The organism is Streptomyces sp. NPDC005435 (genome assembly GCF_040703155.1).
In the GTDB taxonomy this organism is placed as follows: Bacteria; Actinomycetota; Actinomycetes; order Streptomycetales; family Streptomycetaceae; genus Streptomyces.
On the sequence record NZ_JBEXEQ010000008.1, the window covers coordinates 170716 to 228386 of the forward strand.

49 protein-coding genes and 1 pseudogene (1 of these 50 running past the window's edge) are annotated in these 57671 nt (G+C 73.3%); 28 read left to right on the top strand and 22 right to left on the bottom strand.

Annotated elements, in window-relative coordinates; translation table 11 throughout:
* Positions 1-18: 18 nt before the first annotated feature.
* From AB0898_RS12490 to AB0898_RS12505, 4 genes are all read left to right on the top strand, one after another.
* Positions 19-879 carry a helix-turn-helix transcriptional regulator gene (locus tag AB0898_RS12490; protein ID WP_366802854.1) on the top strand — a complete coding sequence of 287 codons (861 nt, stop codon included), beginning with the start codon at positions 19-21 and terminating at the stop codon, positions 877-879.
* Positions 880-1067: 188 nt separating this feature from the next.
* The gene (locus AB0898_RS12495; protein ID WP_366802855.1) at positions 1068-3899 is read left to right on the top strand and encodes an AAA family ATPase; all 2832 of its coding nucleotides are present in this window, start codon (positions 1068-1070) and stop codon (positions 3897-3899) included.
* Between the two features lie 236 nt (positions 3900-4135).
* Positions 4136-4927 (top strand): serine protease, encoded by a 792-nt coding sequence (locus AB0898_RS12500; protein WP_366802856.1) that lies wholly within the window; start codon positions 4136-4138, stop codon positions 4925-4927.
* A gap of 304 nt (positions 4928-5231) precedes the next feature.
* A complete protein-coding gene (locus AB0898_RS12505; protein WP_366802857.1) occupies positions 5232-5672 on the top strand; it encodes an SRPBCC family protein in 441 nt (146 codons plus the stop codon).
* Between the two features lie 44 nt (positions 5673-5716).
* On the opposite strand, the pseudogene AB0898_RS12510 reads toward AB0898_RS12505, so the two are convergent.
* The 5 genes and pseudogenes from AB0898_RS12510 to AB0898_RS12530 form a co-directional block, all read right to left on the bottom strand.
* Positions 5717-5841: pseudogene (locus AB0898_RS12510) on the bottom strand (LysE family translocator); the annotation flags it as partial.
* 197 nt (positions 5842-6038) lie between these two features.
* Entirely contained in the window at positions 6039-7190 is a 1152-nt protein-coding gene (locus AB0898_RS12515) for an XdhC/CoxI family protein (RefSeq protein ID WP_366802858.1), read from the bottom strand.
* Between the two features lie 28 nt (positions 7191-7218).
* On the bottom strand, positions 7219-9630 hold the full coding sequence (gene pucD, locus AB0898_RS12520) for a xanthine dehydrogenase subunit D (RefSeq protein WP_366802859.1): 2412 nt from the start codon (positions 9628-9630) through the stop codon (positions 7219-7221).
* A 1-nt stretch (position 9631) separates the two neighbouring features.
* The gene (locus AB0898_RS12525; protein ID WP_366802860.1) at positions 9632-10255 is read right to left on the bottom strand and encodes a (2Fe-2S)-binding protein; all 624 of its coding nucleotides are present in this window, start codon (positions 10253-10255) and stop codon (positions 9632-9634) included.
* Entirely contained in the window at positions 10255-11148 is an 894-nt protein-coding gene (locus AB0898_RS12530; RefSeq protein WP_366802861.1) for an FAD binding domain-containing protein, read from the bottom strand. The genes AB0898_RS12525 and AB0898_RS12530 overlap by 1 nt, the downstream gene beginning before the upstream one ends.
* 297 nt (positions 11149-11445) lie before the next feature.
* Between AB0898_RS12530 and AB0898_RS12535 the strand changes: the two genes are divergently transcribed.
* Both AB0898_RS12535 and AB0898_RS12540 read left to right on the top strand, forming a co-directional pair.
* Entirely contained in the window at positions 11446-13119 is a 1674-nt protein-coding gene (locus AB0898_RS12535; protein WP_366802957.1) for a PucR family transcriptional regulator ligand-binding domain-containing protein, read from the top strand.
* A gap of 246 nt (positions 13120-13365) precedes the next feature.
* Complete coding sequence (locus AB0898_RS12540; RefSeq protein ID WP_366802862.1) at positions 13366-14148, top strand: hypothetical protein; 783 nt, start codon at positions 13366-13368, stop codon at positions 14146-14148.
* A gap of 53 nt (positions 14149-14201) precedes the next feature.
* On the opposite strand, the gene AB0898_RS12545 is transcribed toward AB0898_RS12540, so the two are convergent.
* Positions 14202-15023 carry a GntR family transcriptional regulator gene (locus AB0898_RS12545; RefSeq protein ID WP_366802863.1) on the bottom strand — a complete coding sequence of 274 codons (822 nt, stop codon included), beginning with the start codon at positions 15021-15023 and terminating at the stop codon, positions 14202-14204.
* A gap of 201 nt (positions 15024-15224) precedes the next feature.
* Between AB0898_RS12545 and AB0898_RS12550 the strand changes: the two genes are divergently transcribed.
* Positions 15225-16070, top strand: coding sequence for a (2Fe-2S)-binding protein (locus tag AB0898_RS12550; RefSeq protein ID WP_366802864.1), 846 nt, complete (start codon positions 15225-15227; stop codon positions 16068-16070).
* Positions 16071-16292: 222 nt separating this feature from the next.
* Positions 16293-17333, top strand: coding sequence for a DUF2637 domain-containing protein (locus AB0898_RS12555; protein WP_366802865.1), 1041 nt, complete (start codon positions 16293-16295; stop codon positions 17331-17333).
* A 91-nt stretch (positions 17334-17424) separates the two neighbouring features.
* Here the strand turns inward: AB0898_RS12555 and AB0898_RS12560 are convergent, their stop codons facing one another.
* From AB0898_RS12560 to AB0898_RS12570, 3 genes are all read right to left on the bottom strand, one after another.
* Entirely contained in the window at positions 17425-17790 is a 366-nt protein-coding gene (locus AB0898_RS12560) for an ATP-binding protein (protein WP_366802958.1), read from the bottom strand.
* 417 nt (positions 17791-18207) lie between these two features.
* Positions 18208-19950 carry a pyruvate dehydrogenase gene (locus AB0898_RS12565; protein WP_366802866.1) on the bottom strand — a complete coding sequence of 581 codons (1743 nt, stop codon included), beginning with the start codon at positions 19948-19950 and terminating at the stop codon, positions 18208-18210.
* 71 nt (positions 19951-20021) lie between these two features.
* Complete coding sequence (locus tag AB0898_RS12570; protein ID WP_366802867.1) at positions 20022-20984, bottom strand: protein phosphatase 2C domain-containing protein; 963 nt, start codon at positions 20982-20984, stop codon at positions 20022-20024.
* A gap of 1316 nt (positions 20985-22300) precedes the next feature.
* On the opposite strand from AB0898_RS12570, the gene AB0898_RS12575 reads away from it, so the two are divergent.
* Entirely contained in the window at positions 22301-22783 is a 483-nt protein-coding gene (locus AB0898_RS12575) for a DUF456 domain-containing protein (RefSeq protein ID WP_366802868.1), read from the top strand.
* A gap of 72 nt (positions 22784-22855) precedes the next feature.
* On the opposite strand, the gene AB0898_RS12580 is transcribed toward AB0898_RS12575, so the two are convergent.
* From AB0898_RS12580 to rsgA, 3 genes are all read right to left on the bottom strand, one after another.
* Positions 22856-24046, bottom strand: a complete 1191-nt coding sequence (locus tag AB0898_RS12580) for a GDSL-type esterase/lipase family protein (protein WP_366802869.1) — start codon at positions 24044-24046, stop codon at positions 22856-22858.
* A gap of 184 nt (positions 24047-24230) precedes the next feature.
* Positions 24231-25658: an AlkA N-terminal domain-containing protein gene (locus AB0898_RS12585; protein WP_366802870.1), complete on the bottom strand. Its 1428-nt coding sequence runs from the start codon at positions 25656-25658 to the stop codon at positions 24231-24233.
* A gap of 126 nt (positions 25659-25784) precedes the next feature.
* Positions 25785-26888 (bottom strand): ribosome small subunit-dependent GTPase A, encoded by a 1104-nt coding sequence (rsgA, locus tag AB0898_RS12590; protein ID WP_366802871.1) that lies wholly within the window; start codon positions 26886-26888, stop codon positions 25785-25787.
* Between the two features lie 358 nt (positions 26889-27246).
* Here rsgA and AB0898_RS12595 point away from each other — a divergent pair, with 358 nt between their 5' ends.
* Positions 27247-29091: a hypothetical protein gene (locus AB0898_RS12595; RefSeq protein WP_366802872.1), complete on the top strand. Its 1845-nt coding sequence runs from the start codon at positions 27247-27249 to the stop codon at positions 29089-29091.
* Here AB0898_RS12595 and AB0898_RS12600 read toward each other — a convergent pair.
* Complete coding sequence (locus AB0898_RS12600) at positions 29054-30544, bottom strand: cellulose binding domain-containing protein (RefSeq protein ID WP_366802873.1); 1491 nt, start codon at positions 30542-30544, stop codon at positions 29054-29056. The two genes, AB0898_RS12595 and AB0898_RS12600, sit on opposite strands and share 38 nt — an antisense overlap.
* Positions 30545-30805: 261 nt before the next feature.
* A complete protein-coding gene (locus AB0898_RS12605) occupies positions 30806-32125 on the bottom strand; it encodes a radical SAM protein (protein ID WP_366802874.1) in 1320 nt (439 codons plus the stop codon).
* Between the two features lie 205 nt (positions 32126-32330).
* On the opposite strand from AB0898_RS12605, the gene AB0898_RS12610 reads away from it, so the two are divergent.
* The 3 genes from AB0898_RS12610 to mmuM all read left to right on the top strand — a co-directional run bounded on the left by AB0898_RS12610 (position 32331) and on the right by mmuM (position 35577).
* A complete protein-coding gene (locus AB0898_RS12610; RefSeq protein WP_366802875.1) occupies positions 32331-33602 on the top strand; it encodes an FAD-binding protein in 1272 nt (423 codons plus the stop codon).
* A 53-nt stretch (positions 33603-33655) separates the two neighbouring features.
* Positions 33656-34237, top strand: coding sequence for a WHG domain-containing protein (locus tag AB0898_RS12615; RefSeq protein WP_366802876.1), 582 nt, complete (start codon positions 33656-33658; stop codon positions 34235-34237).
* A 362-nt stretch (positions 34238-34599) separates the two neighbouring features.
* Positions 34600-35577, top strand: coding sequence for a homocysteine S-methyltransferase (gene mmuM / locus AB0898_RS12620; protein WP_366802877.1), 978 nt, complete (start codon positions 34600-34602; stop codon positions 35575-35577).
* A gap of 94 nt (positions 35578-35671) precedes the next feature.
* Here mmuM and AB0898_RS12625 read toward each other — a convergent pair whose 3' ends face one another.
* The 3 genes from AB0898_RS12625 to AB0898_RS12635 form a co-directional block, all read right to left on the bottom strand.
* Positions 35672-36331: an MSMEG_1061 family FMN-dependent PPOX-type flavoprotein gene (locus AB0898_RS12625; RefSeq protein WP_366802878.1), complete on the bottom strand. Its 660-nt coding sequence runs from the start codon at positions 36329-36331 to the stop codon at positions 35672-35674.
* Positions 36332-36429: 98 nt separating this feature from the next.
* Positions 36430-38019 (bottom strand): carboxylesterase family protein, encoded by a 1590-nt coding sequence (locus AB0898_RS12630; RefSeq protein ID WP_366802879.1) that lies wholly within the window; start codon positions 38017-38019, stop codon positions 36430-36432.
* A gap of 196 nt (positions 38020-38215) precedes the next feature.
* Entirely contained in the window at positions 38216-39370 is a 1155-nt protein-coding gene (locus AB0898_RS12635; RefSeq protein WP_366802880.1) for a YihY/virulence factor BrkB family protein, read from the bottom strand.
* A gap of 565 nt (positions 39371-39935) precedes the next feature.
* Between AB0898_RS12635 and AB0898_RS12640 the strand changes: the two genes are divergently transcribed.
* The 14 genes from AB0898_RS12640 (at position 39936) to AB0898_RS12705 (ending at position 52978) form a co-directional block, all read left to right on the top strand.
* Positions 39936-41252, top strand: a complete 1317-nt coding sequence (locus AB0898_RS12640) for a GAF domain-containing protein (RefSeq protein ID WP_366802959.1) — start codon at positions 39936-39938, stop codon at positions 41250-41252.
* Positions 41253-41409: 157 nt separating this feature from the next.
* Positions 41410-42744 carry a hypothetical protein gene (locus AB0898_RS12645; protein ID WP_366802881.1) on the top strand — a complete coding sequence of 445 codons (1335 nt, stop codon included), beginning with the start codon at positions 41410-41412 and terminating at the stop codon, positions 42742-42744.
* A gap of 91 nt (positions 42745-42835) precedes the next feature.
* Positions 42836-43411 carry a GNAT family N-acetyltransferase gene (locus tag AB0898_RS12650; RefSeq protein ID WP_366802882.1) on the top strand — a complete coding sequence of 192 codons (576 nt, stop codon included), beginning with the start codon at positions 42836-42838 and terminating at the stop codon, positions 43409-43411.
* Positions 43412-43529: 118 nt separating this feature from the next.
* Positions 43530-43613, top strand: coding sequence for a putative leader peptide (locus AB0898_RS12655; RefSeq protein WP_309486338.1), 84 nt, complete (start codon positions 43530-43532; stop codon positions 43611-43613).
* A 122-nt stretch (positions 43614-43735) separates the two neighbouring features.
* Entirely contained in the window at positions 43736-45433 is a 1698-nt protein-coding gene (locus AB0898_RS12660; protein ID WP_366802883.1) for a nitrite/sulfite reductase, read from the top strand.
* Positions 45430-45612 carry a hypothetical protein gene (locus AB0898_RS12665; RefSeq protein WP_018547130.1) on the top strand — a complete coding sequence of 61 codons (183 nt, stop codon included), beginning with the start codon at positions 45430-45432 and terminating at the stop codon, positions 45610-45612. Before AB0898_RS12660 ends, AB0898_RS12665 begins: the two co-directional genes overlap by 4 nt.
* Positions 45609-46319, top strand: a complete 711-nt coding sequence (locus AB0898_RS12670; protein ID WP_366802884.1) for a phosphoadenylyl-sulfate reductase — start codon at positions 45609-45611, stop codon at positions 46317-46319. The genes AB0898_RS12665 and AB0898_RS12670 overlap by 4 nt, the downstream gene beginning before the upstream one ends.
* A gap of 41 nt (positions 46320-46360) precedes the next feature.
* A complete protein-coding gene (gene cysC / locus AB0898_RS12675) occupies positions 46361-46897 on the top strand; it encodes an adenylyl-sulfate kinase (RefSeq protein ID WP_366802885.1) in 537 nt (178 codons plus the stop codon).
* Positions 46894-47838: a sulfate adenylyltransferase subunit CysD gene (gene cysD, locus AB0898_RS12680; protein WP_366802886.1), complete on the top strand. Its 945-nt coding sequence runs from the start codon at positions 46894-46896 to the stop codon at positions 47836-47838. The genes cysC and cysD overlap by 4 nt, the downstream gene beginning before the upstream one ends.
* A gap of 2 nt (positions 47839-47840) precedes the next feature.
* The gene (locus AB0898_RS12685; protein ID WP_366802887.1) at positions 47841-49175 is read left to right on the top strand and encodes a GTP-binding protein; all 1335 of its coding nucleotides are present in this window, start codon (positions 47841-47843) and stop codon (positions 49173-49175) included.
* A gap of 240 nt (positions 49176-49415) precedes the next feature.
* Positions 49416-50528 (top strand): aliphatic sulfonate ABC transporter substrate-binding protein, encoded by a 1113-nt coding sequence (locus AB0898_RS12690; RefSeq protein ID WP_366802888.1) that lies wholly within the window; start codon positions 49416-49418, stop codon positions 50526-50528.
* A 34-nt stretch (positions 50529-50562) separates the two neighbouring features.
* Positions 50563-51342 (top strand): ABC transporter ATP-binding protein, encoded by a 780-nt coding sequence (locus AB0898_RS12695; RefSeq protein WP_366802889.1) that lies wholly within the window; start codon positions 50563-50565, stop codon positions 51340-51342.
* Positions 51329-52231, top strand: a complete 903-nt coding sequence (locus AB0898_RS12700) for an ABC transporter permease (protein ID WP_366802890.1) — start codon at positions 51329-51331, stop codon at positions 52229-52231. Before AB0898_RS12695 ends, AB0898_RS12700 begins: the two co-directional genes overlap by 14 nt.
* Before the next feature lie 6 nt (positions 52232-52237).
* Positions 52238-52978 (top strand): sirohydrochlorin chelatase, encoded by a 741-nt coding sequence (locus tag AB0898_RS12705; protein ID WP_366802891.1) that lies wholly within the window; start codon positions 52238-52240, stop codon positions 52976-52978.
* A gap of 16 nt (positions 52979-52994) precedes the next feature.
* Here AB0898_RS12705 and AB0898_RS12710 read toward each other — a convergent pair whose 3' ends face one another.
* The 5 genes from AB0898_RS12710 to AB0898_RS12730 form a co-directional block, all read right to left on the bottom strand.
* Positions 52995-53306, bottom strand: a complete 312-nt coding sequence (locus AB0898_RS12710) for a hypothetical protein (protein ID WP_366802892.1) — start codon at positions 53304-53306, stop codon at positions 52995-52997.
* A 316-nt stretch (positions 53307-53622) separates the two neighbouring features.
* Positions 53623-54171, bottom strand: a complete 549-nt coding sequence (locus tag AB0898_RS12715; protein ID WP_366802893.1) for a DUF1697 domain-containing protein — start codon at positions 54169-54171, stop codon at positions 53623-53625.
* 186 nt (positions 54172-54357) lie between these two features.
* A complete protein-coding gene (locus AB0898_RS12720) occupies positions 54358-55647 on the bottom strand; it encodes an extracellular solute-binding protein (RefSeq protein ID WP_366802894.1) in 1290 nt (429 codons plus the stop codon).
* Entirely contained in the window at positions 55647-56480 is an 834-nt protein-coding gene (locus AB0898_RS12725; RefSeq protein ID WP_366802895.1) for a carbohydrate ABC transporter permease, read from the bottom strand. Before AB0898_RS12725 ends, AB0898_RS12720 begins: the two co-directional genes overlap by 1 nt.
* On the bottom strand, positions 56477-57397 hold the full coding sequence (locus tag AB0898_RS12730) for a sugar ABC transporter permease (protein WP_366802896.1): 921 nt from the start codon (positions 57395-57397) through the stop codon (positions 56477-56479). Before AB0898_RS12730 ends, AB0898_RS12725 begins: the two co-directional genes overlap by 4 nt.
* 178 nt (positions 57398-57575) lie before the next feature.
* Between AB0898_RS12730 and AB0898_RS12735 the strand changes: the two genes are divergently transcribed.
* Positions 57576-57671: the beginning of an aminoglycoside phosphotransferase family protein gene (locus tag AB0898_RS12735; protein WP_366802897.1), read on the top strand. The gene runs 768 nt beyond the window's last position; the window shows 96 of its 864 coding nt (coding positions 1-96); the start codon lies at positions 57576-57578; its stop codon lies beyond the right edge, outside the window.

Here is a 57671-nt window from a genome sequence, read left to right on the forward strand (position 1 = left end):
GGCCGGAAGGGCGGAGAAGTGGCGGCAGAGGCGGTGGCGACGGCGGAGATCAGGGCTGCGCTGAACCGGCTGCGGCACACCACGGGGCTGCCCGTCGCGTTCGGCGGGCTGGTGGAGCCGGGCGGCTCGCGCATCCGGATCAGCGAGCTGAGCGGGACGGAGACCGCCGCGCTGCGCTCGCTGGCGGTGACCTCCGGGACCGGGCTCGGCGGCAAGGCGGTCGCGCTCGGCCGGGTGTGCGCCGTGACCGACTATTCCGTCTCGCGCCGTATCAGCCACGAGTACGACGCGCCGGTGGCCGCCGAGGGCCTGCGCTCGGTGCTCGCGGTGCCGGTGGTGGTGCGGCGCCGGGTGCGCGGGGTGCTCTACGGCGCGCTGCGCACCGCCCAGCCGCTGGGCGACCGGGTGCTCGGCGGGGCGGTGGCGGCGGCGCGGGAGGTCGAGCGGGCGCTGGCGGTACGGGAGGCGACGGCCGCGCCGAGCCGGGAGGCGCGGGGGCTGCCGGGTGCCGTGCGGCCGGAGGCGGGGCCGGGGTGGGAGCAGGTCCGCGAGGCGCACGCGGCCCTGCGCGCGCTGGCGCCGCGCATGGCCGATCCGGACCTGCGCGCGGAGCTCCTCGCGGCCTGTGACCTGCTGTCCGCTCCCGGTTCCGGGCCCGGTTCCGGCCCTGGTCCGGCGGCCGGTCCGCTCCTCGCGCCCCGCGAACTGGATGTGCTGGCCTGGGTCGCCACGGGTGCGACGAACGCGGCCGTGGCGGAGCGGCTGGGGCTGACCACGGAGACGGTGAAGGGTTATCTGCGCTCGGCCATGAGAAAGCTCGGCGCGCACACGAGAGGCGAGGCGGTGACGGCGGCCCGGCGGGCGGGGGTGCTGCCGTAGGGGCTCTCCCCTGGGGGAAGGCCCCTGGGGGGCATCCCCTGGGGGGCATCCCCTGGGGGAGTTACCGGACCCGATTGAATTCCGGGCCGACGGACCGGTTGTAATTTCCCTCACCTCCACTTCCGGCCGAATTCCGGGCTCTGTTGCCTAGAATTTGGCCAGGACACGACACGAGGGGAGCGGCGACCGTGCGACGGGACTTCCAGGAGCCTGCCCGATGCCGCTCCGACCTGGTCATCGGCCACGAGGAACTGTTCGCTGCCGCGAAGGACCATCTCGGCGCCGGAGGCAGTGTGCTGCTGCACGGTCCCGCCGGAATAGGGAAATCGACCGTGCTGCGGGCATTGGCCGAGGAATACGGGGCCCACGCGCGCACCGTGTTGCGCTGCTCGGCGACGGAGTCGGAATCGCATCTGCCCTTCCTCGCGCTCGCCGACCTCTTCGGACTGGTGCTCGACGAGATCGCGCCCCGGCTGCCCGCGGCCCAGCTGACCGCCCTGGAGTCGGCGCTGACCGGGCGCGGCGAGTCCAGCCTCCAGCGCGACGGGCTCGCCCTGCGGCTCGCGGTGCTCTCCGCGCTGCGCGCGCTCGCCGCCCAGGGCCCGGTCCTGGTGGTCGCCGACGACCTCCAGTGGCTCGACCCGGCCAGCGCGGAACTGCTCGGCTTCGCCGCCCGCCGGCTTGAGGGCACCCCCGTACAGATGCTGTGCGCGGTCCGTACCGAGGGCCCGGACTGCCAGGAGTACGACCGTCATCTGCGCGCCTGCCCGCCGGGCACCGCCGCGCTCCGCCTCGGCCCGCTCGGGCGCGCCCAGGTGGCGCGGCTGCTCGACCACCGGGGCCACGGCGCGCTCCCCCGCTCCACCGTGCGCGAGATCCACCGCACCAGCGGCGGCAACCCGCTGTTCGCCCTGGAGCTGGGCCGCGCCCTCGCCGACAGCCCGACCCCGCCGCGCCCCGGCGAGCCGCTGCCGGTGCCGACCTCGCTGCGCGCGCTGGTGCTCTCCCGTCTGGACATGCTCTCGGTGGAGGCGCGCCGCACCCTGCTCGTGGCGAGCGCGGGCGCCCGTCCCACCACGGCCCTGCTGCACGCGGCCGGGCGGGAGAACGCCGAGGCCGAGTGCGCCCAGGCGGCCGAGCTGGGGCTGCTGGCCACCGAGCCGGAGGCCCCGGCCGTACGGTTCGCCCACCCGCTGATCTCCGCCGCGCTGTACGCGGAGGCCCCGGCGCCCGAGCGGCGGGCCGCGCACGCCGCGCTGTCCACGGCCGCCTCGGACCCGATCGAGCGGGCCCGTCATCTGGCCCTCGCCACCACGGGCGCCGACCCCGAGGTGGCCGCCCGGCTGGCGGAGGCGGCGGCGCTCGCCCGCGACCGGGGTGCCCCGTCCGTCGCCGCGCAGCTCGGACTCCTGGCCGCCCGGCGCACCCCCGCCGACGGCACGCCGGGCCCGGACGAGCGGCGGCTGCAGGCGGCCGAGGACGCGATCACGGCGGGCGAGGTCGATCTGGCGCGGGACATCGCCCGCGAGGTGCTGACCCGGGCGACCGTGGCCGCCCACCGGGTGCGGGCCTGGATTGTGGTGATCGACACCGCCGGGCACACCATGGCCGAGGTGGAGGCCGTCTTCCCGCAGGCGCTGGCCGACGCGGGCGAGGACCCCCGGCTGCTGGCCCTGGTCCACTACCAGCTGGCCTGGCGGGCGCTCATCGTGGAGGGCGACTTCACCGACGCGCGCACCGGCGCCGCGCACGCCGCCGAGCTGGCCGCGCGCGGCGGCGACCGGCGCACCGAGCTGCTGGCCCTGTCCTTCCAGGCGCAGACCGAGACCCTGATGGGCCATCCGGAGGCGCCCCGCACCATCAAGCGGGCCCTGACCGAGCCCCAGGACCCGGAGGTGGCCTGCCATCACAACGGCGCGGGCAGCGCCCGGTTCCGCTGGCTGGTCATGGGCGACCGCCTCGCCGAGGCCCGTACGACGGTGACGGCGCTGCTGCGCGAGGTGCGCCGGCGCGGCTCGGTGGAGAGCGAGGTGCACTTCCTGCGCGGTCTGGCCGAGACCGAGCTGCGCGCGGGGCACTGCGGGCGCGCCCTCGAAGTGGCCCGGGACGCGCTGCGCCTGGCCCGCGACTCCGGGATCGGCGAGACCGCCTCGGCGATGCTCACCTCACTGGCGGAGGCGTCCGGCGGCGACGTGGGGCGGGCGGTGGCGCTCGCGCGGGAGGCGGCGGAGCAGGCCGAGCGGGACGGCGACCAGATGTACCTGTCCCGGGCGCTCGGCGCGCTGGGATACGCCCAGTTGGTCGCGGGCGACGCGGCGGGCACCGTGCGCTCGCTGCGCCGGGTGCGCGCGCTGGAGCGGGACCTCGGCATCACCGACCCGGCGCGCGGCCGCTGGCAGGGCGACCTCGCGGAGGCGCTGGTCCGCGTCGGTGAACCCGACGAGGCGCAGGACGTCATCGACGCGAGCCGCGAACACGCGCTGCGGCTCGGCCGGGAGAGCGTCCTCGCGGTCCTGGACCGGGCGGAGGCCCAGGTCAGGGCGGCGCGCGGGGACCACGAGGGCGCGGTGGCCCGGCTGACGTCGGCTCAGGACCGGCTGGCCAAGCTGGGCTACGGCCTGGAGGAGGCGCGGGCCGCGTTCGCACTGGCCCGGCTGCGCGCCCGGCGCCCGGAGGGCGGGCGCAGACGGCCGCAGGCGGCGTACGACGAGGCGACCCGGCTGTTCAGACGCTGCCGGGCGCTGCCCTGGCTGCGCCAGGTGGAGGAGGCGCGCACCGCGCCGGAGCCGGAGCCCGCGCCCGCCGCGCCGGAGGCGCTGGACGCGCTGGCGGGGCTGGCGTCGATGGAGCGTCAGGTGGCCGCGCTGGTCATGGAGGGCGCGACCAACCGGGAGATCGCGGCACGGCTGTTCGTGAGTGTGAAGACGGTGGAGGCGACCCTGACCCGGGTCTACCGAAAGCTGGGCATCAGGTCCCGGGTGGACATCGTCCGATTGGCCGCAGGTCGCCGCGCGAAGTGACGGCACGCCCGGTTAACTGAGCCGGACCGAGGGTTTTCCCTTCCCTGTCCCCCTAGGGGGTTCCCTCATTGGGAGGCGGGAGTTCCGGGTCCTAGCGTAAAGGGCGTGCCGCTCGCCCGGGCACACGGGGTCGGTCCCTCCCGCTCTCGGCTCCGCTGGAGCAGGGGGCACCCCAGCCCCGTGCCACACCCCCACACCCGCGCGACCCCCACCGGCAACCCCCACTGAGGAGACTCATGTTCGGGCTCACTCGTGCCAGAAAGACCGCCGCGACCCTGGTGGCCACGGCCGCCGCGGCGGCCACCGCGCTGATCGCCTCCCCCGCGGCGAGTGCCGCGCCCCAGCCCATCGTGGGCGGCACGACCACCACCGCGTCGGCGTACCCGTACGTCATGCAGATCACGGACGCGTCGGGCAGTCAGTTCTGCGGCGGCACCCTGGTCGCGGCGAAGAAGGTCGTGACGGCGGCGCACTGCATGGCCGGCGAGTCGACGAGCAGCGTGCGGGTGGTGGGCGGCCGGACCTATCTGAACGGCACCGACGGCACGGTGAGCCGCGTCAGCAAGATCTGGGTCGACCCGGACTACACCGACGCCACCAACGGCGACGACGTGGCCGTGCTGACCCTGTCGACGTCGATGCCGTACAGCCCGGTGTCGTACGTCTCCTCCTCCCAGACCAGCGTCTACGCGGCCGGCACCACGGCGCGGATTCTGGGCTGGGGTACCACCCGGGAGAACGGCAGCTCCTCCAATCAGCTGCGGACCGCGACCGTTCCCGTCGTGTCCGACTCCAGCTGCCGTACCTCCTACGGCTCGGACTACGTGCAGTCCGACATGGTCTGCGCCGGACTCAGTTCCGGTGGCGTGGACACCTGCCAGGGCGACAGCGGCGGTCCCCTGATCATCGGGGGCGTCCTGGCAGGGATCACTTCCTGGGGAGAGGGGTGCGCGGAGGCGGGTTACCCGGGTGTCTACACCCGGCTGACCACCTTCTCGAACCTGGTGGCCGCTCAGGTCAACTCTTGACCCGGAAACTTCCCGGGGTTTTCCCCGGGTGAGAGACCAGGGGGACGCTGCGAGCGACCACGAGCGGCCCGCAGCGTCCCCCTGTCCAACTACGGGCGATCCCCTGGGGGACGACCAGTAGGGGGCGCCCCGGAGCGTGCGCCGGACGCAGTCACGTGTACGGCCCACCGAAGGTGGTGACCGGTGACACGTGGCCACCCGGCCCGCGCGCCGGGGCGCCGTCGTACGCCCGGACGCTGCGCCGGGCAGGTGAGCGCGGGAGCGAACGGGCCGGTGGGCGCCGGTGATTCCCTACGATCGTGGCGTGCCTCTCTTCACGCTCGAACGCACGGTCCCCCTTCCCCTCCCGGAGGCGTGGCGCCGGCTCACCGACTGGCCCCGCCACGCCGACGTGGTGCCGCTGACCCGCGTCGAGGTGGTCACGCCCCCGCCGACCGGGGTGGGCACCCGCTTCGTCGCCCGTACGGGTGTCGGTCCGCTGACCTTCGACGACCCGATGGACGTCACCGTCTGGCGGCCCCCGGTGGACGACGAACCGGGGCTGTGCCGGCTGGAGAAGCGCGGCCGTGTGGTGCTGGGCTGGGCCGAGATCGAGGTGCGGCCGGGGCCCGGCGGGCGGACCCGGGTGGTGTGGCGGGAGGAGCTGCGCGTGGGTTTCCTGCCCCGCTCCTTCGACGGGGTGACGACGAGCGTGGCCCAGTCGATGTTCGGGCGCGCGGTGAACGGGCTGCTGCGGCGGGAGTGAGACACCCGCCCCGGCCGGAACGGCCCGCCCGGCCGACGCCGGGTTCAGTCCTTGCGGCCGGCCACCGCGACGGTCACACCCAGCCCGATCACCGCGAGCCCGCCCGCCCGCCGACGGCCGCGAGCCGCCGGGGCGACCGGGCGAACCAGTCCCGGGCGCCCGGGGCGACCGGCGAGCGCTCGACGACCGAGCCGACGCCCACGGCTGCGGCAGCGGCAGCGGCAGCGGCAGCGGCAGCGGCAGCTCGAAGGAAGGCGCGCGGGGCACCCTGACCGCCTGGATGACGGGACCGGCCTTCTCGTTGCTCACGTGCGGACGCGACGGTCACAAGTAGCCGTGGATTTCACGCAGATGGGGCCCCGCCGCTCAGGCCACCGACCCGATGCGCCGCGCGGCCCGGTCCGGCGTGTCGGGGTGGATCGGGGTGTGCGCCCCGGTGAGCGGCACCCCGCTGCCGCCGCGCCCGGCGGCGACGATCTCGGCGGCGATGGACAGCGCGGTCTCCTCGGGAGTGCGGGCGCCGAGGTCGAGCCCGATCGGGGAGTGCAGTCGGGCGAGTTCCAGCTCGGTGACGCCGGCCTCGCGCAGCAGCTCCAGGCGGTCGAGGTGGGTGCGCCGGGAGCCCATCGCGCCGACGTAGGCGACCGGCAGACGCAGGGCGTGGCACAGCAGCGGCACGTCGAACTTGGGGTCGTGGGTGAGGACGCAGAGCACGGTACGGGGATCGGTCGCGGTGCGCTCCAGATAGCGGTGCGGCCAGTCGACCACGACCTCGTCGGCCTCCGGGAAGCGGGCCCGGGTGGTGAACACGGGGCGCGCGTCGCACACGGTGACGCGGTAGCCGAGGAAGGCGCCGACCCGGACCAGCGCGGCCGCGAAGTCGACGGCGCCGAAGACGATCATCCGGGGCGGCGGCACCGAGGACTCCACGAGGACGGTCACCGGGGCGCCGCAGCGCTCGCCCAGCTCGCCGGTCTCCACGGTGCCGGTGCGGCCGGCGTCCAGGAAGGCGGCCGCCTCGGCGGCGACGGTGCGGTCCAGTTCGGGGTGGGCGCCGAAGCCGCCGAGCGGGGTGCCGTCGGGGCGGACGAGCAGGGCCCGGCCGAGGAGTTCCGCCGGTCCGGCCACGATCCGGGCGAGGGCCGCCGTACGGCCCCGGGCGGCGGCGGCCAGCGCGGCGGCGAACACGGGCCGGCCGGGGCTGTCGGCGCGCACCGGGGTCACCAGGACGTCGAGGGTTCCGCCGCAGGTCAGCCCGGCGGCGAAGGCGTCCGCGTCGTCGTACCCGAAGCGTTCGAGCACGGTCTCGCCGTCCACGAGCGCCTGTTGGCACAGCTCGTACACCGCGCCCTCGACGCAGCCGCCCGAGACCGAGCCGACGACCGTGCCGTCGCCGTCCACCGCGAGGGCCGCGCCCTGGGGGCGGGGGGCGCTGCCGCCGACGCCCACCACGGTGGCCACGGCGAAGTCGCGGCCCTGTGTCATCCACCGGTCCAGTTCCTCGGCGATGTCGAGCATCAGTGGGCCTCCTGACCACGCGCCGGTCTCATGCCGTTCCCGTCACATGCTCGGGGCGCACCGGGACACGCGCCAGATCGAGTCCGGTGGCGTCCCTGATCGCGGCCAGGACGGCCGGAGTCGAGGAGAGGGTCGGCGCCTCGCCCACCCCGCGCAGCCCGTACGGGGCGTTGCCGTCGGCGAGTTCGAGGATGTCGACGGGGATGGTGGGGGTGTCGAGGATGGTCGGGATGAGGTAGTCGGTGAAGGAGGGGTTGCGGACCTTGGCGGTGACGGGGTCCACCTGGATCTCCTCCATGACCGCGATGCCGAGGCCCTGGACGGTGCCGCCCTGGATCTGGCCGGTGACCGAGAGCGGGTTGAGCGCCTTGCCGACGTCCTGGGCGCAGGCCAGCTCGATCACCTTGACCAGGCCGAGTTCGGTGTCGACCTCGACGACGGCGCGGTGCGCGGCGAAGGAGTACTGGACGTGTCCGTCGCCCTGTCCGGTGTGCCGGTCGAAGGGCTGGGTGGGCCGGTGCCGCCACTCCGCCTCGACCTCGACGCTCTCGCCCTCCAGCACGTCGGCCAGCGCGGCGAGCACCTCCCCGCCGTCGGTGACCACCTTGCCGTCCTCAAGGAGGAGTTCGGCCGTGGCCCACGCCGGGTGATAACTGCCGTACTTGCGGCGCCCGATGGCGAGGACCTTCTCGCGCACCAGGGCGCAGGCGTGGCGTACGGCGCCTCCGGTGACGTACGTCTGCCGGGAGGCGGAGGTCGAACCGGCGCTGCCCACACGGGTGTCGGCCGGTTTGATGGTCACCTGGCTCACGCCCAGCTCGGTGCGGGCGATCTGCGCGTGCACGGTGACACCGCCCTGGCCGACCTCCGCCATCGCGGTGTGCACGGTGGCGACGGGCACTCCCGCGGTGACGTCCATGCAGACCTTGGCGGTGGAGTAGTCGTCGAACCCCTCGGAGAAACCCACGTTCTTGATGCCGACCGCGTAGCCGACGCCGCGTACGACGCCTTCGCCGTGGGTGGTGTTGGAGAGTCCGCCGGGCAGCTGGCGTACGTCGGCGCCCTCGCTGGACTCCCACTGGCGCTCGGGCGGCAGGGGCAACGCCTTGACGCGGCGCAGGAGTTCGGCGACCGGCGCGGGCGAGTCGACGATCTGTCCGGTGGGCATCACGCTGCCCTGCTCCATCGCGTTCAGCTGCCGCAGCTCCACCGGGTCCATGCCGAGTGCCTTGGCGAGCTTGTCCATCTGGGCCTCGTAGGCGAAGCACGCCTGGACCGCGCCGAAGCCGCGCATGGCGCCGCAGGGCGGGTTGTTGGTGTAGAGGGCGATGGCCTCCACGTCGACGTCGGCCACCTGGTACGGCCCGACGCCGAGGGAGGCGGCGTTGCCGACGACGGCCGGGGAGGAGGAGGCGTAGGCGCCGCCGTCGAGGACGATACGGGCCTTGACGTGGGTGAGCCTGCCGTCGCGGGTCGCGCCGTGCTCGTAGTAGAGCTTGGCGGGGTGGCGGTGGACGTGTCCGAAGAAGGACTCGAACCGGTTGTAGACGATCTTCACCGGGCGTCCGGTGCGCAGGGCGAGCAGACAGGCGTGGATCTGCATCGACAGGTCCTCGCGCCCGCCGAACGCGCCGCCGACCCCGGCCAGGGTCATCCGCACCTTGTCCTCGGGCAGCCCGAGGACGGGGGCGATCTGGTGGAGGTCGGAGTGGAGCCACTGGGTGGCGATGTAGAGGTGGACGCCGCCGTCCTCCTCGGGAACGGCGAGCCCGGACTCGGGGCCGAGGAACGCCTGGTCCTGCATGCCGAAGGTGTACTCGCCGGTGACGACCACATCGGCGCGCTCGGCGGCCAGTTGGGCGTCGCCGCGCACGATGGGCTGCCGGTGGACGATGTTGGGGTGCGGGACATACGGGAAGTGGTGGTCGTCGCGGTGCTCGTGAACGAGGGGCGCGTCGGGGGCTGTTGCCGAGGCGTGGTCGGTGACGACGGGCAACTCCCGGTATTCCACGCGGATCTTGGCGGCGGCGCGGCGGGCGGTCTCGGGGTGGTCGGCGGCGACGACGGCGACGGGCTCGCCGTGGTGGCGGACCTTGCCGTGGGCGAGGACGGGGGTGTCCTGGATCTCCAGACCGTAGTGGCGCGCCTCGGCGGGCAGGTCGTCGTAGGTGAGGACGGCGTGGACGCCGGGCAGGGCGAGGGCCTCGGCGGTGTCGATGGAGACGATCTCGGCGTGGGCGAGCGGAGAGCGCAGGATCTGCCCCCACAGCATGTCCTCGTGCCAGAGGTCGGAGGAGTAGGCGAACTCGCCGGTGACCTTGAGGATTCCGTCCGGGCGGAGCGTGGACTCGCCGATGCCGCCCCGGGCGCCGGAGCCCTGGGTGATCTTCGTGGGGGCGCCCGACGGGCGGGTGGTGGTGGGGAGTTCGGGTGGTGTCATCTCACGCCCCCTCGGTCTGGCGGGCGGCGGCAAGGCGGACCGCGTCCATGATCTTCTCGTAGCCGGTGCAGCGGCACAGGTTGCCCGACAGGGCCTCGCGGATGTCGGCGTCGGACGGGTCGGGGTTCTGCTCCAGCAACTCGTCGGCGGCGACCAGGAGTCCGGGGGTGCAGAAGCCGCACTGCACGGCGCCCGCGTCGATGAACGCCTGCTGGATCGGGGCGAGTTCACCACCAGTGCCGGGCTGCCACCGCCGGGCCTCCTCCAGGGACGTACCCGGCGCACCGGATGCGGCCGTCGTACCGCACGCATCCGCCGTACCGGACGTACCCGCCGTACCACACGCACCCCCCGCGGAGTTGCAGTCCACGCGCTGCCGGGCGTGCTCCGCGAGCCCCTCGACGGTGACCACGTCCCGCCCCTCGGCCTGGCCCGCCGCGACCAGGCAGGAGCAGACCGGGACGCCGTCGAGGCGGACCGTGCAGGAGCCGCACTCGCCCTGTTCGCAGGCGTTCTTGGAGCCGGGCAGCCCGAGCCGTTCACGCAGGACGTAGAGCAGGGACTCGCCCTCCCAGACGTCGTCGGCCTGCTGGGGGCGTCCGTTGACGGTGAAGCTGACGCGCATCAGGCGGCTCCCTCGGTGGCGCGGCGGCCGCCGCAGTAGGACTCCCAGGTCCAGGTGAGCGTCCGGCGGGCGAGGACGCCGACCGCGTGACGGCGGTACCCGGCGGTGCCCCGGACGTCGTCGATCGGGTTGCAGGCGCCCGCGCACAGGTCCGCGAACCGCTGGACGAGGGAGGCGGGCAGCGGCTTGCCGGTGTCCCAGTGCCGGCCCTCGTCCAGGGCCGCGTTCGCGAACTCCTCGGCGACCAGGGCCCGTACGGGCGTCGGGGCGGCGGAGCCGATGCCGGTGCGCACGGTCCGGGTCTCGGGGTGCAGGGCGACGCCGAAGGCGCAGACGGCGATGACCATGGCGTTGCGGGTGCCGACCTTGGCGTACTGCTGGGGGCCTTCGGCCTTCTTGATGTGCACCGCGCGGATCAGTTCGTCGGCTTTGAGGGCGTTGCGCTTGACCCCGGTGTAGAAGGCGTCGATGGGGATCATCCGGGTGCCCCGGGCCGCCGACTCGGCCTCGACCTCGGCCCCTGCGGCGAGCAGCGCGGGGTGGGCGTCCCCGGCCGGGGAGGCGGTGCCGAGGTTGCCGCCGACGCCTCCCCGGTTGCGGATCTGCGGGGAGGCCACGGTGTGCGCGGCGAGGGCGAGTCCGGGCAGTTCGGCGCGCAGGTGCCGCATGATCGCCGCGTAGGGGACGCTCGCGCCGAGCCGTACGGTGTCCTCGCCGGTCTCCCATTCGTAGAGATCTCCGACCCGGTTGAGGTCGAGGAGGTGCTCCGGCCGGCGGTGGTCGAAGTTGATCTCGACCATCACGTCGGTGCCGCCCGCGATCGGCACGGCGCTGGGGTGCTCGGCCTTGGCGGCGAGCGCCTCCTCCCAGCTGGCGGGGCGAAGGAAGTCCATGACCGGTTCTCTTCCTCGTCTCTGGGTCGGCGAAGCCGATTCATTCGAGTGTTTTTGGCGGGGAGTGCTCCCAGTACACCGCCGCGCGCGCCGCCCCGGTCAGTCACGGAAACCATGAAGGAGTTGGCTGGCCAGGGCGGGCATCTTGTAGATTCGTATGAACGGAGGTCATCGGCAATCTCTCCGTTTCCCCCCGGAAACGTTTCCTCCCTTCCCGGAAACGTTTCCCCCGGGAGACACGGAGACGGTCCGGCGGCACGGACCATGTGTTTCGAGACAAAGAATGGCGGCGACGAGATGCGGCTGCGCGCACTGCTGGACACCGACGCGCTGGGCCTGCGGCTGCTCGGCGGCGAGGACGAGCTGGACCGTACGGTGCGAGGGGTCATGACGACCGACCTGCGCGACCCGAGCCGCTATCTCTCCGGCGGCGAGCTGGTCCTGACGGGCCTGGCCTGGCGCCGGGACGCGGAGGACTCGGAGGCGTTCGTACGCCTGCTGGTGCAGGCCCAGGTCGCGGCGCTCGCGGCGGGCGAGGCCGAGCTCCGCGACATACCCGAGGACCTGGTGCTGGCCTGCGCCCGGCACAGGCTGCCGCTGTTCGCGGTGGACGAGTCGGTGGCGTTCGCGACGATCACGGAACACGTCGTACGGCAGGTGTCCGGCGAGCGGGCCGGCGACCTGGCCGCCGTGGTGGACCGGCACCGGCGGATGATGACCTCCGGCCCGGCGGGCGGCGGCCCGGACGTGGTCCTCGACCTGCTCGGCAGCGACCTGGACCTGCGCGCCTGGGTGCTCTCGCCGACCGGTCGCGCGATAGCGGCCCCCAAGGCGTCGGGCCCGGCGCCCGACGCGCAGACTTTCGTACAGCTCGCCGCCGAGCATCTGGCGGCCACCCGCGCCGGGCGGCCCGGACCGCACCGGGTCGTGGTCGACGGCACGACGTACTCCCTCTTCCCGGTCCGCTCCTCCGGGCGTACCCCGCAGGACGCGCCGGACGTGCGCGAGACCGTGCTCACCGACTGGCTGCTTGCGGTGGCGGCGGACGCGGCGGACTGGCCCGAGGAGCGCCTCGACCTGCTGCGGGGCGTCACCCAGCTGATAGCCGTGGAGCGCGACCGGCGCGAGGCGTCCCGGACCGTGCGCCGCCGGCTCGCGCAGGAGGTGCTGGAGCTGGTGCAGTCCGGCGCCGCGCCCGCCGAGATCGCGGCCCGGCTGCGGGTCGCCGCGCCGGTGCTGCTGCCCGGTCTCGGGGCGGCCCCGCACTGGCAGGTGGTCGTGGCCCGGGTCGAGTGGGAGGACGGCGCGGTCGCGGGCGGCCCGGTCGCCCAGTCGTTGCTGGAAGAGGTCCTGGCCGATCCGCTGGCCACCGGTCCGGACGCCGCCGACCGGGTCGCGGTCGCGCACACCGGCGACGAGGCCGTGGCGCTGGTGCCGCTGCCCGCCGTCTCCGCCGAGCACGACGGCTCCGAGACCGGGCTTCTCGCGGACGCCCTCCTCCGCTCGGTACGGGAGGCCCTGACGGCGGGCCTGGACGGCGACGGCCGCCTCACCCTCGGCGTCAGCGCCGCCGTGCACTCCGCGGAGGGGCTGCGCGGCGCCCTGGAGGAGGCCCGGCACGCCCGTGGCGTCGCGGCCGCCCGCCCCGGCCGCGTCTGCGCCGCCGGCCACCACGAGCTGGCCTCCCACGTCCTGCTCCTCCCGTTCGTCCCCGACGACGTACGACGCGCCTTCACGGCCCGCCTCCTGGACCCCCTCAAGGAGTACGACCGCCGCCACCGCGCCGAGCTGATCCCCACCCTGGAAGCCTTCCTGGAGTCCGACGGCTCCTGGACCCGCTGCGCCGCCCGCCTGCACCTCCACGTCAACACCCTGCGCTACCGCGTGGGCCGCATCGAACAGCTGACGGGCCGCGACCTGTCCCGCCTGGAGGACAAGCTGGACTTCTTCCTGGCGCTGCGCATGAACTGACCCCTCCGGAGGTTGGGCGGAGGGGTTCCCTGTCGGCCCGGGGCCGGTCAGGGGCACGCGCACGCCTCCCCCGGGCGCCGTTCCGGCGGCGTCCTCCCGCCTCGGACACCAGGTCGAGCGCCCCCGGCGCATCCGTGCGCCGGGAACTTTGTGAAAAAATTCACCCATCCTCTTGGCCTCGCGCGGAGATCGGTGCTGGAATGCCGCCACCACTCATCGGCTCGACGGCGTGCTGGAGGAGGCAACGTGGCGTACACCGCCATGTCTGGTTACGGAACGACCCCCGGTGACGATCCACTCCAGACCGCGGTGTGGCGGCTGCGCTCCCGGGCCTGCTGGGCGGACGCGGCGGCACTGCTGCCGGCGGACACCCCCGGCACGGCCCTGCAGCGGGCCGCCCTGCTCGTGGAGCGCTGTCTGTACACCGAACGGGGCTGGGAGGCGGCGGAGGACGCGCTGCGTACGGCGGAGGCGCGGGCGCACACCGACGACGAGCGGGGCGCGGCCGCCTGCGAGCGCGGCCAGCTCGCCTACGCGTCCACGCTGCACGGGGTACGGGACCGCGCCGACGAGGCACGCGCCGCGCTCGGCCGGGCGGCGGCCCTGATCGCGCCGGGGTCCCCCGGGCGGGCCCTGCTGGACTTCCGGCGCGGACTGCTCGCCGAGAACCTGAGCAGCTCCCCGCAGGCGGCCCGCGCCGCCTACCGCCGGGCCCACGCGGGCGCCACCGCGCACTCCGCCCCGCTGCTGCTGTCCTTCACCTGGCGTCACCTCGCCGGACTCGCCCTGCGCGAGGGCGAGTTGGCCGAGGCCAGGCACGGCTTCGCCGAATCCCTGCGCATCCGCGAGGAGTTGGGCTACCTGGTGGGTACGGCCCCCGCGCTGGCCTCCCTGGCCGACACCGAGACGGAACCGGAGGCCTCCCGTCTGCGCGAGGAGGCCCGCCGGCTGTTCCGCCTCCTGGGCGGCGTACCGACGTGGCTGGCCGGGCAGTTGAACCCGCCCGCGCCGGGAGCGGCCACGGCGTAGCCCCGCGGTGCTTCAGCGTGCGGGGCGCGTCACGTTTCGGCGTGCGGGGCGCGTCACGCCGGGCGCCCCGCGCCGAAGTGCTCCCCCACCAGCCGCGCCGCCTCCTCGGACTCCCCGGAGATCAACGCGTCGAGCAGGGCGAGGTGTTCCGTCGCGTCCGCCAGCAGTGCCGTACGGCCGCGGCGGGCCTGGGGGCCCACCAGGGGCCACTGGGAGCGGCGGTGGAGGTCCTCCGCGATGCCGACCAGCTGCTCGTTGCCCGCCAGCGACAGCACCGCCCGGTGGAAGGCGCGGTCGGACTCGGCGTAGACGGCGGGGCACCCGGAACCGGCGGCGCGGACCGTGTCCTCGGCGAGGGGGCGGAGTTCGGCCCAGCGGCCAGGCGGGACGGTACGGGCCAGCCGCAGCAGCACCGGCACCTCCAACAGGGCCCGCACCTCGGCCAGTTCGGCCAGCTCGCGGGCCCCTCGGCGGACGACGCGGAAGCCCCGGTTGGGGACGACCTCGACGGCGCCCTCCAGGGCGAGTTGCTGCATGGCCTCGCGGACAGGGGTCGCGGAGACGCCGAAGCGTTCGCCGAGGACCGGCGCCGAGTAGACCTCGCCGGGCTCCAGTTCGCCGGTGACCAGCGCGGTGCGCAGCGCGTCGAGGATCTGCCCGCGCACCGAGGAGCGCTGGACGGCGGCGCGCGGTACGCGGATCGGCGTCTCGCTGTGCGTGTGTTCGCCGCGTACGCCCGTCGGGCCGGCGGCCCGTTCGCGGGGCGCGGCTCCGGGTTCGGCGGGTCCGGGCTGGGGCGGTACCCGGGGTGTCGTGGGCCGCGCCGCGCCCCATGGCAGTCCCGCTCCGGCGAGGTCGTGCAGTCCCTGCTTCACGGGGTCCTCCTCCGGCTGTCGGCGGTCGGGTCCTGAGGTCCTGGTGAGTTCCCGGGACCGAGGGGGACATCGACGGCGGTCTGTCATATGTCCGTCAAGAACCTTAGGCGCCCGGGGCGGCAGTTCAAATTCCCCGGAGGACGGGTAAGGTTAGCCTTACCTGCACGTCAGCGCCCGTACTCAAGGATCGGTGGTCCCGCCATGCCCGCTGCGGCCTCGCCGCTCACCGCCGCGTACGCCCGTCTCGCCGAGGTCTATCCGTACCTCACCGTGACGCTGCTGAACGGTCCGGCGGAGCCGCTGCCCGACGGCGAGGGCTGGGTCACCGGCGACGGGCTCGCGGCCGACGGCGAGCAGCTCGACTCGTTCCTGGCCTGGGACGACGAGCAGGTGCTGCGCGACTACGGGCAGCGCGGACGCCCGGACGTCATCGCGAGCTTCGGACTGCACCGCTATGCCTGGCCGGTCTGTCTGATGATCACCCTGCCGTGGTTCCTGCACCGCCGCGTGCCCCGGCTGCCCGCCGCGCACGTCGCCTACCACCGCACCACCTCGCACATGACCCTGCGTCCGGGCGCCTTCGCCTGTCTGCCCGACGACCCGGCGGCGGACCTGCCCGGCGCGGTCGTCGTGGCCGACGAGGAGGCCCTGCGCGCCGAGGTGCGCGCGGCCGTCGCGGAGCACCTGGAGCCGGTGCTCGGCGCCTTCGGCCCCCGGATGCGCCGCCGCGGGCGCGCGCTGTGGGGCATGGCGACGGACGAGATCGTGGAGGGGCTCTGGTACGTCGCCGGGCTGCTCGGCGAGGGCGAGGAGTCGCGCGCGATGCGCGAGCTGGAGCGGCTGCTGCCGGGCGCCACGAAGCCGTACGCCGGTTCGGCCGCCTTCCGCGAGCTGCCCGGCCCGGACGGGGCGCCGGTGTCCACCCGGGACCGCGTCAGCTGCTGCATGTTCTACACCCTGCGCCCGGCGGAGGCCTGCGACACCTGCCCGCGCACCTGCGACAGCGAGCGGATCTCCCGGCTGGCCGCCACCACCGCGGCCGCCTGAGCGTCGTCGCCTACCACCGGAACCCCGTTACGGAACCGTCCGTACGAGGAGTCTTTATTCGAACTCGACTCCCGCCCCTCAAGCGGCAGTTCGAACGATTTGCCACTCCGGTCACCCCAGGGCACTTCCTTGGCGGTCTCTTGCCCCGAAATCCCCGGAGTCACGCCGGGTATGGGCCACTATGGCGGGCGTTACACCCCATCCCAATGCGAGGGACCGCTGATGCGACTGACCGACATATCGCTCAACTGGCTGCTGCCGGGCGCCGTACTGCTCCTCGGGATGCTGGTGGCGGTGGCGGTACTCGCGCGCGGCAAACGTGCCTCCGCGGAGAGCGCGAATGCGGACGACTCGTGGGAGCGCAGCGAGGAGCGCCGCAGGCGCAAGGAGGCCGTGTACGGCACGGCGTCCTACGTCCTGCTCTTCTGCTGTGCGGCGGTGGCGGCCGCCCTGTCCTTCCACGGACTGGTCGGCTTCGGCGAGCAGAACCTCGGACTGACCGACGGCTGGCAGTACTTGGTGCCCTTCGGCCTCGACGGCGCGGCCATGTTCTGTTCCGTGCTCGCGGTGCGCGAGGCCAGTCACGGCGACGCCGCGCTGGGGTCGCGCATCCTGGTGTGGATGTTCGCCGCGGCGGCGGCCTGGTTCAACTGGGTGCACGCGCCCCGTGGCGTGGGCCACGACGGCGCACCGCAGTTCTTCTCGGGCATGTCGCTCTCGGCTGCCGTGCTGTTCGACCGGGCGCTGAAGCAGACCCGGCGGGCGGCACTGCGCGAACAGGGCCTGGTGCCACGTCCGTTGCCGCAGATTCGTATCGTCCGCTGGGTACGGGCCCCTCGTGAGACCTTCCGCGCCTGGTCGCTGATGCTCCTTGAGGGTGTCCGCAGCCTGGACGAGGCGGTCGAGGAGGCCCGCGACGACAAGCGGCAGAAGGAGGAGACCCGGCAGCGCCGCCGCGACCAGAAGCGGGTGGAGCGCGCCCAGTTGAAGGCGCTGAGCCGGGGTGCGAGCGGAGTCGTCGGGCGCACGCAGGCCCGGCAGGTCGAGGTGCAGATGGACCGTGACGCGGCGACGGCGTCCGCGGAGCCTGCCATATCGGCACCGGACACCCTGCCCGGACGCTCACGGCCGTCCCTCCAGCCCGTAAGGAAGGCGACTGAACCGGTCACGGTCGACCTCACCGCCGAGGACGACACCATGGCCATCCCCCGCCTGGACTCACTGGAGCGCAAACTGAAGGATCTGGAGCAGCAGTTCGGCTGAGCACGCCGCACTGCGGTACGGGACGGGGCGCCACCCACGCGGAGGGCGCCCCGTCCCGTTGCCGTGTGCCGTGTGCCGTGTGCCGTCCGGTCTACCGCCCTGCCCCGGCGCCGAGTTCGAACCACACCGACTTGCCCACCCGGTGCGGCCGTACGCCCCAGGCGTCCGCGAGGGAACGCACCAGGACGAGTCCCCGGCCGTGGGTGTCGTCGGTGGGATCGGCCGCGCGGAGCAGTGGTCTGCGGGCCATGAAGTCCCGTACCTCCACGCGCAGTCCGCGCGGGGAGACGACGGCGGTCAGCACCGCGTCGTCGTCGGTGTGCACGAGTGCGTTGGTGACCAGTTCGCTGGTGAGCAGTTCGGCCGTCTCCGCGCCGCCGGGCCGTCCCCAGCCGCGCAGCAGCCGTCGCAGATCGCGGCGCGCCTCGGGCACCGCCGCGAGATCGGCGCGGGCCAGCCTGCGGCTGAGCCGTCGCCCCTCGTCGGTATGGTCGTCCGTCCCTTCCCCCGTGTCCGCGGATGACGCCCCGGTGTTCCCGGGTCCGCCTCCTCGTGTCCGTCTGGTGATGCCCCCCGCCCGCACGTTGCCTGACCTCCCCCTCCTGGTCGAGCGTCGAACGCGTACCCCGGGATGCTTGCCCAGCGGCCCCGGGGGCAGTCATGGGCGGCCGCCGACCGCCGCCTGTTCGGCCACGTACGGGCGCGGTCCCGCCGGCGCCGCCGAGGGTCGTCCGGAGGGGCCGGACACGCCCAGGAGGCCTTACGGCGCCCCGGGCGCCCCCGTGGCCGCGTGCGCGACCGTCCGGCACCGGAGGTCCACACTCCGTGAACGTGTTGTGAAAGTGGCCGAAACCGTACGCTCGGTGACGGGCGATCAGGGCCGGGGCACGTTCCGCAGGTTGGAACGGGCCATCTGGAGCATCCGGCCGACCCCGCCGTCCAGCACGATCTTCGAGGCGGACAGCGCGAAGCCGGTGACCATCTCGGCGCTGATCTTCGGCGGGATGGACAGCGCGTTGGGGTCGGTGACGACGTCCACCAGGGCGGGACCCTTGTGCCGGAAGGCGTCCCTCAGCGCCCCGGCCAGGTGCTTCGGCTTCTCCACCCGCACGCCGTACACCCCGCAGGCGCGGGCGACTTCGGCGAAGTCGGGGTTCACGTCCGTGGTGCCGTACGAGGGCAGACCCGCGACGAGCATCTCCAACTCGACCATGCCGAGGGAGGAGTTGTTGAACAGCACGACCTTCACCGGCAGATCCAGCTGCACCAGACTGAGGAAGTCGCCCATCAGCATGGTGAATCCGCCGTCGCCGGACATGGAGATGACCTGCCGGTCGCGGTCGGCGCACTGGGCGCCGATGGCCATGGGCAGCGCGTTCGCCATCGAGCCGTGCGTGAACGAACCGATGATCCTGCGGCGGCCGTTGGGCGAGATGTACCGGGCGGCCCACACGTTGTTCATGCCGGTGTCCACGGTGAACACCGCGTCGTCGTCGGCGAGTTCGTCGAGCACGGCGGCCACGTACTCGGGGTGGATCGGGACGTGCTTCTCCACCTTGCGGGTGTAGGCCTTGACCACGCCCTCCAGCGCGTCGGCGTGCTTCTTCAGCATCCGGTCGAGGAAGCGGCGGTTGGTCTTCTCCTTCACCCGGGGCGTCAGCGCGTGCAGCGTCTCGCGGACGTCTCCCCACACGGCGAGGTCGAGACGGGAGCGGCGGCCGATGACCTCGGGACGCACGTCGATCTGCACGATTTTCACGTCGTCGGGCAGGAACGCGTTGTACGGGAAGTCGGTGCCGAGCAGGATCAGCAGGTCGCACTCGTGCGTGGCCTCGTACGCGGCCCCGTAGCCGAGCAGACCGCTCATGCCGACGTCGTACGGATTGTCGTACTGGATCCACTCCTTGCCGCGCAGCGCGTGCCCCACCGGCGACTTGACGCGCCCGGCGAAGTCCATGACCTCGGCGTGGGCGCCCGCCGTGCCGCTGCCGCAGAACAGGGTGACCTTCTCGGCCTCGTCGATCATCCGCACCAGCTGCTCGATCTCGGCGTCGCCGGGGCGGATCGCGGGCCGGGAGGTGACCAGGGCGCTCTCGAAGGACTTGTCCGGGGCCGGCTCGTCGGCCACGTCGCCGGGCAGCGTGACGACGCTGACGCCGCTCTGCCCGATCGCGTGCTGGATGGCGGTCTGGAGCAGCCGGGGCATCTGCTGGGGGTTGGAGATCATCTCGCTGTAGTGGCTGCACTCCTGGAACAGCCGCTCGGGGTGCGTCTCCTGGAAGTAGCTCAGGCCGATCTCGCTGGAGGGGATGTGGGAGGCGAGGGCGAGCACGGGGGCCATGGAGCGGTGGGCGTCGTAGAGGCCGTTGATGAGGTGCAGATTGCCCGGGCCGCACGAGCCCGCGCACGCGGTCAGTCTGCCGGTGATCTGGGCCTCGGCCCCGGCCGCGAACGCGGCGGTCTCCTCGTGGCGCACATGGACCCAGTCGATGCCGGGGTGGCGGCGGATGGCGTCCACGACCGGGTTGAGGCTGTCGCCGACGACGCCGTACATACGGCGCACGCCGGCGCGGGCGAGGATGTCCACGAACTGCTCGGCGACGTTCTGCTTGGCCATGGTGGTCGACTGCCCCTTCGCGGTCCCGGAATACGCCTCTTTCCGGTTCCATGAAGTCACAGGGTCCGCCCTCACGCCTCCCACACGGCCGCCGCCGTACGGTCGTCGGCGTACCCCTTCACCCGCGTCTGCGTGTCCGCCAGGAACGCGGCGAGACCGGGCGCGGCGGCGCGGGACCAGCGGCGCGCGAGGAACGCGCCGAGCGCGGGCTCCCCGCGCAGGGGCTCCGCGAGACCGCCGGTGCACATCAGCAGCACATCACCCGGCCGGGCTACGGAGGCCCGGAACCGGAAGGCGGGCTGGGGGTCCGCGACGGGCGCCGGGGCGAACGGGCTCGGCGGGGCGGGCAGACCGAGGTCCAGGGTGAGCCGGTCGCCCTCGGGGCCGGCCGCGGGCAGGGCGCCGAAGGGGGCGCCCCCGCTCTCGGCTTCGGCGTCGGCGGTGGGCGGGCTCGGCTCGATGTCCTGCCACTCCCCGCGCCGCAGCCGGAACAGTCCGCCCTCCCCCGCGCCGAAGAACACGCGGTTGCGGCAGTCGGGGTCGGCGGACAGCAGCAGACAGCGCAGGCTCGCGGTGTACAGCTCCGGGTCCAGCTCCTGTTCCGCCGCGCTCGCGCGGAGCATCCCGAGGCTGCGGTCGGTCAGCCGGTGCAGCCCCGGCTTGAGGTCCCCCTTCCGGCCCGCCCGCACGTCCTCGGCCAGCCGCTCATGGCTCCGCCCGACCGCCCCCGCGATCCACCGGCACGCCTCGGCGGCCGCCCGGTGCGCCTTGGGCGCGGCACGCGCGCCGGTCGCCATGGCGACGAGCACGAGCGCGTGCTCCCCGCTCCCGAACCGTGCGGTGAGCATCGCATCCCTGCGCGGCTCCCCCCGGTACCGCGCCGAGTCCCCCCGCAGCGAGGCCGCCCGCAACGTGCACGTCCCGTACCGGGCACCGTCCAGCACGGTGTCGGAGACGAGATCCGCCAGGGCGTCGGGGTCGGCGGTGGGGAGCGCCACGGGCTCGGGGTCGTAGGTGGGGGGCCGGGTTCCCACGTAGGTGATGGTGGGGGTGGGGTGTTGCGGGAGGTCCTCCGGGGGTGCGGGGTCGGGGGTGGGGATGCCCAGGCGGACCGTTCCCGAGGCGGTGGGCGAGGGGTCGGAGGGGGGTGCTTGGGGGGTCTCCGGGTGGGAGGTGTCGGGGGCTGGGGCCGGGGTTTCGGGCGCGGGTGACGGGTCCGCGACCGGGGAGTCTTCGGGACGGCCTCGGTCGGCGTAGGGGGTTTCGGGCGCGGGTGACCGGCCGGGCGCCGGGGAGCCCTCGGGGCTGCCTCCGTCCACGGACGGGGTCACGGGCGCGGGTGAGTGGCCCGGCTCCGGGCGGCGCCCCTGGACTCCGAGGTGGACCGTGCCGGGGCCGGCCTCCGTGGGGTGCGGCGGATGTGTCCGGTCGGGCTTCGTGGGGTGCGCGGGGTATGCCAGGCGGACCGTACCCGGGTCGGTATCCGGAGGCTCCGAGCCGGGTGCCGGAGCGGGCTCGGAGGTGTGACCGGGAAGCCCCGTACGGGGCGTCGTACCCGGCCGGGGCGTCGTACCCGGCGCGGGCGGCTGGGCGTTCTCCGGGGAATGTCCGGGGCGTCCCGGATGGACCGTCCCCGGTTCCCCGGACGCGGTCGCGGGCCAGCCGGGCATCGGCGGGAAGGTGGGGCGCGGGCCGGTCTCGGGCTCGGGGGGCGTCCAGGGCGGGGCCGCGTCGGTCGGCGGGGCGGGGTCGGGGGCGACGTCAGGGTCGGTTCGCTGCCCGGGGACGGGGTCGAAACCGGCCTCGGAGTCCGGGTCGGGGCCGAGACCCCGACCCCCTTCAGGGACAGCGCGCCGATCGATGTCGGGGTCGGGCCCCCGGTCCACACCGGAACCCGCGCCCCGGGCCCCGTCCGAGTCTCCCCGCTGCCCCGGTAACGGAACCCGCACCTCCTCCCCCTCGCCCCCGGAGGGAACCGCGTCCCCCGGCGGAGCCGACACCGTGTCCTTCGCCGAGGCGAAACGGTCGTCCAGGGAATCGGGCGCGGCCGTGGGGCCGGCGTCGTCGGCCGATTCGTCGTACAGCTGCCCCCACCAGTCGTCGTCACGACGGGCGGGCCTTCCCCCCTGCTGGCTCATGCCCTTGATTCTCACCGCAGGGGCGGGACGAAAACGGGGCATCGGAGAAATCCGGCGCTCCCACCCATCTCGAACGTCCTATCGAGTGAACGTGTGGACGATAGTACGAAAATCTGCCCTCCCCCTTGGAGGACCCCGCCCAGCCGCCTCGGAGGGACCCCACCCGTCCACCGTGACCTGCGTTCCTCCCCCGCCTCCGGCACCCTGGGCAGATGGGAGCGTGGGAACTCCTGCTGGTCGGTCTGGTCCTCGCACTGGGCCTGTGCGGTGTGCTGGTGCCCGGCGTGCCGGGGTCGTGGCTGGTGTGGGCCGGGGTCCTGTGGTGGGCGCTGACCAGCCCCGGGACGCTCGCGTGGGCCGTACTGGTCGGCGCCACGGTCGTCCTGCTGCTCTCCCAGGTGGTGCGCTGGGTCCTGCCCCCGCGCCGTCTGCGCGAGAGCGGTGCCACCCCCCGTATGGCGGTGTACGCGGGGGTAGGCGGCGTGCTCGGTTTCGTCCTGCTCCCCGTGGTGGGCGCCGTACCCGGCTTCATGGGCGGCGTCTACCTCAGTGAGCGGCTCCGCCTCGGCCGCCACGGCGAGGCGATGGCGGCGCTCCGCACGGCGATGCGCTCGGGCGGCTCCAGCGTGCTGGCGGAGTTCTTCGCCTGCCTGCTGATCGCGGGCGCGTGGCTGGGCGCGGTGCTGGCCGGCTGACGGCGGACCACCCCCGGGCACGGTTCACCATCGCGGCGCACCGCGCACCGCGCACCGCACACCGCACACCCCTCACCGCCACCCCCACAGCGCGTCACCCACCACGTCGGCCACCGCCGCCATCCCCTCGTCGTCGAAGTGCAGATGGTCCCCGGGGTCGTACCGGGGCAGCAGCCGCTCCGCGTCGGCCGGATCCCGCAGCGCCGCGTCCGCGTCCGCCACCGCGTCGAAGACACCCCCGTCGCGGATGAACGCGTTCACCCGCTGCCGTACCCCCTCCCGCGCCGCCGTATACGCGGGGTGACCCCGATACGGCGTCAGGGTCACCCCGACGACCCGGATGCCCCGGGCGTGGGCGCGGGCGACGATCGTGCGGTAGGCCTCCTCGTAGGCGGCGGGGTCGATGGCCGCCGGGGTGCCGTTGAGGTCGTTGACGCCCTCGAAGAGGACGAGGTACCGCACCCCGGCGCGGTCGAGCGCGTCCGTGTCCAGGCGGGCGAGGGCGCTCGGACCCGTACCGTCGCGCAGCAGGCGGTTGCCGCCGATGCCCGCGTTGAGGACGCCGAGCCGGTGGCGGCGCAGCCGGTCGGCGAGCAGGTCGGGCCAACGGTGGTTGGTGTCGGGGGTGGACCCGGTGCCGTCCGTCAGGGAGTCCCCGAGGGCGACGACGCTCCCGCGGGCGGTGGCGCGTACGTCGACACCGGTGACGTAGTACCAGCGGCTGACGGCGGTCGCCGTGTACGCCGCGTCGTCCTCGTCGGCCGCGTGGCCCGCGCCCGCCCGGGCGACGTAGCTGGTCTGCAGGGCGGTGCGGTGCTCGGTGGCCGGTCCGCAGTCCTCGGGGACGAACACGGTGACCAGCAGATCGGCGGCGGCGCGCACGGTCAGCCGTACCGGGTCGCCGAGCAGGTCCCGACCGGTGGGTACGACGGCGGTACGGTCGCCCCGGAACGTCACGGTCCGCATGGTCCCCGGCACCGCTCCGGCGCCCGCGCCCCGCCGCACCGCGACGGTGACCGCCCCGATGCGCAGCGGCGCGGCCCCGAACCGGTTGCCGATCCTCACCCGCAGCGCGCTCCCGCCGGCACTGAGGTGGACGACGTTGCGCACGGCGGCTCCCGGCAGCCCCGCCGTCGTACCGGAGGGCGCGGCCTCCCAACTCCCCGTCCAGGCATGCCCCGTACGGCCGGGCTCGGCGGCCGAGGCCGTACCCGGCACCAGGGCGAGGAGTGCCGCCGCGAGCCCCCGCACGAACGTGCCCACCCCTGCCCGCCCTTCGCCGCCGTACCGTCACGGCCGACCGTCCCACACCCACGGCACACACCCCCGGCGACGGCACCAGCACCCCACCCGCTCGGCTCAACCCCCGTCCGTCCGGGCGGAGATGAGGGCGGGCGCGCTCAGGGCTCCCCGTCACCCACGCTCAGGGCTCGCCCGCCACCCGCGCTCAGGCCTCCCCCGCCACCCGCACATGCTGGACCGCGTACGTACGCCACGGCCGCCAGGCGGCGGGAGCCGTGATGCCGGGCGGGGCCACGTCGGGGTCGCCCAGCGCGCGGGCGCGCAGGGCGGTGACCACGGCCGGAGTCATGCCGGGGAGGGCGAGCAGGGTCCGCTCGGCGTGGGCGCGGTCGGCGCCGGGGCCGAGGCGGAGGGTGCCGTCGGCCAGGGCGGTGGCGAGGGCGCCGAGGGGACCGGGGAGGCCCGCGAGGGCGGCGGCGTCGGGGAAGAGGTGGGTCAGGGTGCCGCTGGGGGCGTCCAGTGTCTTGCCGTGGCGGCGCACCAGGCGCTCCAGGCGCTCCAGGCTCCCTGGGCGCTCCAGACTCTCCGAGCTCTCCGGGCGCTCCACGGCCTCCGGCGGTCCGGCGAGAACGCGGGCGGCCGCCTCCAGCGGGTCCACCGTGCCGGGTACGCGCAGGCCGGGGCGGGCGGCGACCAGCGGGGCGAGTCGGGGGTCGGCGGCGAGGCGTTCGTCGACGGCGTACGGGTCCGCGTCGAGGTCGAAGAGGCGGCGCAGCCGGTGCACGGCGGTGGTCAGGTCGCGGGGGTCGCTGAGGTGCACGCGCGCGTCGAGCCAGCCGCCGGGGTGCGTACCGCCGGCCGCCTCCTGCCTGCGGCCGCGCTCGCGCACGGCGGCGACACCGGTGCCGTACGGCAGCCGCAGGGTGCGCCGGTACACCCGGTCGCCCGGCCTGCCCTCGACCTCCTCGACGCCGGGTACGGCCTCGCGGGCGAGCTGGTCGAAGACGGGGCCGTGCTGGTACGGGCCCCGGTGGGCGAGGCGCAGCGGGATGCCGGTGCCGGGGGCGGCGCGACGGGCGGGGGCCGCGTCCCGTACCTGGGTCGGGGTGCGGGCGTAGACCTCGCGGACCGTGTCGTTGAACTGGCGCACGCTGCTGAAACCGGCCGCGAAGGCGATCTCGGTGACCGGCAGGGAGGTGGTCTGGAGCAGGACGCGCGCGGTGTGCGCCCGCTGGGCGCGGGCGAGGGCCACGGGTCCGGCGCCGAGTTCGGCGGTGAGCTGCCGCTGCACCTGGCGGGTGCTGTAGCCGAGCCGGGCCGCGAGGCCGGTGACGCCCTCGCGGTCCACGACTCCGTCGGCGATCAGCCGCATGGCCCGTCCCGCCACGTCCGCCCGCGCGTCCCACGCGGCCGACCCGGGTACGGCGTCGGGACGGCAGCGCCGGCAGGCCCGGAAGCCCGAGCCCTGCGCGGCGGCGGCCGTGGCGAAGAACCGCACGTTCTCCCGTTTCGGGGTCACGGCGGGGCAGCTCGGGCGGCAGTAGATGCCGGTGGTCCGCACGGCGAAGAAGAACACCCCGTCGAACCGCCCGTCCCGCCCGCGCACCGCCTCGTACCTGCTGTCCTCGTCCATCACGTTTCCAGTGTGGGGCGGGGGAAGGGGGCGCGGCCAGCGGGAATCGGACATGGGGTTGGCGGCCCCCTAGGGGGAGCAGTTCCCTAGGGGACGCCCCGCCAGGCATCCCCTAGGGAACGGGGCCTACGACCACCGCCCCCGCTTGGCCTGCGCGGCCGCGCGCCCCTCCGCGCCCTTCCGCTTCCAGTCCCGCTTGATCTCCGCGCGGAGCCTGGCGTCCGTCTTGGCGACGATCCGCTGGTTCTCGCGCATCAGCTTGCGGTAGCTGTCGAGCCTGCGGTGGGGCAGCTCGCCGCTGTCCACGGCGGAGCGCACCGCGCAGCCGGGTTCACTGTCGTGGGCGCAATCGGGGAAACGGCAGCCGCGGGCCAGTTCCTCGACGTCGGAGAAGACCTGGCCGACCCCGCTGCTCGCGTCGAAGAGGCCGACCCCCCGCAGGCCCGGGGTGTCGATGAGGACGCCACCGCCGGGCAGCGGCAGCAGGTTGCGGGTGGTCGTGGTGTGGCGGCCCTTGCCGTCCACGTCACGCGCGGCCCGTACGTCCATCACGTCCTCCCCGACAAGGACGTTGGCCAGGGTGGACTTCCCCGCGCCGGACTGACCGAGCAGCACGGCCGTACCGGAGCCGACGAGCGCCCGGAGCACGTCGAGCCCGTCGCCGTGCAGCGCGCTGACGGTGAGCACCGGCACCCCGGGCGCGGTCGTCTCCACGTCCTGCACGAGATGCGCGAGCGTCACCGGGTCCGCCACGAGGTCGGCCTTGGTGAGAACGGCCACGGGCCGCGCACCGGACTCCCACGCGAGCGCGAGGAAACGCTCGACGCGGCCGAGGTCGAGCTCGACGGCGAGGGACACGGCGATGACGGCATGGTCCACGTTGGCGGCGAGGATCTGCCCGTCGGACCGCTTGGAGGAGGTGGACCGGACGAAGGCGGTACGACGGGGCAGCAGAGTCCGCACATACCGCGGATCGCCCCCTTCAGGGTCCACGGCGGCCCAGTCCCCCGTGCACACGACCTTCATCGGGTCACGGGGGACGACGAACTCGGTGTCGGCACGGACGACCCCTTCCGGGGTGACGACATCGCACTGCCCACGGTCGACGCGTACGACCCGGCCGGGGACGAGCCCCTGCTCGGCGTACGGAACGAACTCCGACTCCCAGTCCTCGTCCCACCCGTAGGGGACGAGAGCAGCCGAAGTCGGGGAACCAAAGGGGAAATTCAAGGGAAACCCTTCACAGGGGTGACCCCGGCTGCGCGCTCACAGGCGCGGACGATACGGAAGGTCAGCCGGAGGCCACGGAGGTGATGTGGATGGCCTGCTGAGCGCGGACAGCGCTCGTCACGGAGACAGTCATCGGTCACACCTCCCGTTCCTCACCAAGTCGACAGCGGCAGCCGGCGGCCGCCTCGCGAAGTGGTTCTCACTCTAGAGCGGCGCATGCTCGGCCACCATCGATTTTTATCGCGGTGCGTCGCCCGGAGACGGGAGTCCGGACGTGCCCGAGAACTCTCCGGACCGCTCGCGCCCGGGAGACGTCGGGCGCCGGTACCCCATTTCGTCGGCTGCTACGGTCCGTCGCATGTCCCGCTCCGACACCCCGCGTCTCCTCGAACTGCTGCGGCAGAACCCCCGCGCTGCCGAACTGGCCGCCTTCCCCTTCGACTTCGATCTCGGCCGGGCCGAGCACGGGGAGGAGGTACGGCTGGCGTCGGGCGCGCCGCTGACGGGGATCGCGGGCGACGACACCGGCGGAACCTACTTCCTCAGCGGCGCCGACGGCGGCGTGCTGTACGCGGACTCGGACGGGCGGGCGGGGCTGATCGCCGAAAGCGTCGCCGACGCACTGGAGTTGGTGGCCGGCCTCCCCGGCTGGCGGGACCACGTGCGGCTCTCGCCCGGAACGGCGGCGGACGAGGTGATCGCGGCCGTCGGAGCGGCGGAGGCGGACATCCGCGCCTCCTACGCCCCCGAACTCGACGCCGGTCGCGGGGAACTCCTCGCCGCCCTGGGGCTGACACCGCCGCCGCCCGCCGAACTCTTCGCCCGCATGCACCGCGCCCTGCGCCGTACCGAGCCGGACCATGTGCTGTTGCTCGCCGACGAGGGCTGCGCCCACGAACTCCTTGACCCGCACCCTCGGCTGTCGCCGGCGGAGACCGTGCTTGCCGTCTGCCGGGCGGCCCTGGACCGTCTCCGAGCCAATCGGGGCGCCTGGCGGGAAGTCGCCTTCGCGCCGGTGGCCGGCGCGAGAGGGTCGGGGGAACATGACGCGCACGCGGGCCGCCGCGCCGGGGTCCTGCACGCGGCACGGTACGACCGGAGGGCCGCGCACCTGCCCCTCCTGCGTCATCTGCTGGAGCAGGAGACCCTCTGCCGCGGCAGGGCCGCCCTCGGCGGGATGGGCGAGGAACTGCACCTCGCCGTGTTCCTGGTGGCCCGCCTCCGCGCCGAGGAGGACCTCCACAGGCTGTACGCCGCCCGCTGCGCGAACTTCGACACCTGGTGTGCCTTGTCCGACCTGCCGCTGGGCCTGTCGGGCAAGGGCCGTGGCGAGGAACCGCGCTGGGAGCCCGAGGCTCTGGAGAAGTGGGTCGCGGCTCTCGACACCCCCGAGTGGTTCGGCGACGACCCGGGGCACGAGCCGATCGAGACGTGGATCGCGCTGGGCCGCCGCCAGGGCCACACGGAACTCGCTCGTACGGCCTTGATACGTGCCCTCGACGACATCGGTCCCGCTGACACTGCCGAACTTCCCTGGATCACGGACGAGTTCACGGCGCTCGGTGACTTCCGGCAGGCCGCGCGCGCCCAGCGCCTGTACACCCGGCTGCAGGACACCGATCCCGGCCGCAGGACCGCGTACGTCCGTCTGGCGGCCCTGGAGCGCCAGTCCGGCGACCTCGACGAGGCCGGTGCCTCACTGCGGCGCGCACTCGCCACCGTCGACAGCCCGCCGGGCCAGGACCAGCCCACGCTCTTCGACGTCGAAACGACTCCCGAGGACCAGAGTCCCGACTGGAGCGACACCGGCGTGGGCCTCGATGTCACCGAGGAACACCTCCGTCTCGCGCACGCAGCCGCCGACGCCGGACTCCCCGCCCTCGCTCACCGGTCCCTCACCACTGGCACGACTCTCCTCAACACCCTCCACCGCCCGCCCCCGACCTTGTTCCACGTGGCCCAGGGCGCGTCCCTGGCCTGCGGCGACACCGATTCGGCCGCCCGCTGCGCGGCACTGGGGAGCCGGGAGGAGCAGCGCATCGCCGAGTTTCCGTACGCCCTGGACGATGACGACGACCAGCCCCTCCTCTGCGGGCGTTCCAGCCACCGGTCCCGCGGGTGGTGCATGACTGGTCCGGTGATGGCTGCCTCACCCACCGCCGAACCTACTCATCCGTCGCGCAGGACGACCCGTTCAAACTGAAGTCGTCGGGCGCGTGGTTCCCGCCCCCGTGTGTGCCCACGAACCCGAAGGCGAAAGACCCGTGCGCCGCCACCGACTTGTTGTAGCTCTTCGCGCTTGCGGTGACCTGCGTGCCGGACTGGTGCGGGGTGGCGTCCCAGGTCTGGCCGATGCGCTGGCCGTCGTCGAAGGTCCAGGCCAGTTGCCAGTCGGTGAGGGCGTCGTCGGTGGTGACGGTGAGGGTCGCCTGGAAGCCGTCGCTCCACTCGTCGTCCAGGTGGTAGGCGACGTGACAGGTGGGGTCGGCGGCGTGGGAGGCCGTGGCGGTGGGGCCGGGGGCGGGCGCGGAGGCGCTGCCGCGGTGTTCCGGGCTCGGGGTGGCGCGGCGGGTGCGGCTCTTCGGGGCGCTCGGGGTCGGGGTGACCGGGAGCGTGCGGGTGGTGGCCGGGGCGGCCGAGCGGGAGGGGGCGTGGGTGGGGCGGGTGGTGCTGGGGGCGGCGACGGGGCGCTGGTCGTCGTGCGCGGCGGCGGCCTCGTCGCCGTCCGAGGTGCCGAACGGCATCAGCGAGGCGCCGAGTGCGACGACGGAGATCAGACCGGCGGCGGCGAGCAGGCCGCCGCGCACCGCGCGGGCGCGGGACGCGTCCCGGGCGGGGTCGCCGGGGTTCCGGGAGGAGCCGGCCGCGCCGAGGCGGACCTCGGCGGCCCGGCGGCGGCGCTCCAGATAGGCGAGGCCGCCCCAGCCGACGACGCCGCCGGCCAAGGCCGCGGGCAGGGCGCCACCCTGGAGACGCAGACAGGCGGCGGCCTCGGCGCAGGGCACGCAGGTGGCGAGGTGGCGGGAGAGGTCGTCGGGCTCCTCGGCGCCGGGCGAGCGGGTGACGGCGTCGAGCAGCCGGGCGTAGCTGCGGCACTCGGCGTCCAGCGGGGTGTCCCGGTGGGCGCGGTGGCAGCGCTCGCGGAACAGCACGCGTACCTGGTCGAGTTCGGTCTCCACGGTCTGTGGGTCGAGGCCCAGGCGGCGGGCGACGACGGTCAGCGGGAGCGCCTCGACCTCGGCGAGCCAGAGCAGCGTGGCGTCCGCCTCGGGCATGTCCCGCAGGCCGCGCAGTGCGATCGGCCGGGTGAGGGGCGGCCCGGAATAGCGCGCCGCGGTCTCGGAGTTGAGCCACAGCCGCAGATCGGGGTCCAGCCCCTGCCCCTTCCCCGCGCTCTCCCACTCGGCGGCCGTCTCCCGTACGGCGGTGAGGAGTTCGGGTACGACGGGCAGCCGGGCGGGGCGACGGCCCGGTCCGCGTACGGCCGTTCCCTCCGCACGCAGGCGTCGTACGCCCAGCGTGAAGGCCTCGTCGGCCAGCTGACGTGCCGTCATGGAGCCGGAGGTGCACAGGTCCGCGTACGACAGGACCGCGTCCCAGCATTCGGAGAACAGCGCGCTCTCGTCGGCGTCCTGAGGGGTCGGCAGGTCGGACAATCGGACTCCCGCGTCCACGAAGAGGTCAACTCACCACAGAGGCGATGGAGTTGGCGATACCCCGCGGCGGCAGGAGCTTTTCACGCCGCCGAGGCGGCTGACAAGCGGACCGTTCGAATCCGGTGAGCCTCCGGTCGCTCGGCGTGACCGCGCGCGCCCTTCCTCGGACTCGCCACTCCTCCCAGGGATACGGGAAAGGGCGCCCGCGCGTTCAGCACGGGCGCCCGCGCACCTCGACACCTCACCGCCGCACGGCGGTTGTCACGCCTCCACCGGCTCCTGGGCGGGCAGGCTGTCCATGAAGGAGCTGACGGAGAACACCGCGTTGCCGGGTCCGGGCGGGCCGTAGCCGGGCGGGGAGGAGAGGCCGAAGTCGTCCATGGTGGCGCGGTAGGCCTCCAGCAGCCGGATGTGGTACTCCAGCGGCGCACCCTGCGGGTTGGCCTTGCCGAGCGGGGTGGTGGGCTCGGGGCACCAGGTGGTGAAGCGGGGCGTGATGCCCTGCGACATGAAGAAGCGCAGGCCCTCGGTGGTGGAGGCGATGGCCTCGTCGACCGTCTTGAAGCCGAAGGGCTCGGCCATCTCCACGCCCGCCACGAAGTTGGGGATCACATTGCGCGCGCCGAACACGTCGGCGGAGTCCAGGATGCGCTTGTGCCACTCGTCCCGGCCGACGTACCGCTCCTTGCCGGGGCAGTACATCTTGAACAGATACTCGTCCCACACCTCGAAGTTGGGGTGGTAGATCTGCACGCCGTAGTCCTTGAAGCGCTGCACGTCCGCCTTGGGCAGCGCCTGGGCGACCACCTTGCCGATCCAGCGGCCGGGGAAGCGCTCCTCGATGGCCTTGGCGTAGTGGCCGTAGAAGTCGGCCTCGTCGCGCCCCGAGACCGTCTTGGTGATGGCGCCGCCGGTCAGGGTGTAGGCGGTGGACGCCTTCTGGGTGTCGTACCGGTCGATGATCTCCAGCGCCTCCAGGACCTCTTCCACGTCCTTGACGCCGGTGTACGGCCGCCCTGCCGCCTTGTGCTGGCGCCAGTTGTGGTTGATGTCGCAGTACTGGCACTCCTCCTTGGCGCCGAAGTACTGGCAGACCCGGAAGACGGTCAGATAGATCAGATAACCCCACTGGATGGTGGGGGCGACCTCCATGACGGACTTCCCGTTGGAGAGGGTGTGCCGGTAGTACTCCGGCATCGGGGGAACCCCGACGTCGGAGATGCGCTTGCCGTCCAGGTAGAGGCCGAGCTGCCCCTCCTCGTCGGCGGCGACCCGGTAGGGGGAGGCGGGGTTCACCCGTACGGAGACCACCGTACGGCGCAGCCCGTAGGGGCCGCCGGTGAGGATGATCTCCTCCGGGGGCCTGCGCAGTGCGGCCTCGCCCAGCTCGGGCAGGGTGCCGTGGTCGAAGGAGAAGATGAAGTACGACTTCGGCTTGACCTCGCCGTCCTCGTTGTCGCTCAGGGCGGAGGCGTCGAAGGCGACACCGCCCCGGAGCAGGTCCTCCTTGATGACGGCTTCCCGCGGCACATGCGGGAACCGTTCCATCAGATCCTCGACCAGCGCGGTACGGCTGCCCATCCGTATCTCCTCCCGGCTCAGGCGTTCACCCCTCACCGTATGCCCCCGCTCCCGGTGGAGGCGTCCCGGGGGCGGCTCCGCGCGTGGTGTCTTCGCCGGTACGGCGCCCCTGACGTGCGGTGCACCGTCCCCTGGGTGATCTTCCCCAGGGGACCGCGGGGTGAGAAGGTCGGGCCGAAGAGCACTCTCGGAGGGGACGACGACGATGACGGAGACGGCGCGCACGGCCGGCCGGCAGGCGGTCACCAACTGGGCCCGCAACATCACCTACACGGCCAAGGAGTTCCACCGGCCCGGGTCGGTGGCGGCGCTGCGGGACCTGGTGGCCGCCGCCGCGCGGGTACGGGTGCTGGGCAGCGGTCACTCGTTCAACACGGTCGCGGACCCCGGCGGCGAGGGCGTGCTCGTCTCGCTGGCCGCGCTGCCGCCGGTCATCGACGTGGACACCGAGGCCCGTACGGTCCGGGTCTCGGGCGGCGTCCGGTACGCCGAACTCGCCCGCGCCGTCCACGAGCGGGGGCTCGCGCTCGCCAACATGGCCTCGCTGCCGCACATTTCGGTGGCGGGCTCGGTGGCGACCGGCACGCACGGCTCGGGTATCGGCAACGCCCCGCTGGCGTCGGCGGTCCGGGCGGTCGAGCTGCTCACGGCGGACGGCACGATGGTCGAACTCGCGCGCGGAGAGGCCGGGTTCGACGGCGCGGTGACCTCCCTCGGCGCGCTCGGCGTGGTCACCGCGCTCACCCTGGACCTGGAACCGGCCTACGGGGTCGAGCAGCACGTCTTCACCGAACTGCCGCTCGACGGGCTGGACTTCGAGGCGGTCGCCGGATCGGCGTACAGCGTCAGCCTGTTCACCGACTGGCGTGCACCGGGCTTCCGTACGGTGTGGGTGAAGCGGCGCACCGACCAGGCGCCGGTGGACTTCCCGTGGGCGGCGCCCGCGACCGAGGCGGCGCATCCGGTGCCGGGGATGCCGGCGGTCAACTGCACCGGGCAGTTCGGTGTGGCGGGGCCCTGGCACGAGCGACTTCCGCATTTCCGGGCCGAGTTCACGCCGAGCAGCGGAGCCGAGTACCAGTCCGAGTACCTGCTGCCGAGAGCCGCCGCGCCGGACGCGCTGCGCGCGCTGGAGGCCGTCCGCGCGGAATTCTCCGGCCCGCTGCTGACCTGCGAAGTCCGCACGATCGCCGCCGACACGCAGTGGCTGAGCCCCGCCTACGGCCGCGACTCGGCGGCGCTGCACTTCACCTGGGCGGACGACCTGCCGGCCGTACTGCCCGCCGTACACGCGGTGGAGGCGGCCCTGGACCGCTTCGCGCCGCGCCCGCACTGGGGGAAGGTGTTCCGGACGCCCCCTTCCGTGCTGCGCGAGCGGTATCCGCGCCTGGCCGACTTCCGGGTGCTGGCATGGGAGTTGGACCCGACGGGCAAGTTCACGAACGCGTTCGTGCGGGAGGCGCTGGAGCTGTCGTAGCGGCTTCCTAGATACCCTAGGATTCTGCCGAGAAATCCTAGGGAGGTGGGCCCATGGCCCGTGCGGGCATCACCGTGGACCGGCTGGTCGCGGCCGCCGCCGAACTCGCGGACGAGTCCGGCTTCGAGAACGTCACGCTGTCCGCGCTCGCGCGGCGCTTCGGCGTGAAGGACGCGAGCCTCTACTCGCACGTCCGCAACCTGCACGACCTGCGCACCCGGCTCGCGCTCTTCGCCGGCGGCGAGCTGATCGACCGCATCGCGGCGGTGGTGGCCGGGCGCGCGGGCCGCGACGCGCTGACCGCGTTCGCGGGCGCCTACCGCTCCTACGCCCTCGACCACCCCGGCCGCTACGCCGCCACCCAGATCCGCATTGCCCCGCCCCTGATCGCCGACTCCCCCGCCCTGCGCCGCACCGCCGAGATCACCTACGGGATGCTCCGCGCCTACGACCTGACGGAACCCGACCTCACCGACGCCGTCCGCCTGCTGCGCAGCACCTTCCACGGCTACTGCGTCCTGGAATCAGCGGGCGCCTTCGGCGCGGACCGGGACGTCTCGGCGTCCTGGGAGAAGGGGGTGGAGGCGCTGCATCGGGCGCTGACGCACTGGCCGAGGGAGACGGGCGCTGCGTGAGGAGCGGCTCGCCCGTACTACTGGTGGCACGGGGCATCCCAGCGGTTCGGGTCGCAAGTAGGATCGGCTTGAGACGAGGCCGAACCCCACGGCTTCGCGGTCCCTGCGTCATGTGGGGGTGGCCCCCGAGAACGCGATTGGCGAGGCCAACTCTGGTCCCCGCGCATGCGGGGGTGGTCCCTCGGTGTTCGACGCGCGCGCCGTCGGGGCGGGCTGCCGTATCGAGTCGCCGAGTTCCTGGCCTCCCGGTTCGGCAGTCGGTTGCTGGGGTTCCCTGGCGGGCATCTCGGCGCGCTGGAGTATCCGGTGGAGTTCGCGGAGCGGCTGACCGGGGTGCTGCTCGGGGGGCTAGCTTCGGGGGTATGAGGAGCGACCCTGGTACGAGCGGCGATTCCGGTACGAGCCGCGATTCCGGTACGAGCGGCACCGCCTCGCTGGCCGAGGCCCTCGCCGTCGGGACGGTCGTGCTGGACGGTGGTCTCTCCAACCAGCTGGCGGCGGCCGGGCACGATCTGTCGGACGCGTTGTGGTCGGCGCGGCTGCTGGACGAGCGGCCGGAGGCGGTGGCCGAGGCGCATCTGGCCTATTTCGCGGCGGGCGCGGACGTGGCGATCACCGCGAGCTACCAGGCCACCTTCGAGGGGTTCGCCAGGCGTGGGACCGGGCGGGAGGCGGCCGCGCGGCTGATGGCGTCGAGCGTGGAGCTGGCCCGGGAGGCGGCCCGGCGGGCGGACGTGGCGCGGCCGCTGTGGGTGGCGGCGTCGGCGGGGCCGTACGGGGCGATGCTCGCGGACGGCTCGGAGTACCGGGGGCGGTACGGGCTGAGCGTGACGGAGCTGGAGCGGTTCCACCGGCCGCGTCTGGAGGTGCTGGCCGGTGCTCGTCCCGACGTGCTGGCCCTGGAGACCGTGCCGGACACCGACGAGGCGGTGGCGCTGCTGCGCGCGGTGCGCGGGCTCGGGGTGCCGGTGTGGCTGTCGTACACCGTCGAGGGGCGGTACACACGGGCCGGGCAGCCGCTGGAAGAGGCGTTCGGGCTCGCGGCCGGCGTGGACGAGGTGATCGCCATCGGCGTCAACTGCTGCGCCCCCGAGGACGCGCTGTACGCCGTCGAGACGGCCCACCGGGTGACGGGCAAGCCGGTCGTGGTCTATCCGAACAGCGGGGAGTCCTGGGACGCGCAGGCCCGGGGGTGGGACGGGCGGGCAAGCTTCGACGCCGGTCTGGTGGATGAATGGCGGGCGGCCGGCGCCCGCCTGATCGGAGGGTGCTGCCGGGTGGGGCCGGAGATGATCAGGGGGGTGGCGGAGCGGCTGGCAGGGGTACGGCGCCTTCGCTGAGGGGACGGGGCCGACCTCGCCGAGCGGCCGGCGCCGACGGGGCCGACCTCACTGAGCGGCGGGGCCGACGGGGCCGTACGCGCCGGCCGGCCCCTCACTCGTACCGGTACTTCAGCGATTCCGCCTCGTCCCGCTCGATGTCGGCGATGCTCAGCTCCGGCATCCGCAGCTGGGCGAGGGTCACCTCGGCCGAGGTCGGCTGGGCGTCCGCCGGAAGCCACTGCTCCGGCTTCCAGGCCCCGCTGCGCAGGAGCGACTTGGGGCAGTGCGGGTAGACCTCCTCGATGCCCACCACCAGGGCGCTGGCCGGCGGCTTGCCCACGGCGGTCAGCCGCGACAGCAACTCCGGGCGGGTGGAGACGCAGGCGCGGCCGTTCACCCTGAGCGTCGTGGTGCGCCCCGGGATGGCGAAGAGCAGCCCGGCCCGTCCGGTGGCGATGACGTTCTGCAGGGTGTCCAGACGCTTGTTGCCGGTCGCGTCCGGGATCGCTACCGTCCGTGCGTCCAGGACGGCGACGAATCCGGCGGGGCCGCCGCGCGGGGAGACGTCGCAGTTGCCCTCGGCGTCCGCGCTGGCGACCAGGACCAGCGATGAGCAGCCGATCAACCGCCGGGTCTCGTCGGTGAGTTCGGTCATCTGCTTGCGTACGGCCGCGTCGCTGGGGAGCGCGTAGGCCTGGCGGAGCGTCTCCGGGTCGGGCACGGCGTCGAGGCGGAGCGAGTCGAAGGCACTGCCGGCCAGGGTGGGTGACATGGCCCCAACAGTAAGCGCCGATCTGTTCTTGATCCAGATCGGCCGATCCGGATCGGCGGACCCGGGCCGACGGACCCGGGCCCGTGGAACCCGCCGCCTCAGTCCCTCCGCGTCGCCGACACCCGCCGCAGCCGGCGTACCGCTGCGGACAGGTCGGCACGGGGAATGCGGACGATGGACGGGGTGGGGGTGGGGGTGGGATCCCCTAGGGCCCGTAGGGGTGGGGCCGTGGCCCATAGGGCGATCTCGGGGTCGCGGGGGCCGTGGACGACGTCGGGGCCGTCACCGTCGTCGAAGACCCTTACGGGGTGGGTGGCGTCCCATGCGGGCCAGCCGGGGTCGCCGGTGGTGGCGAAGCGGACCCAGGCGGCGTGCATGGTGTCGGCGAGGTGCTGTGGTCCCCCGTGCCCGGCCAGCTTGACGGCATCCGGGACCTCGCCGGTGTCGAAGACGAAGCCCAGCTCCAGGGCATGGCAGGCGCCGAGGCCGGGGCGCCGGGACGGCCAGGCGAACTCGTAGAGGTGCGCGGCGCCGGGACGGGCGTCGGCGATGCGGTGCAGCGGCACGCGCAACATGTGGTCGGTCACCATCTGGCCGACGATTTCGGCGGCCCCCGCCCCCGGGCGCAGGGCGCGGTAGCCGCGCGGCACCTCGTGGCCGACCCGGCACCGGGCCATGGCCCCCGCCAGCGCGACGGCGCCGAGCCGGTCCACGCGTTCGACCAGGCCGCCGGGGACCAGCCACAGCCGGTACTCGTCCCGGGTCCAGCCCATCAGCAGCTCCACGCCGGGCGCCGCCGTACCGTCGACCAGCGCCTGGAGCGGGTCGGCGGGGACGAGGTCGCCGTCCGGGACGATGCCGAAGGCGGGGCCGCCGAGTACGGGACTGCTCAGCCGCCCCACCTCGGCCTGGGCGCGCAGCAGCAGATCGCGGTCGACGGCGGCGAAGGCGGCCGCGGTGGCCGGGACCTTCAGCCGGGCGGCCATACGGCGCACCATCCGCCGCACCTTGTCGCGCTCGGAGACCTCCGGCGCCCCGCTCTGCAGCACGGCCCGCCGCACCAGCCCCCGCGTCTCGGGCACGGCGAGCAGGACGCCGACGCTGATGGCACCGGCCGACTGGCCGGCCAGGGTCACGTTCGCGGGGTCGCCGCCGAAGGCCGCGATGTTCTCGTGCACCCAGCGCAGGGCGGCGAGCTGGTCGCGCAGGCCGGGGTTGGCGGGCGCGTCCGGGAACAGTCCGTAGCCCTCGATGCCGAGCCGGTAGTTGACCGAGACGAGGACGACCCCGTCGCGGGCGAAGGCGCCGCCGCCGTACACCGGCACCGCCGAGGAACCCCTGGTCAGGGCGCCGCCGTGCAGCCAGACCAGGACGGGGAGCCGGGCGCCGGGCCCGGGTTCGGGGGTCCAGACGTTGAGGTTGAGGCACTCGTCGCCGGGGATCACCGGGTCGGAGAGGTAGCCGGAGAACGCCTCGGAGTACGGCACCTGCGGCGCGGTCGGGCCGTAGTCCCCGGCGTCGCGCACCCCGTCCCAGGGCGCGGGCGGCTCGGGGGGCCGGAAGCGGCGGGGGCCGAAGGGGGGCGCGGCGTACGGGATGCCCCGGAACACGGCGATGTCCTGCTCGTACCGGCCGCGTACGGCCCCGTGCAGCGTGCGGACCACCGGGTCCGTCCGGTCTGTGGTCATCGCCCACCAGCCCTTCGCCGCGCACATGTGCCGATCACACACAGAGCGTGTGGCGATCACCCATGGCACCACATATGAGAGCACCACATGTCAGAGCGCCACACAGGGCGGGTGTATTCCCTTGCACCGACCGGTGCGACGCGCCCGCCTGCACCGACCGGTGCGACGGCCCCGCCCGTACGCCGCGCCGGCCCGCTCACCGCTCCGGGCGCCCCCGGTCCGTGCCGCCCTTGGGCGTGTGGTGGGTGTTCCTGGCGTGGGCGCGCAGCCGTCCGGTGATGTCCTCGGGCGGCAGGAAGCGGGACCAGCGCTCGGGGAACTCGGAGGGCATGTCGGGGTCGTCCGGGTCGCTGTCGCGGGCCGCGGCGGCCCGGGCCACGTACTCGGCGATCTGCACCTCGCGCTGGCGCTCGTTGGCCTCGCGCGCGGCGGCGGTGGCGGCGGCGGGCCAGACCCGGTCGATGGCGGCGTTCACCGCCGCGCCGACGAGCACGGCGAAGGCGGACACACCGATCCACAGCAGCACGGCGACGGCGGCCGCGAGCGAGCCGTAGATGGTGGCGCCCTCGATGGTGTGGGTGAGGTACACCCGCAGCAGGAGGCTGCCGAGGACCCACATGGCGAGCGCGACCAGGGCGCCGGGCACGTCCTCGATCCATGGGGAACGGACCGGGACGGAGACGTGGTAGAGCGTGGTCAGGAAGACGATGGACAGGACGATGACGACGGGCCAGTAGAGCACCTGGACGACCGTCGCGGACCAGGGCAGCACCCCGACCACCGCGTCAGGGCCGGCCACCATCAGCGGCAGCGCCACCGAGCCGATCAGCAGGGCCACGATGAACAGCAGGAACGCCATGATGCGGGTCTTGACGATGCCCCGGACGCCGTCGAGGCCGTACATCACGGTGATGGTGTCGATGAAGACGTTCACCGCGCGGGAGCCGGACCACAGGGCGAACAGGAAGCCGATGGAGATGACGTCGGGTCTGCCGCCCTTCATCACGTCGTCGAGGATCGGCTCGGCGATCTCCTTGACGCCCTTGTTCGACAGGACGGTGCGCGAGGCCTCCAGGAGGTTGGTCTCCAGGCTGTGGATGGTGTCGGCGCCGGTCCAGTCGTCCACGTAGCCGAGGAGGCCGATGAGGCTGAGCAGCAGGGGCGGGACGGACAGCAGCGTGAAGAAGGCCGCCTCGGCCGCGAGGCCCAGGATGCGGTACTCCATGCAGGAATTGACGGTGTCCGTCAGCAGCAGCCAGGCGGTCCTCCGCTTGGAGACGTTCCGGTAAAGGGCTCTGGCCCGGTGGAGGCGGCCCCGGAGCCGCTCGGGGGTTTCACTTGCTGACTGCACGTCCTAACGGTATCCGGCGCGGCGCGCGGCCCTCACCTCGCGGGGCGGAACGCCTCACCTCACCGGGGCCGGACGGCTCGCCTCGCGGGGCCGGAATACCTGTGCCGCGCCGACGATGAGCGTGCATGTGCCCGGGCGGGTACGGCCGGTCGGCCGGTCCGCGCGCGCCGGCGGGCCGGTCCACGCACCGGGCTCCACGCGCCGAGCGCCACCGTACGAAGCCGGACGCCACCCTACGGAGTCACACGCCCGTCCGCCCCTCGACGCCCCGCCCGGTCGCGGGGGTGGTGCTGCGCCGACACGGCACCACCCCCGCCCCTCGGGCCCCTTGGAGGGCGCGCGCACCGCCCGGGGGCGGCGCAGGGGTACAAGTCTCGGTGCGCCCCGTGCCGTTCACCAGGGTTGCAGGAGGTTGCAACTTGTTGCCGAGAGTGCACGGAGCGGTGTGCCCGGACCCCACTCGACGGCAGTATGGGGAGCCGCCGTCCCGGAAGCCGCCGCCGGGTTGGCTCGACACATGTGTTGGACGCCTATCTTCCGGGAGGCGCAAGTGGTGGACCCGTCCATGAACATGGCGCGCCTGGCCGCCGTGGACGCGGCTCAGGCGGCGCGGGTGCTGAACGAGGTGCGCGAGGCCCGACTCGCCGGGAAACGCGCGCGGATCGCGCCCCGGCCGGTGATCGAGCAGTCCTGGGCGCGGATGCTGCGCAGCGGCCTCGACCCCGAACACGGCCGTGGCTCGCGGCTGCTGTCCGCCGAGGAGGTGGGGCGCAGACGCCGGGAGTCGCCGCTGCGGCTGGTGCTGCCGGTGCTGCGCGAGGGTCTGCTGTCGGTCGCGGACGTGGCCCGGCACATCATGGTCGTCGCCGACGCGGAGGGGCGCGTGCTGTGGCGCGAGGGGGACCCGGCGGTGCTGCGCAAGGCCGACATCCTCGGTTTTGAACCCGGGGCGGACTGGCGGGAGGGGGCGGTCGGGACCAATGGCGTGGGCACTCCGGCGGTCGTACGGCGGCCGGTGCAGGTGTTCGGGGCCGAGCACTTCGTGCGCTCGCACGCCTCCTGGACCTGTTCGGGCGCGCCGATCACCGACCCCCGGGACGGCCGGCTCCTCGGGGTGGTGGACGTGAGCGGCCCGCTGGAGACGATGCACCCGGCGACCCTCGCCTGGGTGGACTCGGTGGCCAAGCTCGCCGAGGCGCGGCTGCGCGAACTGCATCTGACCTCGCTGGAGCGGCTGCGCACGGTCGGGGCGCCGGTGCTGGCCCGGCTGGAGGGACGGGCGCTGGTGGTGGACCGGGACGGCTGGACGGCGGCGGTGACCGGGATGCCGTACGTCCGCCGCCTCGCGCTGCCCAACTCCCTCTCGCCCGGCCGCCGCTGGCTCGCCGCGCTGGGTTCGTGCGCCGTGGAGCCGCTGGCCGGGGGCTGGTTGGTGCGGGCGGCGGACGAGACGGCGTCGGCGGTGCGGCTGACGCTGGACCTGTCCCGGCCCGGCCGCCGCACGCTGACGGTGTCCGGCGCCGCCGGTCCCTGGTCGCGCGAACTGAGCGCACGGCACGCTGAGTTGCTGCTGCTCCTGGCCGAACACCGCGCGGGGCGCAGCGCGGCCGGTCTCGCGGAGGACCTGTTCGGCGACGCGTCCCGGACGGTGACGGTGCGGGCGGAGATGTCCCGCGTACGGCGTTATCTGGGCGCGCTGTTGCTGGACCGGCCCTACCGGTTCCGTCAGGACGCGGACGTGGAGGTGCTGCTGCCCGAGGAGCCGGCGGAGCTGCTGCCCCACTCGACCGCACCGGCGCTGGCGCGGCTGCGCACTCCGGCGCGGGCCTCGGCCGGGGCGTCCACCGGGACCGGGTGCGAACACCCGGTCCGAACAGAGTAGGGTGAACGCCCCCCGAACGCGGGCGTCTTCCCCGTATTTGCGGGGTCCTCCCCCCGGAGTGCCGCTCGCTGCCGTAGCATCCCTGACGGGTCCGCCCAACGGCCTCGCGATCAACGCAACGATCGCCGGGCGCAGTTGGACCGCCTCGGGAGGAGACATGAAGCATCGCGGCAGACACCGCAGGCGCAGACGAGGCATGGCCCTGCGCGCGGCCCTGACCGGGACCGGCCTCGCCCTCACCGCCGCGGCCACGCTGATCAGCGCCTCACAGGCCACGGTCACCGGCGACCCGGGCGCGCTCAAACCGCTCACCACCCGGGCGGACACCGCCTCGCTGCGGCTCCAGGAGAACCTGGTGCCCGCGCGTACGCTCGACCGGCTCGCCGGGTCCATGGGGCGCCCGGTCGGGGTGGACACCGTGCTGCGCGGCGCCGACCGCACGATGCGTGTGGGGTCCGCCTGCGACTCCGGGGAGCGCGGCACCCTGCCGCTCACGCCCGCCGCCACCCGCTCCTACTGCTGGGACCGTGCCGACGTCGCCGACACCGACTGGCGGCCCGCCTCGGTGACCACGTCGGGAGACGCGGACGAGGACGGTGTCTGGGGCACGCACCGGGTGGTCCTCACCGGCTGGAGCCACAGCACCACCCGGGGTCCCGGTGCCGAGCGCGGTCTCGCCCGGGTCGCCTTCGTCGACTTCGACGACCCCGCCCGGCCCGTCTACCGCTGGGTGCTGCTCGTGGTGCCCGAGAACGGCGGCCGCGACTACCGGGGGCTGGACTCCCGGATCTCGGGGATGGTCTGGTACGACAACAAACTGCTGGTCAGCGCGGGACGGACGGGTGCCGAGGCGCTCTACGTCTACGACCTGGACCGCATCCAGCGCACCACCGTGGACGAGCCCGCGATCGGCCGGGTTCCGCACGGCTGGTCGGCGGCCGGCTACCGGTACGTGATGCCCGCCGTCGGCTCGTACCGCTTCCACGAGGGACGCTGCGGTGTCGCCGGGCCGCCCTGTCCCGGCCCGCTCTCGCTGGACCGGGGCACCTCGCCCGACAGCCTGGTGGCCGGGGAGCGGACCCCGGCGGGCGGCGAGCGCAGGACCCGTCTGTGGCGGTACGCGTTCAGCAACGCCCCGGCCCGCAACGGCCTGCTCGCGACCGACTCCACCGGCCGCGCCGACGCGGTCGAGGTGTTCCGGACCCGGGCACGCGGTATCCAGGGTGTGCTCTCCTACCACCGTCCCGGCACGGACCTGTCGTCCTGGTACATAGGGACACAGCCCAAGACGACGGACGGCCGGGGCGGACTGTGGCGTCAGGACACCCGTGGCGCGGCGGCGGCCCAGTGCGGCTCGGACTCCTCCCACCACTGCTGGACCGATTCGGCGGGCTCGCTGTCGTACTGGCAGGAGACCGGCGAGGTGTGGTCGCTGTCGGACCGGATGCTGTTCGCGGTGCCGCTGGCGCGCCTTGAGGAGTCGCTCGACTGACTCCGGGGCGGGATGGATGTGACGCCGGGGACGGGACGGATGTGACGAAAGGGATCGACATTCCGGCGCGCCCGATGATTCCCTGGCCGTCATGAGCAGCGTCCCTGTCACCACCTGGTCCCTGGAGCAGAACTCCCCCGCCGACCTCCTGCCGGCCGCCGCGCCCGAGGACGGCTCGGTGCGGATCATGCGCGCCGAGGTGCCCTCGCCGGAGTTCAGCCGCTTCCTGTACGCCTCGGTGGGCGGTGACATCCGCTGGACCGACCGGCTCGGCTGGAGCCACGCCCGCTGGCGGGAGTATCTGGAGCGGCCCGGGGTGGAGACCTGGGTGGCGTACGAGCACGGCACTCCGGCCGGATATGTGGAGCTGGACGCCATGGGTGACGGCGTGGTGGAGATCGCCTACTTCGGGCTGCTGCCCGCCTTCCGGGGGCGTCGCATCGGCGGCCATCTGCTGTCGTACGGCACGGCGCGCGCCTGGGATCTGGCGACGCGGTGGGCGGAGCTGCCGCCGACCAAGCGGGTGTGGCTGCACACGTGCAGCTGGGACGGCGAGTTCGCGCGGGCCAACTACGAGCGGCGCGGGTTCACGCTGTTCAAGACGGAGGTCGAGCCGCGGCCGGCGACGGTGGCGCCCGGACCGTGGCCCGGCGCGTTCGCGGAGTGAACCGCGCGGCGGGACGGACCCGGCGGAGGCTCCCCGTCCGTCTCGCCATGCAGAATGCATGCGTCCACAATCCGGACAATGGTGGACTGCCCGGAGATCCGCGTGCAACGCTGCCGTCATGTCCGGAACTGGAATCGCCCTGGTGAGTCGACGGCACGTCGATCTCGGCCGCATGTCCAGCGCCATCTGTCCGGCGAGCTGACACACCAGCCCCGCCGCTTCTCTTTTCGCTTTCCGCGCATCGCCGCGCACGTGAATTGCCCACGTGCGCGCGCACGTGCGCAGGCCAGAGCCGATTTTCGCCTGTCGAAGGACTCCAGAACCATGGCCGCCACCCCCCAGCCTCCCGCTGCCTCCGCGCCCCGCCGCAAGGCGAGCCGCCACCGCGGCGAGGGCCAGTGGGCGATGGGACACCACACCCCGCTCAACGGCAACGAACAGTTGAAGAAGGACGACGACGGTCTCAATGTGCGGACACGCATTGAGACGATCTACTCCCGGCGCGGCTTCGACTCGATCGACCCGAACGACTTGCGCGGCCGGATGCGCTGGTGGGGGCTGTACACCCAGCGCAAGCCGGGCATCGACGGCGGCAAGACGGCGGTGCTGGAGCCGGAGGAGCTCGACGACAAGTACTTCATGCTGCGGGTGCGGATCGACGGCGGCCGTCTCACCACCGAGCAGCTGCGCGTGATCGGCGAGGTGTCCGAGGAGTTCGCGCGCGGCACGGCCGACATCACCGACCGGCAGAACATCCAGCTGCACTGGATCCGTATCGAGGACGTGCCCGAGATCTGGAACCGCCTCGAAGCGGTCGGCCTGTCCACGACCGAGGCCTGCGGCGACGTGCCGCGCGTGATCCTCGGCTCGCCGGTCGCGGGCATCGCCGAGGACGAGATCATCGACGGCACCCCGGCCATCGAGGAGATCCACCGCCGGGTCATCGGCAACAAGGACTTCTCCAACCTCCCGCGCAAGTTCAAGTCCGCGATCTCGGGCTCGCCGCTGCTGGACGTGGCGCACGAGATCAACGACATCGCGTTCGTGGGCGTCGAGCACCCCGAGCACGGTCCCGGCTTCGACCTGTGGGTGGGCGGCGGTCTTTCGACCAACCCCAAGATCGGTGTACGCCTTGGCGCCTGGGTGCCACTGGCCGAGGTGCCCGACGTGTACGAGGGCGTCATCTCGATCTTCCGCGACTACGGCTACCGCCGGCTGCGCAACCGTGCCCGGCTGAAGTTCCTGGTCGCGGACTGGGGCGCGGAGAAGTTCCGTCAGATCCTTGAGGACGAGTACCTGAAGCGGCCCCTGCTCGACGGCCCCGCGCCCGAGCAGCCGGTGGAGCGCTGGCGGGACCACGTGGGCGTGCACCGGCAGCAGGACGGCCTGTTCTACGTCGGTTTCGCGCCGAGGGTCGGCCGGGTGGACGGCGCGACGCTCGCCAAGATCGCCGGCCTCGCGGAGGAGCACGGCTCGGGCCGGGTGCGGACCACCGTCGAGCAGAAGATGATCGTGCTGGACGTCGAGGCCGACCGGGTCGAGTCGCTGGTGGCGGGGCTTGAGGCGCTGGATCTGAAGGTCGGTCCCTCGCCGTTCCGGCGGGGCACGATGGCCTGCACCGGTATCGAGTTCTGCAAGCTCGCCATCGTGGAGACCAAGGCGCGCGGCATCTCGCTGATCGACGAACTGGAGCGCCGCCTCCCGGAGTTCGACGAGCCGATCACCATCAACATCAACGGCTGCCCGAACGCCTGTGCTCGTATCCAGGTCGCGGACATCGGCCTCAAGGGCCAGTTGATCCTGGACGACGACGGCAACCAGGTCGAGGGCTTCCAGGTGCACCTGGGCGGCGCGCTCGGTCTGGAGGCGGGCTTCGGCCGCAAGGTCCGTGGTCTGAAGGTCACTTCGCAGGAGCTGCCGGACTACGTGGAGCGGGTGCTCAGGCGCTACGAGGCCGAGCGCGCGGACGGCGAGCGGTTCGCCGCCTGGGCCGCGCGGGCCTCCGAGGAGGCGCTGTCGTGAGCGAGCGCGCCGCACCGTTCTACTGCCCCTACTGCGGTGACGAGGACCTGCGCCCGAGCGAGGAGGGACACGGCGCCTGGGAATGCGGAGCCTGCAACCGGGCCTTCCAGCTGAAGTTCCTCGGGCTGCTCGCCCGGGGACTGCGGCGAGCCGACGACGGAGGGGACGGACCGATATGACGGCCACTCAGGCGGAGCGCACCGACGAGGAGTTGCGGCGGCTGGCCGAGGAGGCCGGCCGGGAGCTGGAGGAGGCGTCCGCGCCGGAGATCCTGCGCTGGGCGGTGGACACCTTCGGCGAGCGGTTCTGCGTCACCTCCTCCATGGAGGACGCGGTGGTCGCCCACCTCGCCTCGCGGGTACGGCCGGGCGTGGACGTGGTGTTCCTGGACACCGGCTACCACTTCCCGGAGACCATCGGCACCCGGGACGCGGTGGCGGCCGTGATGGACGTCAACGTCATCACGCTCACGCCCGCCCGCACGGTGGCCGAACAGGACGCCGAGCACGGCCCGAAGCTGCACGACCGCGACCCCGACCTGTGCTGCGCGCTGCGTAAAGTCCAGCCGCTGGAAGCGGGGTTGACGGGCTATCAGGCGTGGGCGACCGGACTGCGCCGGGACGAGTCCCCGACCCGGGCGGACACCCCGGTCGTCGGCTGGGACGCGAAGCGCCGCAAGGTCAAGGTCTCCCCCATCGCCCGCTGGACCCAGGACGACGTGGACGCCTACGTCACCGAACACGGCGTGCTGACGAATCCGTTGCTGATGGACGGCTACGCCTCCGTCGGCTGCGCCCCCTGCACCCGCCGGGTGCTCGAGGGCGAGGACGCGCGCGCCGGACGCTGGGCCGGGCGGGCCAAGACCGAGTGCGGACTGCACGGATGACGACCGTACGGATGACGACCGAACCGACTCAGGAGCGACACGTGACGAGCGGAGCCACCGTCTGGCTCACCGGTCTGCCGAGCGCGGGCAAGACCACCATCGCCACCGAACTGGCCGGAGCGCTGCGCGCCCAGGGACACCGGGTGGAGGTGCTCGACGGGGACGAGATCCGCGAGTTCGTCTCCGCCGGGCTCGGCTTCAGCCGCGAGGACCGGCACACCAACGTCCAGCGCATCGGCTTCGTCGCCGAACTGCTCGCCCGCAACGGCGTCTTGGTGCTGGTGCCGGTGATCGCGCCCTACGCGGACAGCCGCGAGGCGGTGCGCAAGCGGCACACGGCGAACGGCACTCCCTATCTGGAGGTGCATGTGGCGACCCCGGTCGAGGTGTGCGGCGAGCGGGACGTGAAGGGGCTGTACGCCAAGCAGGCCGCCGGGGAGCTGACCGGGCTGACCGGTGTGGACGACCCGTACGAGGCGCCCGAGGCGCCGGACCTGCGGATCGAGACCCAGGGGCAGAGCGTGCCCGAGTCCGCGGCCGCGGTCCGCGCGCTGCTCGGCGAGAGGGGACTGGCATGACGACCGTCGCCAAGGTCACGGGCGGCGACGAGGGTACGGACAGCCCGTACGCCCTCTCGCACCTGGACGCGCTGGAGTCCGAGGCGGTGCACATCTTCCGCGAGGTGGCGGGCGAGTTCGAGAACCCGGTGATCCTGTTCTCCGGGGGCAAGGACTCCATCGTCATGCTGCATCTCGCGCTGAAGGCGTTCGCCCCGGCCGCGGTGCCCTTCGCGCTGCTCCATGTGGACACGGGACACAACTTCCCCGAGGTGCTGGAGTACCGGGACCATGTGGTGGCCGCACATGGGCTGCGGCTCCATGTGGCCTCCGTACAGGACTACATCGACCGGGGTGTGCTCAAGGAACGCCCCGACGGCACCCGTAATCCGCTCCAGACGCTGCCGCTGACGGAGAGGATCCGCAGCGGGAAGTTCGACGCGGTGTTCGGCGGCGGGCGCCGGGACGAGGAGAAGGCCCGCGCCAAGGAGCGGGTGTTCTCGCTGCGGGACGAGTTCTCGCAGTGGAACCCGCGCCGCCAGCGCCCCGAGCTGTGGAACCTGTACAACGGCCGGCACGCGCCGGGCGAGCACGTCCGGGTCTTCCCGCTGTCCAACTGGACCGAGCTGGACGTGTGGCAGTACATCGCCCGCGAGGACATCGTCCTGCCGGAGATCTATTTCGCGCACGAGCGCGAGGTGTTCCGGCGCGACGGCATGTGGCTGACGGCGGGCGACTGGGGCGGCCCCCGGGACGACGAGTCCGTGGAGCGTCGCCTGATCCGCTACCGGACGGTCGGGGACATGTCCTGCACGGGCGCGGTGGAGTCCGACGCGGCCACGCTGGACGCGGTGATCGCGGAAATCGCCGCTTCCCGGCTGACCGAGCGCGGCGCGACCCGCGCCGACGACCGGCTCTCCGAGGCCGCGATGGAAGACCGCAAGCGGGAGGGGTACTTCTAGCCATGAGCACGATCACGACCGAGGCGCTCTCGGCCACCACCCTGCTGCGGTTCGCCACCGCCGGCTCCGTGGACGACGGCAAGTCCACGCTGGTCGGACGGCTGCTGCACGACTCCAAGTCGGTCCTCGCCGACCAGCTGGAGGCCGTGCGGCGGGCGTCGGTGAGCCGGGGCCAGGAGACACCCGACCTGGCGCTGCTGACCGACGGTCTGCGTGCCGAGCGGGAGCAGGGCATCACGATCGATGTGGCGTACCGCTACTTCGCGACCCCGCGCCGCCGGTTCATCCTGGCCGACACGCCGGGCCATGTGGAGTACACCCGCAACATGGTGACCGGCGCGTCCACGGCCGAGCTGACGGTGATCCTGGTCGACGCGCGCAACGGCGTGGTCGAGCAGACCCGCCGGCACGCCGCCATCGCCGCGCTGCTGCGCGTGCCGCACGTGGTGCTGGCCGTGAACAAGATGGACCTGGTGGACTACGCGGAGCCGGTCTTCGCGAAGATCGCCGAGGAGTTCACGGCGTACGCGACCGAGCTGGGCGTGCCCGAGGTGACCGCGATCCCGATCTCGGCGCTGGCCGGGGACAACGTGGTGGAGCCCTCGGCCCGCATGGACTGGTACGGCGGCCCGACCGTGCTGGAGCACCTGGAGACGGTGCCGGTCAGCCACGACCTGGCGCGCTGCCACGCCCGCCTCCCGGTGCAGTACGTGATCCGCCCGCAGACCGCCGAGCACCCCGACTACCGGGGCTACGCGGGCCAGATCGCGGCGGGCACCTTCCGGGTGGGCGACGAGGTCGCGGTGCTGCCGTCCGGGCGCACGACCCGCATCGCCGGGATCGATCTGCTCGGGGTGCCGGTGGACGTGGCGTGGACGACGCAGTCGGTGACCGTGCTCCTGGCGGACGACATCGACGTCTCGCGCGGCGATCTGATCGTCCCGGCGAAGGACGCGCCCGAGGTCACGCGGGACGTGGAGGCGACGGTGTGCCATGTCGCGGACCAGCCGCTGACCGTCGGACACCGGGTGCTGCTCAAGCACGGCACCCGCACGGTCAAGGCGATCGTGAAGGACATCCCGTCCCGGCTCACCCTGGCCGACCTCTCGCTGCATCCGCACCCGGGGCGCCTGGTGGCCAACGACATCGGCCGGATCACGGTCCGCACGGCCGAGCCGCTGCCGGCCGACTCCTACGCCGACTCGCGCCGTACGGGCTCCTTCATCCTGATCGACCCGAGCGACGGCACCACGCTGACCGCGGGCATGGTCGGCGAGTCGTTCGCGTCCCCGGAGCCGGTCAAGGACGCGGCCGAAGACGAAGGTTGGGACTTCTGACCATGAACTCCCCCGATTTCTATTCGACGTTCGCGAAGGAGGGTGGCCGCGTCGGCAGCGGCGCCCTCGGCAGCGGGCAGGGCGGGGTCGCGCGATGTGCGCGATGACGTACGCGCACCGCTCGCGCGCCCTGACCCCCCACCCGGTGTCGTCCCGGCACAGACGAAAACCCACTGCCGAACTCCCGGCCACGGATTGACACTTCCGTGACCGCCGGGCCGACGAGAGGAAACACCTCCCGTGCCTGCCACTCGCGCACCCCTCGCCCGCCGGGGCCTCCCCGTGCTCGCCGTACTCCCCCTGCTGGCCCTCGCGGCCTGCGGTTACGGCTCCGAGGCCGCCAAGGACGACTCCGCCCAGAAGGTCGCCGCCGGGGCGAAGAAGATCGACGGCCTCGACACCGTGAAGATCGGCTACTTCGGCAACCTCACCCACGCGACCGCTCTGGTGGGCCGGGACCGGGGCGTCTTCCAGAAGGAACTGGGCGGCACCAAGGCCCAGTACGCCACCTTCAACGCGGGCCCCTCCGAGATCGAGGCGCTCAACTCCGGCTCCATCGACATCGGCTGGATCGGCCCCTCCCCCGCGATCAACGGCTGGACCAAGTCCGGCGGCAAGTCCCTGAAGATCGTCGGCGGTTCGGCGTCGGGCGGGGTCAAGCTGGTCGTGAACCCCAAGAAGGTCAAGTCCCTCAAGGACGTCAAGGGCAAGAAGATCGCCACCCCGCAGCTGGGCAACACCCAGGACGTGGCGTTCCTCAACTGGGCGGCGGAGCAGGGCTGGAAGGTCGACGCGCAGAGCGGCAAGGGCGCGGTCACCGTGGTCCGCAGCGACAACAAGGTGACCCCGGACGCCTTCAAGAACGGCTCGATCGACGGCGCCTGGGTGCCGGAGCCGACCGCGTCGAAGCTGGTCGCCGAGGGCGGCAAGGTACTGCTCGACGAGTCCGACCTGTGGCCGGACAAGAAGTTCGTGATCACCAACATCATCGTGTCGCAGAAGTTCCTCAAGGCCCACCCGAAGGCCGTCGAGGCGGTCCTGCGGGCCTCGGTGCGCACCAACAAGTGGATCAACGCCCACCCGGACGAGGCGAAGTCGGCGGCGAACAAGCAGCTGGAAGCCGACTCCGGCAAGGCACTGCCCGCCGAAGTCCTCGACCCGGCCTGGAAGTCGATCCAGGTCACCGACGACCCGCTGGCGGCCACCCTGAACACCGAGGCCGAACACGCGGTCAAGGCGGGCCTGTTGGAGAAGCCCGCGCTGAAGGGGATCTACGACCTGACGATCCTCAACAAGGTCCTGGCCGCCGAGGGCGAGCCCAAGGTCGACGCCGCCGGTCTCGGCACCAGCTGACCCGGTACCCGACGATTCCCAGGAGGTGACGACCATGGCCACCACCCTCGCCAAGGCCGGACCGGCGACCGAGTACGCCGCCCGCCTCGATCACGTATCGAAGTCCTTCGCGGGACCGGGCGGAGCGCAGCCCGTCCTCGACGACATCAGCCTCGACGTCGCGCCGGGTGAGTTCGTCACCCTCCTGGGGGCCTCGGGCTGCGGCAAGTCCACGCTGCTGAACCTGGTGGCGGGCCTGGACCGGCCCACCGCCGGGTCCATCGCGACGGACGGCCGCCCCGCCCTGATGTTCCAGGAGCACGCGCTCTTCCCCTGGCTCACGGCGGGCAAGAACATCGAACTCGCCCTGAAACTGCGGGGAGTTCCCAAGTCCGACCGGCGCGCCCGCACCGAGGAGCTGCTCGGCCTGGTCCGGCTGAACGGCGCGTACGGCAAGCGGGTGCACGAGCTGTCCGGCGGTATGCGCCAGCGGGTGGCCCTCGCCCGCGCGCTGGCGCAGGAGAGCGGACTGCTGCTGATGGACGAGCCGTTCGCCGCACTCGACGCGATCACGCGGGACGTGCTGCACGACGAGCTGACCCGCATCTGGGCCGAGACCGGTCTGTCGGTGCTGTTCGTGACGCACAACGTGCGCGAGGCGGTACGGCTCGCCCAGCGCGTGGTGCTGCTGTCCTCGCGCCCGGGCCGGGTGGCCCGCGAGTGGACGGTGGACATCCCGCAGCCGCGCCGCATCGAGGACGCCCCCGTGGCGGAACTGTCCCTGGAGATCACCGAAGTACTGCGGGGGGAGATCAGCCGCCATGGCAGGCACTGAGACCACGACCACCACTCCCGAGCCGGCGCCCGTCGCCGACGGCGGCGTCGAGGCGGGCCTGGACGCGCTGGAGACGGCGGGTCCGGGCCGGCCGCCGCTGCGCCGTACCCTCGTCGACAAGGTCCTGCCGCCCGTCACCGCGGTGCTGCTGGTCCTGCTGGTGTGGCAGGCGCTGGTGAGCTTCAAGGTCGTCGACGACCCGACCAAGCTGCCCCCGCCGTCGGCGGTGTGGCACGTGGTCCAGCACGACTGGCTGGAGGGCAAGCTCCTCGGCTACATCTGGACCAGCGTCTCGCGCGGTCTGCTCGGCTTCCTTCTCGCCCTGGTCATCGGCACCCCGCTGGGGCTGCTGGTGGCGCGGGTGGGGTTCGTCCGGGCGGCCATCGGGCCGATCCTGTCCGGGCTCCAGTCGCTGCCCTCGGTGGCCTGGGTGCCGCCGGCGGTGATGTGGCTGGGCCTGAACAACTCGATGATGTACGCCGTGATCCTGCTCGGCGCGGTCCCCTCCATCGCCAACGGCCTGGTGTCCGGGGTGGACCAGGTGCCCCCGCTGTTCCTGCGGGCGGGCCGCACCATGGGCGCCTCCGGGCTGCGCGGTGTCTGGCACGTCCTGCTGCCCGCCGCCCTGCCCGGCTATGTCGCCGGGATGAAACAGGGCTGGGCGTTCGCCTGGCGCTCGCTCATGGCGGCGGAGATCATCGCGTCCTTCCCCGATCTGGGCGTCGGCCTCGGCCAGTTGCTGGAGAACGGCCGCAACGCCCTCGACATGGCCATGGTGTTCGAGGCCATCCTGCTGATCCTGTTCGTCGGCATCGCGATCGACCTGCTGCTCTTCAGTCCGCTGGAGCGGTGGGTGCTGCGCAGCCGCGGCCTGCTGGTGAAGAGCTGAAGTCCCATGTTCCACAAGCCCGTTCTCCTCGTCGTCGCCCACGGCAGCCGTGATCCGCGGCACGCAGCGACCGTGCACGCGCTGGTGGCGCGGGTACGGGCGCTGCGGCCGGGGCTGCACGTGGAGACGGGCTTCCTGGACTTCGACACCCCGTCCGTGAGCGCGGTGCTGGAGTCGCTGGCCGCGCGCGGGGTGCGGAACGTGGTGGCCCAGCCGCTGCTGCTGACCCGCGCCTTCCACGCGAAGGCCGACATCCCGGCCGTCCTGCGGGAGGCGCCGCCCGGGCTGCGGATCCGCCAGGCCGAGGTGCTCGGCCCGTCGCCGCTGCTGATCGGCGCGCTGGAACGCCGGCTGTACGAGGCCGGGGTGCGGCGCGCCGACCGGGCCGCGACCGGGGTGGTACTCGCCTCGGCCGGGTCCTCGGACCCGGAGGCCATCGCGGTGATCGACCGCGTGGCGCGGGAGTGGCGGCGCACCGGCTGGCGGGCCGTGCGGCCCGCGTACGCCTCCGCCGCACTGCCGCGCACCGAGGACGCGGTCCGCGAGCTGCGTGCGCTCGGCTGCGAGCGGGTGGCCGTCGCGCCGTACGTCCTGGCCCCGGGCTTCCTGCCCGACCGCATCGCGCGGGGTGCGGCCGGGGCGGACGTGCTGGCCGATGTGCTGGGCCCGGCGCCGGAGGTGGCCCGCGTCCTGCTGGAGCGCTACGCCGGCGCGGCCGCCTCGCTCCCGGTGCCGGTGGGCGTCTGAGCGGCCGGCCGGCGGGTCAGAGCTTGAGTCCGTTGATGAGCCGCTGGGTGTAGGTGAGGCTGCCGGTGCCCGCCCCGGCGCCGATGCTGACCGCCTCCAGGGCGGAGCGGATGCGGCCCCGGTTGGGCGGCAGCCCGTCCTCGGCGGAGAGCGCCAGCTCGGCCTGGATCGACTCCCCGTAGCCGACGAGGGCCGGGTACTCGGTGTGCAGTGCGGCGGTGAGCCCCTCCGCCAGCTCGATCAGGGTCTCCAGTTCGAGCCATCCCCGGGCCGCTGCCTCGTATGCGTACCCGCCGGGCATGTTGCCGTGCTGGTCGTACGTGCTCAAGACCTGTCCTCACTCCTGATCCGGGACCGGAGGCCGACGTTACCGAGGGAAGGGGTACCCGTGCGGGTTCCGGCCACCGGATCGGGGGCCGAAAACGAGGTGGGGCGAGGCCGAAAACCGATGGTGTCCATCACGGTGCGCCATGCGTCCGGCGGCTTTCGACGCCTGCCCTCACGTTTCACTTCCGCACCGTGACCCCGGGCATCGACTATCGGCCAACCTCATTCCGCGGGCGTGGGGTTGACATCCGGGCGCTGACATGCCCGCGTCGGCGCGGACCGCGTTCGCCCCGCCGCCACCCCGCCTTCGCCCGCCGTCACCCCTCCGTCAGCTCCACCAGCTTGCGCACGGTGTTCCAGTTCCGGGAGGTGGCGATCAGCCCCTTGGTGAGGCGCGGCCGGGCCAGCACCTCGGCGAGCCTGCTGCGGCCGAGGCCGTCGGGGACGTACAGGTAGAGACAGCGGTCGCCGAGGCGGAAGTCCTCGGGGAGATAGGCGGCTTGGTCGATCTCCGCGAAGCGGCCGGCGGTGACCGGCGCGGAGAAGTAGGTGATGTGGAGCTGTTTCGGGGCGAGTTGGTCCGCCGGGAAGGGGCAGGCGTCGGCCACGGCGCTCAGGTAGGCGTGGTCGCGCACGATCACGTCGACGGAGAAGCCGAAGTGTTCGTGGATGGCCCGGCTCAACTCGGCTTCCAGTGCGGCCGCTTCGCGGGCGTCGGTGCTGAACACCGCCTGGCCGCTCTGGAGATGGGTGCGTACGCCGTCGTAGCCGAGGCCGGTCATCAGGGTGCGCAGGTCGGCCATGGGGACCTTCTTGGCGCCCCCGACGTTGATGCCGCGCAGCAGCGCCGCGTAGGTCGTCGTCATCCGCCCACCGTAAGGGGCCGTCGTGCCCCGTGGGGGTGGGCACGACGGCCGTGACCGGCGGGACCGGTACGTCGGAACTCTTACGGATCGAGCGGGCCCGGATCAACTCCTACACGCGGCTGTGACTTGTTCAACAAGTTTTTGTCATCGCAAAGTGGATCTACGAAGGGCGGATCGGACACCACGTCAGCGCTGGTAGCGGGCGAGAACAAGGTTGCCGTCCCGTTGCAGTCGGTGACGCAGTTCGGAGAGTCCGATCGAGCCGGAGTAGTACTCCTGGTAGGCCGGGGTGGCCACCTTGTCCTTCCACTCCGGGTAGCCGCGCACGGACTGGGCCGGGGCGGGCCTGAGGTGGGCGGCGAGGGCGGTGCCGGTGGCCCAGCCGTTCTTCCGGGTGTGCAGGGCGGGGTCCTTCAGGGCCTCGGTGCCGGTGGGCAGCATCCAGTCGCCGAGGGCGAGGCGGACCATGTTGGGCGGCCGCAGCAGGAAGTCGAGGAAGGTCGCGGCCTCCTTCTTGTGCGGGCAGTCGGCGGCGATGGACAGGGTCTGCGGGCTGACGCCCTGGGTGAGTCCGTCGGACCCGGCGGGCGCGGGCAGCACCTCCCAGTCGAAGCCCTCGGGCGCCTGGAGCGCGACCTGCTGGCGGTAGGAGAAGCCGAGCGGGACCATGGCGTACTTGCCGCCGAAGAAGCCCGGCAGGGTGTCGGAGCCGCCGCTGCCGAGGGTCGAGGCGGGGGCGCTGTGGTCGACGGCGACCTGGTCGTGGACGGTGCGCGGTACGACGGCGTCGCCGGGCCCGAACCGCACGCTCACCTTTCCGTCCGCGCCCTGGTGGAAGAGCCGGCCGCCCGCGGAGAGGGAGAGGTTGAGGGTCGCGGAGACAGGCTCCTTGAACGGCCAGGCCACGCCGTACTTCCCGGGCCCGCTGAGCTTCTTGGTGACCGCTCTGAACTCCGGCCAGGTCCAGGGGTGTTCGGGTGTCGGCACGCGCACCTTGGCCGCCCGCAGCCACTTCGCGTCGGCGATCAGCACCCTCGGTTCCTGGAGGAAGGGCACGCCGTAGACGCCGTCCCCGAAGCGCGTGGTGTCCCAACTGCTCGCGGGGATGTCGGACTTGAGCCTCTTCGGGAGCAGTCCGGAGAGGTCCGCGAGATAACCCCCGTGGGCGAAGTCGGCGAGGTCGTCCGAGGCGTCGTGGATGACGTCGGGGGCCTCGCCGCCCTCGAAGGAGGTGAGCAGCTGGTCGTGGACCGAGTCCCAACTGCCCTGGACGTACTCGACCTTCACGCGGCCGTGGCTCGCGTTCCACTCCCGGACCAGCTTCCTGGTCGCGGCGACGGACTCGGGCTGCCAGGCGAGGGACTGGAAGCGCAGCACGACCTTGCCGTCACCGCCACCGCTCCGGCCGGAGGAGCAGCCCGCGAGCAGCAGCAGGAGCGCGACGGCGGCCGCGGCGATCCGGGTACGCGCCGGCATCAGCTCTTCACCGCCCCGGCGAGCAGCCCGCCCGACAGCCGCTTCTGGACCAGCGCGAAGAAGACCAGGGAGGGCAGCGTGGCCAGGAAGGCCGCGGCGGCGAGCGGCCCGAGGTCCGCGGCGCCCTCGGCGCCGATGAAGTGGGTCAGCACCACCGGCAGCGTCTGTGTGCCGGGGCTCTTGAGCAGGACGAGTGCGAAGAAGAACTCGTTCCAGGCGGTGACGAACGCGAAGAGCGCCGTCGCCACGATCCCCGGCGCGAGCAGCGGCGCCGTCACCGACACCAGCGTCCGCACCCGTCCGGCACCGTCCACGGCCGCCGCCTCCTCCAACTCGACCGGCACGGTGCGCATCTGCCCGACCAGCAGCCACAGCGCGAACGGCAGCGACCACACCACGCAGACCAGTACCAGCCCGGGCGCCGAGTCGATCAGCCGCAGCCGCCTGAGCAGCAGGAACAGCGGGATGATCAGCAGCACGAAGGGGAACGCCTGGCTGACCACCACCCAGCCGGTGGCCGCGCGGGAGAGCAGCCCCGGGCGCCGGGCGATGACGTACGCCATCGGGGTGGCGATCACGACGGCGACGACGGCCGTGGCGAGGGCCACCAGCAGGGAGGTCAACGCCGCGTGCGCGAGGGGCTGTTCGTCCAGGGCGCGGCGGAAGTTGGCGAGGGTGGGGTGGCGCGGGATCCAGGTGGGGTGCAGGGAGGCCAGTTCGCGGGGCGGCTTGAAGGCGGTGGAGAGCAGCCAGAGCAGCGGGAAGGCCAGGAAGACCAGGTAGGCGAGCAGGGCCGCGTACTGGGCGGCGCGCGCGGCGGGGCGGGTCCTCACCGGTCCTCGCCCCCGCGCAGCCGCCCTGCGAGGAACACCGCGAGCAGGACCGAGATCACCGCGACCATCACGCATCCCATCGCCGCCGCGTAGCCGAACTGGCCGTAGCGGAAGGCCTCTTCGTAGGCGAACAGCATGGGCAGCCGGGTGCGGCCGCCGGGTCCGCCGCCGGTGAGCACGTACACCAGGGCGAAGGCGTTGAAGTTCCAGATCAGGTTGAGCGAGGTGACGGCGAGGGCGACCGGTCGCAGCGCGGGCCAGGTGACCGCGCGGAAGCGGCGCCAGGCGCCCGCGCCGTCCACGGCGGCGGCCTCGCGCAGTTCGCGGGGCACGTTCTGGAGTCCGGCGAGCAGGGCGACGGTGGTGCGGGGCATCCCGGCCCAGACGCCGACGACGATGACGGCGGGCAGCGCGGTGGTGAGGGTGCCGAGCCAGTCCCGGCCGCCGCCGATGCCGAGGTCGCGCAGCGTCTCGTTGAGGACGCCCGCGTCCGGGTTGTAGACCAGGCGCCACATGACGCCGACGACGACCTCGGGCATGGCCCACGGGACGATGGCCAGCGCGCGGGCGAGGCGGCGCAGCCGCAGGTCCTGGTCGAGCAGCAGGGCGAGGCCGAGCGCCAGCAGGAACTGGGGCACGGTGACGCCGACGGCCCACAGCAGGCCGATGCGGAAGGACTCCCAGAACAGGGTGTCGTGCAGCAGGTCCTGGAAGTTGAGGACGCCGGTCCAGCGGGTGGCGGCGGTGCGCCCCGACTGCGCGTCGGTGAAGGCGAGCAGGATGCCGTAGAGCAGCGGGCCCACGCTGAGCACGAGGATCGGGATCAGGGCGGGCAGCACCAGGAACCAGGCGCCGTGGTCGCGGGCGGGCGCGGGGCGTGTGCCCGGCCGTGCGGCCGCCTCGGCAACCGTCGTCATGGCATCAGCCCCCGTCGGCCCCATCGCTCCCAGGATTGGCGTGTTCATGGTTGCGAAGGGCCGTCATCGCGTCAAGGGCCCGCGCACACGGTCCGACCTGTGCGAATGCGAGACTGGCCGGAGACCGGGGTCGTACGCGCCCCGGCACAGGCGTGGGAACGGGACACGGAGGCGGACGATGGACGAGGCGCGGGCGCGGGACGTACTGGCCGGGGCGAAGGTGCTGCCCGGCCCGGCGCGGGACGCGCGGCTCCTCGCCCTCGGGGAGAACGCC

Excerpts from the sequence above, each read along its gene's own strand:
- AB0898_RS12500 (WP_366802856.1), top strand. The coding sequence starts at position 4,136 with ATGTTCGGGCTCACTCGTGCCAGAAAGACCGCCGCGACCCTGGTGGCC.
- AB0898_RS12515 (WP_366802858.1), bottom strand. The coding sequence starts at position 7,190 with ATGCTCGACATCGCCGAGGAACTGGACCGGTGGATGACACAGGGCCGC.
- pucD (WP_366802859.1), bottom strand. The coding sequence starts at position 9,630 with ATGACACCACCCGAACTCCCCACCACCACCCGCCCGTCGGGCGCCCCC.
- AB0898_RS12525 (WP_366802860.1), bottom strand. The coding sequence starts at position 10,255 with ATGCGCGTCAGCTTCACCGTCAACGGACGCCCCCAGCAGGCCGACGAC.
- AB0898_RS12530 (WP_366802861.1), bottom strand. The coding sequence starts at position 11,148 with ATGGACTTCCTTCGCCCCGCCAGCTGGGAGGAGGCGCTCGCCGCCAAG.
- AB0898_RS12535 (WP_366802957.1), top strand. The coding sequence starts at position 11,446 with ATGCGGCTGCGCGCACTGCTGGACACCGACGCGCTGGGCCTGCGGCTG.
- AB0898_RS12550 (WP_366802864.1), top strand. The coding sequence starts at position 15,225 with ATGCCCGCTGCGGCCTCGCCGCTCACCGCCGCGTACGCCCGTCTCGCC.
- AB0898_RS12555 (WP_366802865.1), top strand. The coding sequence starts at position 16,293 with ATGCGACTGACCGACATATCGCTCAACTGGCTGCTGCCGGGCGCCGTA.
- AB0898_RS12565 (WP_366802866.1), bottom strand. The coding sequence starts at position 19,950 with ATGGCCAAGCAGAACGTCGCCGAGCAGTTCGTGGACATCCTCGCCCGC.
- AB0898_RS12575 (WP_366802868.1), top strand. The coding sequence starts at position 22,301 with ATGGGAGCGTGGGAACTCCTGCTGGTCGGTCTGGTCCTCGCACTGGGC.
- AB0898_RS12585 (WP_366802870.1), bottom strand. The coding sequence starts at position 25,658 with ATGGACGAGGACAGCAGGTACGAGGCGGTGCGCGGGCGGGACGGGCGG.
- AB0898_RS12595 (WP_366802872.1), top strand. The coding sequence starts at position 27,247 with ATGTCCCGCTCCGACACCCCGCGTCTCCTCGAACTGCTGCGGCAGAAC.
- AB0898_RS12605 (WP_366802874.1), bottom strand. The coding sequence starts at position 32,125 with ATGGGCAGCCGTACCGCGCTGGTCGAGGATCTGATGGAACGGTTCCCG.
- AB0898_RS12610 (WP_366802875.1), top strand. The coding sequence starts at position 32,331 with ATGACGGAGACGGCGCGCACGGCCGGCCGGCAGGCGGTCACCAACTGG.
- AB0898_RS12615 (WP_366802876.1), top strand. The coding sequence starts at position 33,656 with ATGGCCCGTGCGGGCATCACCGTGGACCGGCTGGTCGCGGCCGCCGCC.
- mmuM (WP_366802877.1), top strand. The coding sequence starts at position 34,600 with ATGAGGAGCGACCCTGGTACGAGCGGCGATTCCGGTACGAGCCGCGAT.
- AB0898_RS12625 (WP_366802878.1), bottom strand. The coding sequence starts at position 36,331 with ATGTCACCCACCCTGGCCGGCAGTGCCTTCGACTCGCTCCGCCTCGAC.
- AB0898_RS12630 (WP_366802879.1), bottom strand. The coding sequence starts at position 38,019 with ATGACCACAGACCGGACGGACCCGGTGGTCCGCACGCTGCACGGGGCC.
- AB0898_RS12640 (WP_366802959.1), top strand. The coding sequence starts at position 39,936 with ATGAACATGGCGCGCCTGGCCGCCGTGGACGCGGCTCAGGCGGCGCGG.
- AB0898_RS12645 (WP_366802881.1), top strand. The coding sequence starts at position 41,410 with ATGAAGCATCGCGGCAGACACCGCAGGCGCAGACGAGGCATGGCCCTG.
- AB0898_RS12650 (WP_366802882.1), top strand. The coding sequence starts at position 42,836 with ATGAGCAGCGTCCCTGTCACCACCTGGTCCCTGGAGCAGAACTCCCCC.
- AB0898_RS12655 (WP_309486338.1), top strand. The coding sequence starts at position 43,530 with ATGTCCGGAACTGGAATCGCCCTGGTGAGTCGACGGCACGTCGATCTC.
- AB0898_RS12660 (WP_366802883.1), top strand. The coding sequence starts at position 43,736 with ATGGCCGCCACCCCCCAGCCTCCCGCTGCCTCCGCGCCCCGCCGCAAG.
- AB0898_RS12670 (WP_366802884.1), top strand. The coding sequence starts at position 45,609 with ATGACGGCCACTCAGGCGGAGCGCACCGACGAGGAGTTGCGGCGGCTG.
- cysD (WP_366802886.1), top strand. The coding sequence starts at position 46,894 with ATGACGACCGTCGCCAAGGTCACGGGCGGCGACGAGGGTACGGACAGC.
- AB0898_RS12685 (WP_366802887.1), top strand. The coding sequence starts at position 47,841 with ATGAGCACGATCACGACCGAGGCGCTCTCGGCCACCACCCTGCTGCGG.
- AB0898_RS12695 (WP_366802889.1), top strand. The coding sequence starts at position 50,563 with ATGGCCACCACCCTCGCCAAGGCCGGACCGGCGACCGAGTACGCCGCC.
- AB0898_RS12700 (WP_366802890.1), top strand. The coding sequence starts at position 51,329 with ATGGCAGGCACTGAGACCACGACCACCACTCCCGAGCCGGCGCCCGTC.
- AB0898_RS12705 (WP_366802891.1), top strand. The coding sequence starts at position 52,238 with ATGTTCCACAAGCCCGTTCTCCTCGTCGTCGCCCACGGCAGCCGTGAT.
- AB0898_RS12715 (WP_366802893.1), bottom strand. The coding sequence starts at position 54,171 with ATGACGACGACCTACGCGGCGCTGCTGCGCGGCATCAACGTCGGGGGC.
- AB0898_RS12720 (WP_366802894.1), bottom strand. The coding sequence starts at position 55,647 with ATGCCGGCGCGTACCCGGATCGCCGCGGCCGCCGTCGCGCTCCTGCTG.
- AB0898_RS12730 (WP_366802896.1), bottom strand. The coding sequence starts at position 57,397 with ATGACGACGGTTGCCGAGGCGGCCGCACGGCCGGGCACACGCCCCGCG.